Origin of the sequence: Salinigranum sp. (genome assembly GCF_041641895.1) — an archaeon.
In the GTDB taxonomy this organism is placed as follows: domain Archaea; phylum Halobacteriota; class Halobacteria; order Halobacteriales; family Haloferacaceae; genus Salinigranum.
The window spans coordinates 1-55,701 of the sequence record NZ_JBEPXO010000008.1 but is presented as its reverse complement, the minus strand read 5'-3'; the positions used below and the strand labels follow the sequence as shown (position 1 = coordinate 55,701).

Genomic DNA, 55,701 nt, shown 5'->3' with positions numbered 1-55,701 from the left:
GCACTCCGTCTCGTCGGGACTCGACTACGCGGGCGTCGGGCCGGAACTCGCCCACCTCGTCGACATCGGCCGCGTCACGCCGGTGAACGTCGACGACGACGCCGCGCTCGAGGGGTTCCACCGCCTCTCACAGACCGAGGGTATCATCCCGGCGCTGGAGACTGCACACGCGTTCGGCTTCCTCGAGGAACACGCCGACCGGGTCGGCGACCTCACCGTCGTGAACGTCTCGGGGCGCGGCGACAAGGACCTGGAGACGGTCATCGAGGAGACGGCTGAGCGCGACGTCCCGAACGCGCCGGATATGGACATGTTCGTCGGGGGGCTGTGATGTCGGGTATCGAGGACGCCTTCGCGGACGGCCCCGCGTTCATCCCGTATCTCGCGGCGGGCGACCCCGACTACGAGCGCTCCGTCGAGTACGTCGAGGCGCTCGCGCGCGGCGGCGCGGACATCATCGAACTCGGCCTGCCGTTCTCGGAGCCCATCGCCGAGGGGCCGACCATCCAGCAGGCCATCGTCCGGTCGCTCGACGGAGGGATGACGCCGACGCGGTTCTTCGAGTTCGTCGAGGAGCTAGACGTCGACGTGCCGCTCGTCTGCATGACCTACTACAACCTCATCTACCAGTTCGGGAGACACGAGACTGGCGCCCCCGGCCCGCGCGCGTTCGTCGAACGCGCCGCCGAGGCGGGTCTCGAGGGGTTCGTCGTCCCGGACCTCCCGGCGGAGGAAGCCGACGACCTGCGCGCGGCGTGCGACGAGTTCGGTCTCGACCTGATATTCATCGTCGCGCCGACCACGAGAGGCGACAGACTCCGCCGCATCATGGAGCAGGTGTCGGGCTACGTCTACGTCCAGGCGCGCCTCGGGGTGACGGGCGCGCGCGACGACGTCTCCTCACAGACCAACGAGTCGCTCGCCCGCCTCACCGAGTGGGACGTCCCGAAGGCCGTCGGCTTCGGCATCAAGACCGGCGAGCACGCCGAACGCGTCGTTCGTGCCGGCGCCGATGGTGTCATCGTCGGCTCCGCGCTCGTCGACATCGTGGCCGGGGGGTACGAGAACGACGCACCGGCCGCGGAGACGGCCCGTCGTCTCGAAGAGAAGGCGCGCGAGTTGAAAGCGGGTGCGCGCAGGGGCCGAGAAACCGCGCAATCGAAACCGCAAACGGAACGCACATAACCACCGATTGCCACAGATTCTCACACTACAACCATGGACGCCGGAATCACTGCACGACTCGACCGCATCTCGACACGGGGCAAGTACCTCATCGTCCCGATGGACCACGGCATCACGCTCGGAGCGATCAAGGGACTGAAAGACATCGAAGCGACTATCGACAGCATCACGCGCGGCGGCGCCGACGCCGTCCTGACGCAGAAGGGCATCGCCCCGCGCGTCCACCCGAACAAGAACGGGGCGGGCTACATCGTCCACCTGAACGCCTCCACCAGCGTCGGCCCGGACTCGAACGACAAACGCCACACGGGCACGGTGAAGGAGGCGCTCCGCGCCGGCGCGGACGCCGTCTCGTTCCACATCAACGTCGGCTCGAACTACGAACCCGACCAGATATCGGAACTCGCGCGCGTCACCGAAGTCGCGAGCGAGTACGGGGTACCCGTCCTCGCGATGGCGTACGCCCGCGGCGCCAACCTCGGCGGGGAGGACCCCGAACACGACGCGGAGTATCTCGGCCACGCCGTCCGCCTCGCGGAGGAACTCGGCGCGGAGGTCGTCAAGACCGCGTACAGCGGCGACGCCGACTCCTTCCGCCACGTCGTCGAGTCCACCCGCCTGCCGGTGGTCATCGCCGGGGGCGCGAAGGGAACCAACCGACAGACCGTCCAGAACGTCCGCGGGGCGATGGACGGCGGTGCCGCCGGCGTCTCGATGGGCCGCTCCATCTTCCAGCACGACGACCCCGAGGCGATTACGCGCGCCGTCTCGGCCATCATCCACGACGACGCCTCGGCGGACGAGGCGCTCGACGTCGCCGACCTGTCGGAAGAGGCCGGCGCCGAGGCGTAGACGACCGGGCTCGACCCCTCCCCTGCCCGCGCGGCGTCGCCTCGACGGCAACTCGGAATCACGCCTGATTCCTCCGCAGTCATCTTTTTACCGATTGGTTACCGACGCGGTCCACCGACGGTCACCGAGCGGACGGGTCGAGTCGAGGGCGGTCCGGTCGCCGGTGGGTTCGTCGCACCAATGAATCTCGGAACCTTCCTCGGAGAGAGACGCGCCGTCTCGCCAGTCATCGGGGTCGTCCTGATGGTCGCCATCACAGTCGTCCTCGCGGCCGTCATCGGGACGTTCGTGCTGGGACTCGGTGACCAGGTCTCCGAGTCGGCGCCACAGGCACAGTTCTCGTTCGAGTTCAACGGGTCGACGGGGCTGAACGTCACGCACGAGGGTGGGGACGCCGTCCGGGCCGACGAACTGAACGTCTCGAGTTCGGTCTCCATCGGCATTTCGAGCGACGGCGCCTCCTACGGCGACCCGAACGGCGTCGGCGCCCTCGACGACGCCGACCCTACCAGCGCGGGCCTCACCGAGACCAACGCGTTCGCGTCCGGGACCACCGTCGACGCCGGGACGACCATCTACGTCGCGACGAGCGAGACGTTCGTCGGCACGACCGTCCGCGTGGTCTGGTCGAGTCCGAACTCGGACGTGACGGCGACTGTCGCGCGCTGGGAGCACTGACCGGCCGACCGGTCCGTCCCCGTCACCCCTCCCCGACACCGTTCCTTTTGTCGCGGCTCGCCGTAGCGAGAGACACATGTCTCAGCTCTCGTACGACTACGCGGACACGACAGTCGTCGTCACCGGTGGCTCCTCGGGAATCGGCCGTGCCGTCGCCCGGCGGTTCGGCGAGGCGGGTGCCACCGTCGTCAACGCCGACGTCCGCCCCGACCCGAAGGACCCCGACGCGGAGCGCCCGACGCACGAACTCGTCGACCAGGCCGGTGGCGTGGGCCGGTACGTCGGGACGGACGTCTCCGCCGTCGAGGACATCGAAACCGTGGTCGACGTCGCGGGCGAGTTCGGCGGCGTCGACGTCATGGTGAACAACGCGGGCATCTTCCGCCCGGGGAACATCCTCGACCTCGACCCCGACGACTTCGACCGTCTCCACGAGGTCAACGCGAAGGGCGTCTTCTACGGGACGCAGGTCGCGGCGCAGGACATGATCGACCGCGGTGTCGAGGGGTGTATCGTCAACACGGCCTCCATCAGCGCGGAACTCGCCCAGTTCGACCACGTGCAGTACGACTCGACGAAGGGAGGTGTGAAGATGATCACGCGGGGGGCGGCGCTCGAACTCGCGGACCACGGCATCCGCGTCAACGCCGTCGCCCCGGGACACGTCGCCACCGAAATCAGCGAGGGGTGGTCCGAGAGCGCCCCCCGGGAGGTCCGCGCCGGCGAGGTCATTAAACACGTTCCGCTCGGTCGGGCCGCCGACCCCGAAGACGTCGCCGGTGCGTACCTCTTCCTCGCGAGCGACGACGCCGGCTACGTGACGGGCGAGACGCTGTGGGTCGACGGCGGTCTCCAGGTGTTCTGATGCGCCAGCGCGCGTCGACACCACTCCCGCCGCCGGTGCGGGACACCGACTGGGACGAGTACGCCGTCGTGGACATAGCCGACTTCCTCCCGGCGACGACCACGCGGTTCGAGGACGACCTGCTCCGCACCGAGGTGTACCGCTACCGGGAGGCGGCCCCGCCGCTCTCGGTGTACGAGAACGGCGAACGGGCGTACCGCGTCACGTGCGTCACCCGGCCGCTGGTCGAACGACTCACCGGTGGCCCGGTGGCGTAGCCCGGGACTCCCGCTGGCCCGGTGGTGTAGCCCGGGACTCCCGCTGGACACCGCCCGCGTGGCACCGCTGGATGTCGGATTCGCCACGTTCAAGCCCGCCCATCGAGTGGCTTCTGCCATGACACGGAGCGTCTGGCTCAAAGCCGACGACAGCGTCGGCGACTGGGAGGCGAGGAAACGGCGCATCACCGCCGGTCTGGAGGCCGGTGTCGACTGGGTGCTCGTCGACGAGAGCGACGTCGGCCGCGTGCGTGACCTCGGGAGCGTGAAGGTGGCGGCGTTCAGAACCGACACGGACGTCCACGTGATGGACGCCGAGGGTGACGACGAGACGCCGCCCGAGGCGGATGCGTACTTCGTCGGCAAGGACTCGGAGGGCGACGGAACCGTCGACCTCCCGAACGACTTCTCGGGGTCGGCGGACCTCACGGCGCTCCGCCGGACCGACCACCACGCGCAGGGGGCGTACGTGCGCATCCTCTCGAAGGAGTACGAGACGTTCGCCGAGGAGGCCGCCCGCGAGGCCGACCACACCATCGTCGTCGGCGAGGACTGGACCATCATCCCGCTGGAGAACCTCATCGCCCGCATCGGCGACGAGACTGAACTCGTCGCGGGCGTCACGACCGCCGAGGAAGCCAAAACGGCGTTCGAGACGCTCGAACAGGGCGCCGACTCCGTCCTCATCGACAGCGACGACCCCGACGAGATTCGCCGGACGTGTGAGGTGCGCGACGCCGCCGAGCGGGAACACCTCGACCTGCAGTGGGCCGAGGTGACGACCATCGAGCCGACCGGGATGGCCGACCGCGTCTGCGTCGACACCGGGTCGCTCATGGACCACGACGAGGGGATGCTCGTCGGGTCGATGTCGCGGGGGCTGTTCTTCGTCCACGCCGAGACGGCCGAGTCGCCGTACGTCGCCTCCCGCCCGTTCCGGGTGAACGCCGGGGCCGTCCACGCGTACGTGCGCGCTCCCGACGGCGGGACGCGCTACCTCGCCGAACTCCAGAGCGGCGACGAGGTGCAGGTCGTCGACGCGGACGGGAACACCCGCGAGGCCATCGTCGGCCGCTGCAAAATCGAGAAGCGGCCTATGTTCCGCGTGCAGGCACGGCTCGAAACCGCAGACGGTGAGGACCGCATCGAGACGCTCCTCCAGAACGCCGAGACCATCAAGGTCCACACCCGCGAGGGCCGGAAAGCCGTGACGGACCTCGAAGCCGGCGACGAGGTGCTCGTGTACTACGAGGACACCGCCCGACACTTCGGCGAGGCGGTCGAGGAGTCAATCATCGAGAAGTGAGGGAGCCGTCGACGGCTACTGCCGCGAGCCGTGGTCGTGGCTCGCGGGGCGCGGTTCGGCCGTCTCCGTCTCTGCCGGCGCCGTCTCGAACCGTCCCGTACACCACTGACAGAAGTCGAGTTCGGGATCGACCTCCTGTCCGCAGTACGGACACGACGGCCCCGCGTTCTCGCCGACGCTCCGCTTCGCGAGTGCGAGGCGGTACGCGTCGACGACACTCAGCACGAGCAGGACGAGCAGCGGCCCCGTGACGGCCGAGGGGAGCGCCGAGGCGGTGGCCAGAACCGCCGAGACGGTCATCGGCGACGACTCCGACCCGGCGATGGTCGCGGGGTCGGTGAACACCGAGAGCAACACCAGTTCGGCGCCGAGGACGAAGGTGAACCACGCGACTGCGCGTCGCCACTCGCGGAGGTACGCGTGACCGGTCCCGGCGACGCCGACAGTCGCGCCGAGAATCGCGACGAGAGCCGCGACGAACGCGCGGCGGCGTGAGTTCGACATTGCGTCTCTCAGAGAGAGGACGCTCCGCCCGCTTAAGTGTCCGGATACGGTGTCAGCCGCCCGTCGTCCCCGTGTCTGTCTCTCGTCTGCCGTCGCCCCCTGGGCTCCGGCGGGCCGCCGTCGGTCGTCTCGTCCCTCCCGACGGGCTCGACGCGTCCCCGTCACCGTGGCTCGTACGACACGACGTATCGTCGTTCCCCTGGCTCGCTCCCGGTCGACTCGACGCCCGTCACGTCGTAGAAGCGGACGTGGCGCTCCTGTTTCGTCACGACCGGGAAGTCGTAGTGGACGGCTTCGTACGCGAACGGTTCGTCGCGCTCGCGGACGAACGCCCGGTGTCGTTCGAGGCGTGCGTCGAGTCGCCGGGTGGCCCGCGCGGGCACGTCGTCGAGGCGGGCGTCGACCCCGTCCAGCAGGTCGGCCTCGAGTTCCGTTCCGACGGAGTCGCGCCCGGCGAGCATCGCCGCCAGCGTCGTCGTTCCCGTCCCGACGAACGGGTCGTAGACGCGGTCACCGTACGTCGAGTACATCCGGACGAGTCTGAGCGGCAGGTCGAGCGGGAACGACCCGGCCCGGTCGCGGCCGTCGCCCTCCCGCGCCTGCGACGTTCCGGGGAGTTCCCAGAGGTCGGAGAACCAGCGGTTGCGCTCCTCCCAGAAGAAGGCGCTCTCGTAGCGCGACTCGTCCTTCGGCGGGAACCGTCTCCGTGACCCCTTCCGGAAGACGAGGACGTGTTCGTGTTCGAGCGTGACGTACGCGTTCGTCGGGAGCATCCCCGACCCCATGAACTTCGTCAGCCGGTTGGTCGGCTTCCGCCAGAGCACGGTCGGCAGGGACGTGAAGCCCCGCTCGCGGAACGCCTGCGTCACCCGCGCGTGGTTCGGGTAACACTGGAACGCTCCGCCCAGCGACCGGGTGGCGTCGCCGACGTTCACGCAGGCGACGCCGCCCGGTCGGAGGACGCGTTCGACCTCGTCCCACACCGCGTCGAGGAGCGCGTGCATCGCGTCGAACGCGTCGTCCCCTCGTTCCGCGTCGAGCGCCCGCTCGACAGCGGGTGACTGGGCGGCGAACTGCTCGTCCCACATCTCGATCATCGGGTACGGCGGCGAGGTGACGACGAGGTCGACGCTCTCGTCGACCAGTGTCGACGCCCGACTGTCGCCGACGCGCAGGACGTGCTCGGTCCGCATCGGCCGATGGACGGCGGCGGGACTAGTAGGCTTTTGGGTCGACGGCCGACGGTAGGTACTCGCGGCCGGGACCGACGGGGAGACATCGACGGCGTGTCGCCCTGTGTGGTGACCCGTGCGGCGACTCAGGCCAGTCCGATCTGTTCTTCGGCTTCCAGCAGTTCGTGGTACCGGTTCCGGATGGTCACCTCGGAGATGTCGGCGACTTCGCTGACGGCGGCCTGCGTCGTCTTCTCGTTGGTCAGGAGGGAGGCGGCGTACACTGCGGCGGCCGCGAGGCCGACCGGGGACTTGCCCGAGTGGACGCCCTGCTCCTTGGCGTTCTGCAGGAGCTGGCGGGCGCGCATCTTCGACTCGTCGGAGAGGCCCAGTTCAGAGGCGAACCGGGGGACGTACTGTTCGGGGTCGGCGGGTTTGACCTCGAGGGAGAGTTCGCGGGAGACGTAGCGGTAGGTGCGGGCGACCTCGCTCTTCTCGACGCGGGAGACCTCGGCGATTTCGTCCAGCGACCGCGGGACGCCGGCCATCCGCGCGGCGGCGTACGTACATGCGGTCGAGACGCCCTCGATGGAGCGGCCGGGGAGGAGGTCCTCGCCGAGGGCACGGCGGTAGATGACCGACGCCGTCTCGCGGACGTTGTCCGGGAGGCCGAGGGCGCTCGCCATGCGGTCGATTTCGCCGAGTGCCTGCTTGAGGTTGCGCTCTTTCGAGTCCCGCGTGCGGAACCGCTCGTTCCACTTGCGGAGGCGCTGCATCTTCTGGCGCTGGCGCGCGCCCAGCGAGTTGCCGTACGCGTCCTTGTCGCGCCAGTCGATGTTCGTCGACAAACCCTTGTCGTGCATCGTGTTCGTGGTCGGCGCGCCGACGCGGGATTTCTGGTCCTTCTCGCGGGCGTCGAACGCGCGCCACTCGGGGCCGCGGTCGACCGAGTCGGCGGTGATGACCAGCCCACACTCCTCGCACACGGTCTCGCCGTGCTCGTCGTCGGTGACGACATTCCCCGAGCACTCGGGGCAGGTCAGTTCGTCACCGGTCGTCTCGGTCTCGGTCTCGCTCGTTCGCTCGCGCGGTGCGCCTCGCAGCCGTGTTCGTCCGTATGATTTCTCGCTCATGGATACGACGGCAGGTGCTCCCGGCGTCCGTGGCGTCCGCGAAAAGGCCGGAGCAGTCTGTTAACTCGACGACGGAGCGGTATTATATAAACTTGTCGCATCTCGTTCGTATCTCTGTGAGAATCGCCCCGAATCGACCGATCACGACACGTGTTACCGCACATTTATATATTGCACTCGGCCGACGGGTTCGGTCGGTCGACGGTCCCGTCACCGGATCCGGGAGGGAACGTGTCGGTTTTACCACTCGCCGCCGCAGCGTCGGGTATGCGAATCGTGGTCGGTAGCGGGAACCCGGTGAAACGCGACGCGACGGCGCGGGTGTTCGACGGCGCGACGGTCGAGGCGCGCGTCATCGACTCCGGCGTGAGCGAACAGCCGTTCAGCCACGCCGAGACGCGTCGGGGAGCAGTCACACGGGCGCGACGCGCCTTCGAGAGCGACGGCCACGCAGTGCCCGACGACGGGGAAGCGGGGTACGACCTCGCGGTGGGTATCGAGGGCGGGGTGGCCCCCGTCGGGGAGGCAGTCGACGGCGCGGGCGAGGCGCTCGGCACCGACGCCGACCCCCTCGCTCCCGACGTCGAACTCGTCGGCGGCGGCCTCGCGCTCGTCATGTGGGCCGCGGTGACCGATGGGGAGCGACTCGCCTGCGGTGGGGGCCCGACCCTCCCGCTCCCCGACGCTGTCGCCGCCCGACTCCGTGCGGGTGAGGAACTCGGCCCCGTGATGGACGACGTACTCGGCACCGACGACGTGGCGAAGAAGCAGGGGGCGGCCGGGGCCTTCACTGCCGGCCGACTGACGCGGACCGACGCACTCGAGGCGGCGGTGGCAGCGGCGGCCGGGCCGTTCCTAAGCGACCACTACCGGGGCTAGTCGTCAGTCGTCCTGGACGGCGTCGACGTCGACGTCGCTTCCGCCGGGGCCCTGGTCGACGGCAGTCGTCAACGAGACGTTGAGCGCCAGCATCGACGCGACGCCGCCGACGACGGTGACGAGGTTCTTGACCGCGTGGTCCAGGACGGCGGCACCGAGTGCGAGCGGGTAGCCGACGCCGGTGAGACCGACCACCAGCAGGGTGAACGCGCCCTCGTAGAGGCCGACGCCACCGGGCGAGAGTGGGAGGACCTTCGCGAGGTTGCCGACGCTGACGGCGAAGAAGCCGACGGAGACGAGTGTCACGAACCCCATCCCGGGGTCGAAGGCCCGCAGGACCAGTACCGCGGTCACGACGTCGAGCGTCCAGATACAGAGGCTCGAGAGGCCGATGCGACCGAACCCCCCGCGCGTTCCCGCGACGCGCTGGACGTCGCCGACGAACTGTTCGACCACGTCCGCGACGTACTCGGCGTACGAGTCGGTCGAGACCCGGTGGACGGCCCGGCGGACGAAGTTCGTCCCCGACCGGGCCGACGCGACGATGGCGGCGACGGCGACGATGGCGCCGAGACCGACGGCCGTCGCGACGCCCACCGCGACGCGTCCGGCACCCTCCGCTCCCGTGACGGTCCGGGCGAGTTCGGCCGTCTGCCCCGTCACCGTGTAGCCGATGAGGACGATGCCCGCGAGGAGCGTGATGGTCAGGAGGTCGAACACGCGCTCCACCGCGAGCGAGGCGAACCCCGACGGGTAGGGAATCCCCCGGCGCATCTTGACGACGTAGGCCCGGACGGCGTCGCCGGCTCGGGCGGGGAAGACGAGGTTCCCCGTCTGCGAGATGAACACCGCCCCCGTCAGGAACCCCACGCTGGTTCGGTACCCCTGTTCGGCGAGGATGTCGCGGTACCGGAGGCCACGGAGCGGCCACGAGAGGACGTAGACGAGTGCGCCCACGAGGACCAGCACGGGGTCGGCCTGCCGCATCTCGGTCACGACCGCCCCGAAGTCGATGTACTGCGTCATCAACACCAGCGCGAGCAGGGTCAACACTCCGCCGGCGGTCAGCGTCACGCGCCGGGTGACCCTCGGTTGCACCGTCAGTTGCCACCACGTGCGGAGGATCTGTGACCCCATCCCGAACACGTCGCGGACGAGGTCGACCTTCGTGTCGCCCCTCGGCGTCCACTCGACCGGGAACTCCGCGACCCGGAACCCCTCTCGCTGGGCGCGGACGAGCATCTCGGTGTCCCAGAACCAGTGGCTGTCCTCCACCTGCGTCGAGAGCACCTCGAACGCCTCCCGGGAGAACGCTTTGAAGCCACACTGGTGGTCCCGCAGTCCGGAACGGAGGAAGATGCGGACGAGCGCGTTGTACCCCCGCGAGGGGACGCCCCGTTTCGCCGGCCGGTCCGCGACCCGTCCCGGAAGCCACCGCGACCCGGTGGCGACGTCGTACTCGCCGGAACGGACCCGCTCGACGAGCTCTTCGAGGTGCTGGAGGTCCGTCGCCAGATCGGTGTCGAAGTAGACGAGCACCTCGCCGTCGGCGGCTCCGAAGGCGCGCTCGAGCGCGCCGCCGCGACCCAGTCGCTCGTCGCTGTGGACGTGCCGGACCCGGGGGTCCGACTCGGCGAGTCGAGCAGCGATGTCGGGGGTGCGGTCGTCACAGCCGTCCTCGGCGACGACCACCTCGTACCCGCCGTCGAGGAAGCCCTCGAGCGTCTCGAGCGTCTTCTGGACCGTCGCCTCGATGCTGTCCTCCTCGTTGTACGCTGGAAGGACGACGCTCACCTCGACCGACGCCGCGGTCCCCATTTGCGCTCAGTCACCCGCGCGCGGACAAGAACTTTCTGACTCGGTACGTCCTCCGTCGACCGTCTGTACCCGTCCGGTGACTCTCTCATCGACGAGACGCTCGGGACGCCGAGAGGGTTAGGCGACCGTACCCCACACCCCTGTCGCTGACCCGGTTCGCTCCCCGCCCGACGATGAAAACCGCCAGACAGCGGCGTGTTAACCGCGTGTACCAAACCCCCTATGGGGAACGAGCCCCACAGGGGAGTTATGAGCACGACCCAGGCCGCGACCGACCTCTCGACGAAACAGCAGCGCATCCTCCAGTACCTCCGCACCAACGCCGGCGACCAGACCTACTTCAAGTCCCGACTCATCGCGAAGGACCTCGGCCTCTCCGCGAAGGAGGTGGGCGCGAACATGCGTGCCATCCTCGACGGCGACTTCGACGTCACGGTGGAGAAGTGGGGGTACTCGTCGGGAACGACCTGGAAGGTCACGCGGTAACGCCCGGCCCCAGACTGCGGTGAGCGACCGCTCCGACTCACGTGCTCTTGCGACTCTTCTCTGTCGAGCGTCCCCGCCCGCTCCCGACGCGAACGGTCACGCTCGTGGTTCGAACCGGATGAAGTCGGCCGCTTCGGCGGCGAAGGCGACGGCGTCCTCGCCGAACGACTCCGCGAACCGAATCAGGAGCGTCAGGACCGTCTCGGGGTTCCGGACGGCGTAGCCGTCGGTCCGCGAGAGCAGGCCCGCGGCGTCGAGTTCCTTCGCCGTCGTGCTGACCGTCGCTCGCGAGACGTCGAGCGAGTCGGCGATGTCGCTCCCCGTCGCCGTCGGGTCGCGCAGGAGCGCCAGCAGGACGCCGCGGGCGGTTCCGCGCCGGAGATACCCCAGCGTGACCTGCTCGAAGTCGGAGAACTGTCCGGCGGCGAAGTAGCGCCGGTAGTCGCCGTCTTTCCGGGTCTCGACGGCGCCGGCGTCGACCAGCCGTCGAAGGTGGTGCTGTGTCTCGCCCGTGCCGAGTTTGAGGTCGTCGCGGACCTTCGAGAAGTGTGCGCCGGGCGTCGTCGCGAGGTAGCCGCGAATCGCCGCCCGCGTCTCGCTCGTCCCGGTGTCGGCGTCCGCGTCGGACCGGCTGCCGAGGCCGACCAGTGGCGTCGCCGTCCCGAGTGCGGCGAAGCGACGGAGCGTCGCCCGCTTCTCCTCGTCGACACCGGGCTGGTCGGCCATGTTTCGACTACTGATAGGCGAGTTCTCGATGAAAAGGCTTCGGGCTCGGCTCTCAGCGACGAGATTTTGTATGTCTGTTTGACAAGAACGTCGTCGAGTCGAGAACGTTGGCGTCGGGGGTCAGGACTCGAGGTTCGTGTCGAACTCCATCTCCTCGTCGTCACCCTCGTCCGGTGCGCCGCCGTCGGTGTCGACTTCGGTGATGGCCTCCTCCTCGGTCGTCGCCGACCCTTCGTCGGCCTCGGCGACCACCTCGTCGGCGCTCTTGATGTCGGCGTCGACGTTGCCGGCCTTGATGGCCTCCGCCTCCTTCTCCATCTGCTCGACGTCCATCTCGGCGGCCTCGTCGATCTGACCGAGTATCTCGTCGATGTCGTCGAGGCCGAGCATCTGTCTCGTCTCCTCGTCGAAGTCCAGACTGTCGAGACCGGCCTGCTCCTGCACGTCACTGTTCGTCAACTGCTTGCCGTAGCGGCCCAGGAGCGAGGAGAGTTCCTGCGGCAGGACGAACGTCGTCGACTCTCCCTCGCCAATCTTCTCCAGCGTCTCCATCCCCTTGTCGATGATGGCACGCTCGCCCATCGACTCGGCGGATTTGGCGCGGAGCACGGTCGAGATGGCGTCACCCTGTGCTTCGAGGATCTGCGACTGCTTCTTGCCCTGGGCGCGGATGATGTTCGATTGCTTCTCACCCTCGGCGGTCTCGACGGCGGAGCGCCGTTCACCCTGCGCCTCCAGAATCATCGCTCGGCGACGGCGTTCGGCGGACGTCTGCTGCTCCATCGCCTGCTGGACGTCGGGACTCGGGTTCACCTCTCGGACCTCGACCGACTCGACCCGGACGCCCCACTCGTCGGTCGGTTCGTCCAGTTCCTTGCGGATGCGGGCGTTGATCTCCTGGCGCTTGTTGAGCGTGTCGTCCAGTTCCATGTCGCCCAGCACTGCCCGCAGGGTGGTCTGGGCGAGGTTCGAGACGGCCTTCTTGTAGTCGTCGACCTCGAGGAACGCCTTCCGCGCGTCCATCACCTTGATGTAGACGACGGCGTCGGCGGTGACGGGGGAGTTGTCGCGCGTGATGGCTTCCTGCCTGGGGACGTCGAGCGTCTGCGTCCGCATGTCGAACGCGTACGTCCGCGAGACGAACGGCGGGATGAAGTTGATACCCGGTTCGAGGAGCTTTCGGTACTCACCGAACACGGTCAGCGCCTTCTTCTCGTACGCGTCGACGATCTCGACCATCGACCACACCGTGGCGATGGCGAGGACGAGGACGAGGATGCCGACGGCGGCGACGCCCAGTCCCAGTCCTAGCTGGAGGGGGACCACTGCGAGTGCTTCGAGGGCCATACCGAACCTTGGGGCGGTCCGGGCAAAAGGGTTCTCCCGGTGAGAGGTGTCGAGGAGCGGGTTCAGTGGGTGGCTGGACTACTCGGCGGACGGGACAGCCGTCACACTTTGCACCACCGAGTCCTACCCCTCGACCGATGACCGAGAAGCGAGACGAACCCGCCGAGAACATCAGCGGTGGGGTGCAGGGCGGCGGCGCGTTCGCGACGTTCGACGCCGACGCGGAGGGCGAACCGAGTACGCGCGCGGAGGCCGTCGTCGACGAACTGGGCGCGATGTACTGGCGGAAAGCCTACGGCGGACAGGACGGGTTCGAGTGCCTCGTGCGGACCATCCTGAGCCAGAACACCTCCGACAAGGCGAGCCAGCCCGCTCACGACAGCCTCGTGACGCGCTACGGACCCGCCGACGAACTGGCGGAGAACCTCGCGGCGGCGCCACAGGACGAACTCGCCGAGACCATCTCCTCGGCGGGGCTGTACAACCAGAAGTCGGAGGTCATCGTCCGGACGGCGGCGTGGGTGCTCGACGAGTACGGTTCGACCGAGGCGTTCGACCGGTTCGTCCGCGAGAGCGACCCGGGCGTGGTGCGCGAGACGCTCCTCTCGCTGAAGGGCGTCGGTCCCAAGACTGCCGACTGCGTCCTCCTCTTCGCGGGGGGGCGCGGCGGCGTCTTCCCCGTCGACACCCACGTCCACCGCATCGCCCGACGGATGGGGTTGGCACCGCCCGACGCCGACCACGAGGACGTCCGCGAACACCTGGAGCGGGACGTCCCCGCCGAGAAGTGCGGCTTCGGCCACACCGCGATGATCCAGTTCGGACGGGAGTACTGCTCGGCCCGGAAGCCGGCGTGTCTCGACGGCCCCGAGGCGTGTCCGCTCTACGACCACTGCGAGCGGGTCGGCATCGACGAACTCGCGGGCGACGTCGTCGACCCTGCAGCGGTCGTCGACTGAGTCCCGCCGTCGACTCGCCCTCAGTCGCTCGACGCACGCCGGACGCACCCGGTCCCACCGACCGACCGGGACCTCACTCCGCGTCCACCTCCGCACTGACACCCTTGAGGATGGACTTCCCACCCAGATAGACGAAAATCCCGCCGAAGACGACGCCCAGCAGTACGCCCGAGGGTTCCCCGGGGTCGCTGGTGAAGCTCTCGTCGGGGGTGTCGGGGTGGTAGTAGACGGACAATGGGTACCGGTCGCTGGCCCGTTCGACGGACCGTTCGGCTTCGTTCGGTGAGTCGTGCGTCCAGGACTCGCGCCCCTCGTAGCGCGCGCCGTCGACCGTGTACTCGTAGGAGACCTGTGCGACGTAGACCGTCCGCCAGGTGTCGCCCTGTAGCCGCCTGTCCCGTTCGACGGTCCCGCGCACGAACTCGGCTGTCGTCTCCTGGAACTCGTCGCGTATCTGGTAGTCCCGGTACTCGGTGTAGCCGATGCCCCCCGCGATGGCGAGTCCGATGAGCAAGAAGACGAAGCCACCGCCGACGGCGTTCCACTCTACACTCATCGCCCCACTCTCGTGGGCTGGTGGGCGCGTTCGACGGCGGTGCCGCGGTGAACCGACGGCGGTTTCTTCCCTGTACGCTGAAACGTCATGCGACGCTGATATACCGTCTCGTCTCTTATACCTGTAGGATTCACAACCCGAACGGGGTGGTCGGTCCGGTGCTCGACGCCCGACTCGGCCCGGCCGACGCGGGGGGTGGCCTCGCGGCCGTCGCCGACTGACCTTTCACGCCGCCGCGCCGAACGGCGGTATGCGTCCGGACGCTCCCTACTCGATGCCCGCGGCGGCGCACCCCGGCCGAATCGCGCTCCGCGTCGGCGACGTCGACACCCTCGTACCGTTCTACGGCGACGCCCTCGGCCTCGACGTCACCCACACTGGCGCCACGGCGCGGCTCTCGGCGGGCGACACCCCGCTGGTTCTCCTCGACGAGGACCCAGACGCGCCCGCCCGCCCGCGCGACGCCGCGGGCCTGTTCCACCTCGCCCTCCGCGTTCCCTCCCGGGCGGCGCTGGGTGACGTTCTGACCCGTCTCGACGACTCGCCGTTCTCGCTCTCGGGCGCGTCGGACCACCTCGTGAGCGAGGCGCTGTACCTCCACGACCCCGAGGGGAACGGTGTCGAGGTGTACCGGGACCGCCCGCGCGACGAGTGGACGTTCCGGGGCGACCGGGTCGAGATGGACACGCTCTCGCTGGACCTCGACGTGCTCCGGGACGCGGCGACGGGTGCGAGCGCCGACCGACTGCCTGGCGGGACGGACCTCGGCCACGTCCACCTCGAAGTGTCGTCGCTCGAGGACGCGAGAGCGTTCTACGTCGACACGCTGGGGCTGAACGTCCGGACGGAGTCGTACCAGGGTGCGCTGTTCGTCGCCGCCGGTGACTACCACCACCACGTCGGGCTGAACACGTGGAACGCTCGCCGGACGCCGGCGGGAGACCACCGCGGCGTCGAGTGGTTCGAGTTCCTCCTCCCCGACGAAGCGGCGGTGGACGCGCTCGCTGAGTCAGTCGGCCGTGCCGGTGGGCGTGGCGTCGAGCGTAACGGTGATTCCCTCCGACTCACCGACCCGGACGGCGTCGGCGTTCACGTCCGACCGACCGGGTGAGCGTGAGTCGGGGGCCGAGAGCGCGACTGGCGGTCAGCGCGAGCAGGCCGCCTCCTCGACGGGACCCTCGACCGGAACGTCGCCCGTGTGGTAGTCGGCGTCGGCCATCGTCCCCTCGAACGCGGGGATGGTGAGGCGGTAGTCGAAGACGAACGCGAAGGGAGCGAACGGATCCGCGAGGAACGCCGAGGCGTCCTCGACGCCCGCGAACAGGACGCCGGACTGCAGCGAGACGATCTGGGCGGTCTCCGTCGCCGCGACGGCCTCGATACCGAACGCGCCGGCCGCGGTGCCAGTGTCGGTGTCGTCAGCGCGACTCGTGTTCGTCGACCCGTCACTCTCGCTCTCACCCCCGAAGACGGCCGGCAGGAGCGAGAGGTGGAGGACGAGCCGTATCTGCGGACCCTCGGTGCCGACGACGAACTCCCAGCCGTCGGGTGGGAAACAGCGGTCCACGCCCGGCGCGTCCGTTCGGAGCGCTGTGGCCGCCGCGGAACCGGTCGTCCCGGAGACGACCAGGAGCGCGACGAGCAGTACGACTCTGACCGACCCGCTGTGCGACCCACCGGAGACCATACCGGAGGTAGGGGGTCGGACATCAAAAGTATCTCGCGTCGAGACAGTACTCCGAGGTGTACTGTCTCTTCACACGTCGGTCATCGCTTCGACGATGGCGTCGGCGCTCGCGCGGTTCGTCGCGAGCGGGACGTCGTGGACGTCGCAGATGCGGAGGAGCGCGGAGACGTCGGGCTCGTGCGGTTGTGCCGTCAGCGGGTCGCGGAAGAAGACGATGCCGTGACACGTCTCCTCGGCGACTTCGGCACCGATCTGGAGGTCACCGCCGAGCGGTCCCGACTGCTTCCGCTCGACGTCGAGGTCCGTCTCCTCGCGGAGTCGTTTTCCCGTGGTGCCGGTGGCGACGAGTTCACACTCCGCGAGCATGTGCTGGTGTTCCTGGGCGAAGTCGATGAGCTCTGGCTTCTTCTCGTCGTGAGCGATGAGCGCGAGGCGCATGCGTCCGTTCGTCCGCGAGGGCACGGCTTGAACTTACGGGACACGGGCCGACGGCGTCCTCGCGCGTGACAGTTCCCGCCCGCCGTCCGTTCTCACCCGGGGGGAATCGTGGTCCGGATACATTAATGAAAAATCATATCGTACGTTCGTTATGTACTCTGCACTGCTCCCCGTCGACCGCGATACGGACCGGGCGTTCCACCAGGCGACGTACGTCGCTCGCCTCGCCGACGGCGGTACGCCGGTCGAGGCGACCGTCCTCTACGTGGCTCCCCCGAACCGTTTCGACCGTCCCGAAGACGTCGAGTTCGCCACGCTGGAGGGCGCGGCCACGGCGGCCGACCGTCTGGAGGAGGCGGGTGTCTCGGTCGAACGAGTCGTCGACACCGGCGGCGTCCCACAGCAGATTATCGGCACCGCGGACGAACGCGACGCCGACGAGATTGTGATGGGTGGACGGAAACGAACGGGGGTGACGCGGGTGCTGCTCGGGAGCACCGTTCAGGACGTCGTCCTCTCGGCGGACCGCCCCGTCACGGTCACCGGTGGGACCGTCACACTCGGCACGGGCCGGCGCGACGTCCTGGTCCCGGTCGACCGCGACGTCGACCGGGCGCTGGCACAGGCGCGGTACGTCGCGAACCTGCCGAACGCCACCGAGCACGTCCACGCGACCGTCTGCTACGTCTTCCCCCACCAGGACTACGCGGGCGCGCCGCCGCACGAGTTCGCCGACGTCGACGCCGCTGTCGAGGCGGCCACGTATCTCGACGGCGAGGGGGTCGCCGTCGACCGACTGTCCCTCGGTGGCGAGGTGGTGTCGAAACTCCTCGACACTGCCGAGGACCTCGACGTCGACGGCATCGTCGTGGGCGGCCGCAAACGCTCCGGCGTGCAGCAGATACTCCTGGGTAGTACCTCTCTGGACACCACGCTCTCCGCGAAGCGTCCAGTCACCATTACGGGCTGAGCTACGTCACGGGCGGCCGCACCGCGACGCCACGCGTCTCGGTGGTGGGAGCGTCGGCGAGTGACGTCGACGGGCGGCTACTTGAAGCGGAACGTCTCGAGGTTCTTCGGCGCGAACGTCCGCATGTTGTAGTTGTGGTACAGCGCCGAGGAGAGGTCCTGGACGGAGCGCTCGTCGCCGTGGACACAGAGCACCTTCTCGGGGCGGGGGTTCATCGTCTTCACGAAGTTCTCCAGTCCCTGACGGTCGGCGTGGCCGGAGAAGCCGTCGACTGTCTCGACGCCCATCTTGAGCGTGAGCGTCGACGACCGGCCCATGTCGTTGCGGTCGTTCACCGGAATCTCGTCCCACCCGTTCTGGATGCGTCGCCCGAGCGTCCCCTGCGCCTGGTAGCCGACGAAGACGAGGTTCGAGTCCGGGTCCGGGCCGACGTGACGGAGCCAGGACATGATGGGGCCGCCGGTGATCATCCCGGAGGTCGAGAGGATGATGGCGGGGCCGCCGTCTTTCACCTCCTGCCGTTCGTCTTCGCCGCCGTCGATGTGGTTGAACTCCTCGGCGAGGAACGGGTTGGCGTCCTCGTGGAAGATCCGGTCGCGGAGGTCGTCGCGGAGATACTCGGGGTAGGTGGTGTGGATGGCGGTGGCCTCCCAGATCATCCCGTCGAGGTGGACGGGCATGCTCGGAATCTTGTCGTTCCGCATCGCCTCCTCGAGGACGAGCATGATTTCCTGGGAACGGCCGACGGCGAAGGCCGGGATGACGACCTTCCCGCCCTGCTCGTGCGTCTCGTTGATGATGTCGAGCAGTTTCCGCTCGGAGTCCTCCTGGTCGGTCTGGTAGTCGTTCCGTCCGCCGTACGTGGATTCGAGGACGAGCGTCTCCACGCGCGGGAAGTCGTTGACCGCGCCGTTGAACAGCCGGGTGTCCTTGTAGTGGATGTCGCCCGAGAACGCGACGTTGTAGAGGCCGTCGCCGATGTGGAAGTGCGTCACCGCCGAGCCGAGGATGTGGCCCGCGTTGTGGAACGTGAGCTTCACGTCGGGGGCGATGTCGGTGACGTCGCCGTACTCCAGCGGAATGCAGTGTTTGATGGCCTCGCGGACCATCTCCGACTCGTAGGGCGGGGTGCGGCCCTCCTTCGAGGCGACGTCGAGGTAGTCGAGCGTGAGGAGGCCCATCAGGTCACGCGTGGGTTCGGTGCAGTAGATGGGGCCGTCGTAGCCGTACTTGAAGAGCAGCGGGATGAGCGCGGAGTGATCGAGGTGGGCGTGGGTCAGCACCACCGCGTCGAGGGTGTTCGCGCCCGCACCGAGCGCCTCCGGCACCTGCAGGTAGGGGACCTCCCCCTCGGCCCCGGGCTTGTCACCACAGTCTATCAGGACGCGGGTCTCGGGCGTCGAGAGGATGAACGAGGCCCGACCCACCTCGCGGCAACAGCCGAGCGTGGTGATCCGGACCCACTCGTCGTTCGAGAGTTCCTGGCGGTGGATCTGCCGCCCGACGCGCTCGAGGATGGACCGGCGCTCCTCTCGTTCCTGCTTGAGGAAGTTGCGGACGTTCGACACCGTCGCGCTCTCGATGGGCGGCGTACGGACCACCTCGGGCGTCCAGCCCACCTCCTGTGTGATCTTTCGGAGGGTCGAGCCGTGGCGGCCGATGACCATCCCGGGCTTCTCGGCTTCGATGACGATTTCGCCGGTGTCCTCGTGGAAGTCCAGCGAGGTGACGCCGGCCTCCTCGGGGATGACGTCGAGCACCTGCGCCTCGGCTTCTCTGGGGGTGGTGAGGACGTCGGGGTCCGGTCGGACCGTGATACGCTTCCGGAGTTTCGAGGCCAGTTTCCGGATGAGGTCACCGTTCTGCGCGAACTGCTTGGGGTGTCTGGTGTACACCACCAGTTCCGGTCCCTCGTACTTCACGTCCGAGACCGAGATGTCCGCCGGCAGCTCGGATTCGATCTCTGCTTGTAACTGATCGAGTTGCTTGTCTACGGAGCTCATAACTGAGAGCGATTCGCCCATCCTGTGGACGCATCGGGGTCGGGCTCGACTGTCTCTTCACCGTCCGCGGTCGGTCCTCTCGGCTCCGCTGGCGAGCGCTCTGTCCAGCGCGTGCCGACGAGGGGAGACCCGAGAGAGTGCATTATCGACTAGGTCAGTAGTGCAGTGTCGTGACTGCGGTGCGGGAAGAGGCAGTGAGAACCCGCTTAATCGGGTCTAACATCGCCGAGTTATAAAAGCCTTCGCAAACCCGAAGTGTCCTGGTCGCCTCGTCCCCCCATGCGACTCACCCCCGACCGGGTCGAACGCGAGTACGAGTGGACGCGAGCGCGGGCCCCCCGCATCGTCGAAGTCATCAACGACACGCGCGAGCGACTCGGGGAGGTCTTCGGCGTCACCGTCGACCCCGTCACCGAAGACCAGTTCCGGGACGAGGTCGACGAGGTTTTCGCCGACGGCGAGCGCGCCGTCAACGTCGCCGCCTACGTCGCGATTCTCCGTGACATCGACGTCGAGGGCGACTATCCGGGGTTCGTCGTCGACGAGATTCTGGGCCGTGAACTCGCAGCGACCATCGCGGGCGGGCACCCGCTGGCGCTCCTCGCACAGGCGACGTTCCACGTCGCGGACGTCTTCACCCACACGGAAGGGGCGGCCGGCGTCGACGACCTGGACGCGGCGCTCGCGGCGGGCTTTCAGACGCGGCTCCCCGGGTGGTCGTGGCGCGAGACCGACCCGTTCTCGGTGTCCCCGCGAGACCCCTCACGCGAGTGAGGCCCCTACGACCCGTCAGCCGAGGAGTCGCGAGCGCGACGACAGCTCCGTCGGGGACTCGCTCCCCTCGAACTGTTCGAGTCGTTCGGAGATACACCGCGCCCGTCGTCCGCGGTCACAGGGGGTGACGTTCACCAGCACGCCGTCCTCGTACTCCGCGAGGAGCACTCGCGGGACGCACTGGGTGACGTACTCGGGACCCATCCGGCCGCGCCCGGCACGCCGTCGCTCGCCGAACCCCGCCAGTTCGGTCCCGTGTTGCCACGCCCAGCGCTTGAACGTCTGGAGCGCCACCCGTTCCTCCCGTTCGCGGTGGCTGTGCAGGCGCGAGGAGAGGTCCTGGTGTGTGTCCCACTCGCGGACCTCGACCCTCTCGACCTCCCCTTCCGATTTGAGCGCCCGTGCCCGCGTGACGAGCCGACTGGCTTCGTCGTCGCGAGCGCCGGGCCGTATCCAGAGTTCGAGTCGTCTCCCCGTCGTCTGCCCCGGGCGGGAGTACCGCTCGGGGCTGTTGGTCGACGCTGACATCCCCGTTCGAACGACGACGATTGTTAACAAGTAACTATCCCCTGGATGGCCGTCTCGCACACGACCGGCGACGACGACGGCTCCGTCGGGCGAGTCCACCGGCCGACGCGTCGCGTCCGGGACCGGATTGGGCGCTTCGGGGTCTTTAAGACGGCGCTGACGCAACGCACCGGCAATGAGCGACGACCAGGAACTCGGCATCACCGAGTCGAAATCGCACCGAACCGGCGAGTGGTACGCCGAAGTGGTCCAGAAGGCGGGGCTGGCGAACTACGCCCCCGAGGGGATGAGCGGGTTCATCATCACCCGCCCCCGGGGGTACGCGCTCTGGGAACGACTCCAGCGCCATCTCGACGCGAAGTTCAAAGCGACGGGCGTCCAGAACGCGTACTTCCCGCTGTTCATCCCCGAGTCGTACCTCGAACGCGAGAAGGACATCGTCGAGGGTTTCGACCCCGAGGTGGCGTGGGTCACGCACGGCGGCCACGAGGAACTGGAGGAACGGCTCGCCGTCCGACCCACCTCCGAGTCCATCATCGCTCCCTACATGAGTCGGTGGGTCCGGAGCCACCGTGACCTCCCCCTCAGGGTGAACCAGTGGGCCTCCGTCGTCCGGTGGGAGGCGACGGAGACGAAGCCGTTCTTCCGGACGAAGGAGTTCCTCTGGCAGGAGGGGCACACGGCCCACGAGAGTCACGAGGACGCCTGGGAAGAGACCATCCTCCGACTGGACCAGTACCAGGAGACGTACGAGGAGGTCCTCGCCATCCCCGTCCTGCGGGGACAGAAGCCCGACCACGACAAGTTCCCGGGCGCACACACCACCACCACCGTCGAGGCGCTGATGCCCGACGGGAAGTCCGTCCAGGGCGCGACGAGCCACCACCTCGGCACGTCGTTCGCCGAGGCGTTCGACATCGCCTACACGGACGAGAACGAGGACGAGCAGGTGGCACACACCACGTCGTGGGGGCTGTCGTGGCGCGCGCTCGGCGCGCTCATTATGACCCACTCGGACGAGCAGGGGCTGGTCCTCCCGCCGGCCGTCGCACCCGAACAGGTGGTCGTCGTCCCCATCTGGCAGTCGGAGACGAGAGAGCGGGTGCTCGACTACGCCGAGGGAGTCGCCGAGGAACTCGACGCGGCCGGAATCAGAGTGGAACTCGACGACCGCGACGAGCGCAACCCCGGCTTCAAGTTCAACGAGTGGGAGCTGAAGGGTGTCCCGCTGAGAGTCGAAATCGGCCCGAACGAGGTGGACGACGAGGCGCTCACCCTCGCGCACCGACCCGACAGCGAGAAACACGAGGTCGGCCGCCAGGACGCCGTCGACACCGTCGAGAACCACCTCGACGAGGTCTTCGCCAAACTGTACGCCGCGGCCGAAGAGACGCTGGAGGGGGCCGTCCGCGAGGCCTACTCCCGGGCCGACATCCTCGGGACGCTCGGCCGCCACGGCGGCTACGTGAAGGCCCCCTGGTGCGGTGACGAGGCGTGTGAGACCGAGATCAAAGACCAGATCGCGGCCGAAATCGTCATGGTGCCGTTCCACGCCGCGGACGAACCGGGCGAACTCGTCCACGAGGGCGAAGACTGTGCGGTCTGCGGCGAGGACGCCGTCGAGACGGCGTACTTCGCGAAGTCGTACTGACTGCTCCGAGCCGTCGCCCGCTCTCGCCCCCTCCCCGACCACCGGTCGATTCCACGGGGGAGACGGTCCTACACGGTCGTTCGTCCCGTTCGGCGTCCGTCGACTCCCGCTCGCCGCCGATACTGATTGATATTATTACCTTATATGTGATTAACACACCCTTATCCCTTGATGAGTAGCCTGATAAGTGCGAAGTCCAATCGGGGTGTATGACCAAGCCACACAGAGACACCCACGCCGCGCCGGCGGGGCTCGCGGACCCCACGGACGAACGCTCGAACTGCGGCGTAGGTGCCGTAATCGACCTCGACGGCGGCGCTTCCCACGACGTCGTCGCGGACGGTCTGGAACTTCTGGAGAACCTCGAACACCGAGGCACCACTGGCGCCGAGGAGGAGACCGGCGACGGGGCCGGCGTCCTCATCCAGCGACCCGACGAGTTCTTCGCGGCAGTCGTCGACATCGACCTCCCCGAGACGTACGCCGTCGGGTCGGTATTCATGCCTCAGAATGGTGACGATCGCCGTGCGCTCGAAGGAGTCGTCGAGTCGACGCTCGAAGCACACGGCGTCGAGATACTCACCTGGCGCGACGTCCCGACGGAGAACGGCGGGCTGGGCAAGACCGCCCTCGAATCCGAACCCGACGTCCGGCAGGTATTCGTGGCACCCGCCGAAGGCGACTCGGCCGACGCCGAGGGGTTCGACCGGTCGCTGTACGTCGGTCGTCGTGCCGTCGAGAAGGCCGTCGAGTCGTCGAACGTCTCCGGTGCGGAGCGGTTCTACGTCTGCTCGCTCGACCGCAAGACCCTGGTGTACAAAGGTCTGCTGAAGGGTGACCAGGTCGCCGACTACTACCCCGACCTCTCCGACGAGCGCGTGAAGACGACGCTCACGCTCGTCCACGCGCGGTTCTCGACGAACACGCTGGGCGCGTGGCACCTCGCCCACCCGTACCGCCAGATCATCCACAACGGCGAGATAAACACCATCCAGGGGAACATCAACTGGATGCGCGCCCGGGAGACGGACCTCGCCGCCCCCGAGTTCGGCGAGGACCTCGAGACGCTGAAACCCGTCATCAACGACCCGGGCCAGTCCGACACCGCCTCGGTGGACAACGCCATCGAACTGCTCCTCAACACGGGCCGTGAACTCCCACACGTCCTCCGGATGCTCATCCCCGAGGCGTTCGAGGGCGACGAGGAGATGGCACAGGAACGAAAAGACTGGTACGACTTCCACGCCTCGCTCATCGAACCGTGGGACGGTCCCGCGCTCGTGGCTGCCACGGACGGCGACCGGGTCGCCGCTGTCCTGGACCGCAACGGCCTCCGGCCGTGTCGGTACGACATCACCACGGACAACACGCTCGTGATGGCGAGCGAAGTGGGGGCGCTCGACACCGACCCCGCCGAAATCAGGGAGCGCGGCCGGCTCCAGCCGGGCCAGCTGTTCATGGCCGACCCCGACGAGGGGCGTGTCATCCCCGACGAGGAGGTGTTCGACCGCCTCACCGACGAGAAGTACGGCGAGTGGGTCCGCGAACACCAGGTCGAACTCGCCGACCTGGTCGACGACGCCGACCTGCTCCCCCGTGACGAGGTCGACCACCTCCGCGCACAGCAGGCGGCGTTCGGCTACACTCACGACCAGCTGAACCACCTCATCGAGCCGATGGCCCAGTCGGGGAAGGACCCCGTCGGGTCGATGGGCGACGACACCCCCCTCTCGGTGCTGTCGGACATCAACCGCCCGCTGTTCACCTACTTCAAGCAGCTGTTCGCGCAGGTGACGAACCCACCGCTCGACTACATCCGCGAGGAACTCGTCACCTCGCTCGAGTCCCGACTCGGCTACCAGCGGAACCTCCTCGACGAGAGCCCCGAACACGCCCAGCAGCTCGTGCTCGACTCGCCCGTCCTCACCGACGCGCAGTTGGCCGGCGTTCGGGACCTCGACGGCGACATCTCGTCGGCCGTCGTCGACATCACCTACGAGAAGGGCACCGACCTCGAAGCGGCCGTCGAGCGCATTCGCGACGACGCCCGGGACGCTATCGAGGAGGGTGCGACCGTCGTCGTGCTCTCCGACCGGAACGTCGGCGCGGAGCGTGTGGCCGCCCCCAGCCTGCTCGTCACGGGAGCCGTCCACCACGCCCTGGTCCGGAACGGGCTCCGGAACCACGCCGGCCTCGTCCTCGAATCGGGTGACCCCCGGGAGGTCCATCACATCGCGACGCTCGTCGGCTACGGCGCCGACGCCGTCAACCCGTACCTCGCCTACCAGACCATCTGCGACATCGTCGCCGGTCCCGACGGCGCCGACGAAGCGGAGGCCATCGGGGCGTACAAGAAGGCGCTGGAGGACGGCCTCCTGAAGACGATGGCGAAGATGGGCATCTCCACCGTCGAATCGTACCAGGGCGCACAGATATTCGAGGCGGTCGGACTCGACTCGGCGTTCGTCGGCGAGTACTTCGAGGGGACCGAGATTCGGACGGAGGGAATCGGCCTCCCGCAGATCGAGGAGGACCTCCTGACGCGGCACGCGGTGGGTTTCGGCACCGACCCCGAACTCGACCGCTCCGGCGAGTACGAGAACCGGTCGAGCGGCCTCCACCACCGCTGGAACCCCAAGACCGTGGGGACGCTCCAGCAGGCCGTCCGCTCCGGGAGCTACGACAAGTACGGCGAGTTCGCCGAGCTGGTGAACGACCAGTCGAAGGAGCTCCAGACGCTCCGCGGCCTCCTCGAGTTCGACTCGGACCGCGACCCTGTTCCACTCGAGGAGGTCGAGCCGGTCGAAGACATCGTCACGCGCTTCTCGACGGCAGCGATGTCACTCGGGTCGCTCTCGCCGGAGGCCCACGAGAACAACTCCATCGCGATGAACCGCCTCGGCGGCAAGTCCAACTCCGGTGAGGGCGGCGAACCGCCCGAACGGTTCGGCACCGAGAAGGAGTGCAACGTCAAGCAGGTCGCCTCCGGCCGCTTCGGCGTCACCTCCGAGTACCTCACGAACGCCGAGGAGATTCAGATCAAGATGGCCCAGGGTTCGAAGCCCGGCGAGGGGGGTCACCTCCCCGGCAAGAAGGTCAACGAGATGATCGCCCACGTCCGGTTCTCCACCCCCGGCGTCGGCCTCATCTCGCCGCCGCCGCTGCACGACATCTACTCCATCGAGGACCTCAAACAGCTCATCCACGACCTCAAGGTCGCCAACCCCGACGCGGACATCAACGTCAAACTCGTCTCGGAGGCGGGCATCGGCACGATTGCAGCCGGCGTCGCCAAGGCGAACGCCGACGTGGTCCACATCTCGGGTGACTCCGGTGGGACGGGTGCCTCGCCCAAGACGTCCATCAAGAACGCGGGCCTCCCGTGGGAACTCGGGCTCGCCGAGGCGAACCAGATGCTCCGGGCGACGAACCTCCGCTCGCGCATCAAGGTCTCGACCGACGGCGGCCTGATGACCGGCCGCGACGTCGCCGTCGCGGCCCTCCTCGGCGCCGAGGAGTACATCTTCGGGACGGCGTCGCTGGTGACGAGCGGCTGTGTGATGGCCCGCCAGTGCCACGAGAACACCTGTCCGGTCGGCGTGGCGACCCAGAACGAGAAGCTGCGTGAGCGGTTCCCCGGCAAGCCACAGCACGTCATCAACTACATGACGTTCATGGCTCAGGAACTGCGTGAGATCATGGCCGACCTCGGGTTCCGGACGGTCGACGAGATGGTGGGGCGTCCGTCGCTCCTGCGTCAGCGCTCGACCGACCACCCGAAGGCGAAACACCTCGACCTCTCGGCGGTCATCGCCGAGCCCGCGCCGGGATCGCGGTACAAGACCGAAGAGCAGCGACACGCCGACGTGGCGAAACAGCTCGACCACGACCTCATCGAGCAGGCGCAGCCGGCCCTCCACGAGGGCCGAGGCGTCCGCATCCAGTCCGACATCTCCAACGTCGACCGGGCAGTCGGTGCGATGCTCTCGAACCGCATCTCCCGCGAGTACGGTGGCGCCGGCCTGCCCGACGACACCATCAGCATCGACTTCGAGGGCGTCGCGGGGCAGTCGTTCGGCGCGTTCGTCGCGAGCGGCGTGACGATGCGCCTCGAGGGCGCGTGCAACGACTACGTCGGCAAGGGCCTCTCCGGCGGGAAGCTCATCGTCCGGACCCCCGACACCGCCGCGTACGAGGCCGACGAGAACGTCCTCATCGGCAACGTCGCGCTGTACGGGGCGACGCAGGGCGAGGCGTACATCAACGGTGTCGCCGGCGAACGCTTCGCCGTCCGCAACTCCGGCGTCAAGGCCGTCGTCGAAGGCGTCGGCGACCACGGCTGTGAGTACATGACTGGCGGCGTCGTCGCCGTCCTCGGCGAGACGGGGAAGAACTTCGCGGCCGGGATGTCCGGTGGCGTCGCGTACGTCTACGACCCCGACGACGAGTTCGCCCGGAAGGCGAACACGGGGATGGTCTCGCTCGAGGAGACGCTCGACGAGTCCGACGAGGCGATGCTCCGCCGTCTGGTCGAGAACCACGCCGAGTACACCGACTCCGACCGCGCCGCGTGGATGCTCGACGACTGGGCCGAGGTCCAAGCACAGTTCGTGAAGGTGATGCCCGACGCTTACGCCGAGGTCATCGCCGAGCGCGCACGCGACGACGTCCGCACGGAACTGCCCGAGGAGGCGAGCGCGTCGGGCGTCGAGACGGACGCGGGCGGTGTGGCGACGACCGGCGACGACTGAGGCTGACCGACTGCGGTCGGGACGCGCCGGTTCGCTGCCCGTAGCTTCTTATCGGAGGACGCGACCAGCGGGACGTGTGTTCCCGACTGCGGCCACGGAGCGCCTGCGGGTGCGTGGTGCGTCCGTTTCGTGGCTGAGACGACCGACGCACCACCTGCTCGCTCGACTCGGGTGACACGCTTTACTGTCGGCACCCACTCCGGAGGGTATGGACGCCGCACTCGTCGTCGGCGGGACTCGCTTCGTCGGCCGCCACCTCGTCGAACACCTCCTCGACCACGACTACCACGTCACCCTGTTCAACCGCGGGACCCACGAGGACCCGTTCGCGTCCCACGAGCGGGTCGACCACGTCCAAGGCGACCGGAGCGTGAAGACCGACCTCCAGGCGGCGGCGATGACCGTCGACTACGACGCGGTGTTCGACGTGGTCGCGTACCATCCCGAGGAGGTCGCGACTGCGACCGACGTCTTCGCCGACGCCGAGGCGTACGTCTACGTCTCCAGCGGAGCGGCGTACGGTGACGAGGTCGTCCCGAAACGCGAGGACGAGACCGGTCTCGAACCGTGTACGCCGGACCAGGCGACCGACGACTCCGCGGCGACGTACGGCGCCCGGAAGGCCGCAGGTGACCGGGCCGTGTTCGAGGCCGCCGCGCAGGGCGTCCGCGCGATGTCGGTTCGACCGTGCGTCGTCTACGGGCCGCACGACTACACGGAGCGGACGGACTACTGGCTCGCACGCGTCCGCGAGCACGACCGCGTACTCGTCCCCGGCGACGGGACGAACGTGTGGCACCGCGTGTACGCCCCCGACGTCGCCGAGGCGATGCGGCTCGTCGCCGAACGGGGCGACGCGGGCGAAGCGTACAACGTCGGTGACCGCCGACTCACCACCCTGCGGGAGTACGTCGACCTCGCGGCGGACGCGATGGGGACCGACGTGGAGGTCGTCACCGCCGGCGAGCGGGAACTCGCGGCCGGTGGACTCGCCCCGACGGGCTTCCCGCTGTACCGGTCGTACCCTCACGTCATGTCGACGGCGAAACTCGCCCGCCTCGGCTGGGAGTCGACGCCGCTCTCGTCGGCGATGCTCGCGACGGCGGACGACCACCGCGAGTCGGACCGGGACGGGTCGGAGGTCGGTCCCGACCGCTCGGACGAAGAGCGCGTCCTCGGCGTGCTCGACACGCTCTGACCAGCGCCCGACCGTCGGCCGTACCTACCCGGCGAAGCCGTCGTGGTCCATGTTCGGGACCTCCTCCTCGAGCCACTCCTGGAACCACTTCACCCGCGTGAGGCGCTGGTGGACGAGGCTCTCGGCGGTATCCGATTCGACTCGTCGGGACGCGTCCTTGCCGCGTTCGAGGACGCGCTGGACCATCTCCGCGGCGTCCATGTGGGTTCGCGCCTCGTAGCCCATCCGCAGGAGCATCAGCGCCGTCCCGTTGGCACCGACTTTGTCGATGATGTCGGCCTCGATGAGACAGCGCGTCTCGAGTGAGACGTCCGAGAGCGGTCCCTGGTATGAGTGTTCGGAGACGACCTGACACACCTGCTCGACGAGCGACTGCGCGAAGTCGCCGTGACTCGTGAGATACTCGCGGGCGACGCGTGCCCCCTCCTCGGCGTGGACCTCCTGGTCGGCTTCGAGTTTCGCGATGTCGTGGAAGAGCGCGGCGATGGTGACGACGTCCACGTCCGCTCCCTCGCGCTCGGCGATATGTGCGGCGAGGTCGACGACGTTGAGGATGTGGTTGTAGCGGTACTCCGCGCTGTGCCACGGATACCACCGCATCCGTCCGCCGTCGTCCTCGTTCTCGACGCTCGCGTCGAGATAGTCGTACACGAACGACTTCATCTCCTCGAACGCGCTCTCGGAGACGGGCGATTCCTGGATTTCAACGCCCACAGCAACACCTCCCGATTCGAAATACTCTCTGATAGTTCATTACATCGCAAAACGGCTTTTCGGCTCTTAGGCGTTACGACGCACTGGACGGGGTCGTGCGCGCTCGCGGGCGTTACTGTCGCCGCGCCCGCGCGTCCGACAGAGCTGGGGGACGGCCTCGGGTGTCCACCGGTTCGTGGCGTCTGCACGGCGCACGACGTCTCGAGGACATCGTGTGTCGACGACGCTCCGTGCCGACTGGCGGTCACCGGACACTGGTGGACCAGGAACCCGTAAGTGTCCAAACGCCGTTCTTCGGGTCGTGACCACCGAACGCTATCTCACGGAGACCGACAGACGGACCTTCGAGGCGACCGTCGAACGCGTCCTCGACGACCGCGTCGTCCTCGACTCGACCTGTTTCTACCCGACGGGTGGTGGCCAGCCTCACGACACCGGTGTCCTGCGGGCCGACGGCAGGCGCTGGCGCGTCACCGACGTGGCGAAGCGAGACACCGTCTACCACACGCTCGACGTCGGGGACGCCGACCCCCCGGACGTCGGGACGACCGTCGTCGGGGAACTCGACTGGGAGCGCCGGTACGCACACATGCGGTACCACACGGCACAGCACCTCCTCTCGGCGGTACTCCTCGAACTGTTCGACGCGGAGACGACCGGTAACCAGCTGTACGCTGACCACGCGCACCTCGACTGCGCCTATCCGCGGTTCTCGACGACCGACCTCGCGGACGTCGAGCGCCGGCTGAACGACCTGGTCGCCGCCGACACCCCCGTCGAGTGGTACGTCCTCGACCGCACGGAGGCCGAGGCACGGCTCGACCCCGCGCGGACGCGGCTCCACCTCCTCCCCGACTCCATCACCGAGGTCCGTCTCGTCGAGATTACCGGCCCCGACGGGACGGTCTACGACCGGACTGCCTGTGCGGGGACGCACGTAGCCTCCACTGGGGACGTCGGCCGGGTTGACGTCGTCGGGCGCGAGACGAAGGGGACGGACGAGGAACGCGTCGAGTTCGTCCTCTCGTAGCGCAGTCGTGCGGTTTCGTGCGTCGTCGTCGCCGGGTCTTCCCGCGAAGAAACCGCAGTACGGCGCGGATGAGGTCGGTTCCGTCTGGTGGTTTTATTAACCTTGCCGATGTGATGTGTTGTATGGTCCGTGAAGACGGCAAGCGGAACTTCGTGCTCCGTGAAGACGACGGTACCGAAGACAGCGTGTTCAGCGGCCGAACGCCCCGACAGGCGGCACTGAAGGCGGCCCGCCGACTCCACCCGGCCCCGAGCGAGGACGAGGTGGACGACAAAGCGGTCCTCCGACTCCGCGAGCGAGGAACCGACAAGGTCCACATCTACCACGGATGGGCCTGGAAAGAGGAGGCACCCGACGACGCACCCGACTGGATGCCGGAAGTCATCACCAAGGCCAACGTCTCCAAGCAGGGTATCGAACACCTCGACGAGTGAGCCGCGTCCGCTGAGACGTATCCGCCCGGCGTCTGGGCCCTCGGACTCCCGGACGCCTCGCCCCTCAGAGGTGAGCGCGCGCTCACTCGGTCGCCCGCTTGTCGGTCTTCGTCTCTCGTCCCCGTCCCGTTCTGACGTCGGCCGAGACACTCACTCCGCCCACAGAGCCTTGACCGTCTCTCCCGTACCGGCCACGTATGCCCAGCGGACCTGCCCTCGCCGAGTTCCTCACCGGCCACGATTCCCTGGCCATCGTCTGTCACAACAACCCGGACCCCGACAGCCTCGCCAGCGCCATGGCACTCGAGACGGTGGCCCGTGACGCGGACGTCGACGAGGTCGACGTGCTGTACAGCGGCACCATCTCCCACCAGCAGAACCGCGCGTTCGTGAACCTCCTCGACCTCGACCTGACGCGCTTCTCGGTCGACGGCCTCGACGCGGCCGATCTCGTCGCGTTCGTCGACCACTCCCGGCCCGGTGCCAACAACGAGGTCCCCGCGGGGGCAGGAGTAGACATCGTCATCGATCACCACGCGGCCGATGGCATCGACGCCGCCTACGTCGACCACCGTGCGGACGTCGGCGCGACGGCGACCATCATGACCGAGTACCTCTCCGACCTGGACCTCCTGGATTCGGAGGCCCTCGCGACGGCGCTCATGTTCGCCATCCGTCGTGAGACGCTGACGTTCCTTCGCGGGGCGACGAACGCCGAGTTCGCCGCCGCGGAACGGTTGCACGGCCACCTCGACGCCGGCCTGTTGCGCAACCTCGCACATCCCGACGTCAGCGAGTCGACCGTCGACGCCATCAGCGACGCTATCGACAACCGCACCATCCGCGGCTCGACGCTCCTGAGCCACACCGGGTGGACGACGGAGCGCGACGCCCTTCCGCAGGCCGCCGACTACCTCTCGGAGGTCGAAGGGGTCGAGACCTGCATCGTCTTCGGCCTCATCGACGACACGGTCGAACTCAGCGCCCGGTCGACCGACTCGCGCGTCCACGTCGGACAGGTCCTCGACTCGGCGTTCTCCGACGTGGGGAGCGCGGGTGGCCACCGACAGATGGCCGGCGGACAGCTCCCACTCGGTCTGTTCGCCGACCTCGCCGGCAGCGAGGACGACGATCTGGTGGAGATGGTCGAGACCATCGTCTCCCGACGACTGACGAAACAGCTCAACCTCTCGACCAGAGAGAACAAGAAGAAAGAGTAGCGCCGGGTCACGCCCTCGACCACGTCGTGTCTCTCAGTCGACGGGAACCATCTCGCACGGTTATGCCCCGAGTCGTCGTATCTACTGGTATGGCCCAGTCGAGTCGACACGTCCGAACGAGGGAACGTCTCGGGATTACCGCTGGTGTCGTCGGGAGCTGGTGGGTGTACCTCGCCGTCGCAGTCGGCGGGACGTGGGCCTTCTGGCTGGCCGCAATCGCGGTCGGCGTGCGGTTCGACAGTCCGCTGGGCCTCGTGCTGCTCCTCGTCGGCCTCGCTGTCCCCGGCGTCTCCGGCATCGCCTTCGTCTACCTCGTCTACGACGAACGCGGACGGGCCGACTTCTGGAACCGCATCGTCCAGCCGCGACGCGTCAGTCTCCACTGGCTCGCAATCCTCCTGGCGGTACCGCTGGGAATCAGCGTCTTTGCCGGTGTCATCGACCTCCTCCTCGGCGGACCCGGCCCCGCGTGGGGAGAGGGTGTCACGCAGTTCGAGGTGAACCCCCTCGCCCTCCTCCCGGCGCTGTTCTTCGCGACCCTGCCCCCGCTCCTCGAGGAGCTGGGATGGAGAGGGTACGCGCTGGACCGGCTGCAGCTGAAGTGGTCGGCGCTGAGCGCGAGCGTCATCCTGGGCGTCGTCTGGGCGCTCTGGCACCTCCCGCTGTTCTTCATCGGGGGGACCCACCAGCACGACGTCGTCGGATTCGCGACCACGAGCTTCTGGCTGTTCATGGCCGGCATCGTCGCGCTCTCGGTCGCGATAGGCTGGATATACAACAACACGGCCCGGAGCATCGCCGCCATCGTCGTCTTCCACGGGTGGGTGAACTTCACCGCCGAACTCATCGTGGTCCCGGACCCCATCTACTACGGTCTCTGGTTCGTGCTCCTCGGGGTCATCGTCGCCCGCTGGGGTGCGAAGACGATGACGGACGCCCCCGAGGTTCCCCTCCCGCCGACCCCGGCCAGAGGGTGAGGAACCTCGGTCGCCCGCCACCGACGATGCTCCGATACGATTTCTGTAGGGGAAACGTACCACACGCGACGTGGAGTCTGAATCCTGTTACACCACGTCACCGCTTACTTGCGATGCTGACGTCCACGGTCGACGTCTCTTCGGCGTCGACCTCCCAGTTGGACACGACGAACACGAACGAGCCAGCATCCAATCTAGCGGATAGTTCCGCATACTTGGTCTCGAAGTCGGTTCCGCTCGTGTAGTAGTAGTAGCTCTCGCTGTTCTCGAACTCGTCGAAATCGGAGTCGTCCATAAGAATCGCGTCCACGTGTGATCCGCTCTGAACATCGATCGTAGCAACGAAACCTTCGGCTTCGTCCGACTCCCAGGACCAGAACCGGTAGTATCCCGGGTCTACGACCTCTGTCGCACGCTCCTCTCTCACGACCTCCGAATACTGAAAGTCGTCGGGGAAATCGTCGTACCTGTCAGCTACACCATCGTAATCGGAGTCGGGAAACTCCGTTGCTGTTGGCTCGGCAGTGGCGACGAACGTCGGCCAGGGTGTGGCTGTCGACGTCTGCTTGGGCGTGGCTACCGGAGTTGGCTCCGGTGTAGATACCTGAGACGGCGACGATTGGATGTCTGACTTCTCTTGTACATCCGCGTCGTTCGGAGCGTAATCTCGGCTGTCGATCATGCCGTCACCATCGGAATCTCGTATCCCGTCTGACGAACCTTGGGTACACCCGGCGACAGAGAGGCACGCGACTCCACTCCCGTATTTGAGACACTCTCTCTTTTTCATGATTTTCAGTAAAAACATTACATCACAAATAGCCACCGCCAGAATTACCGGATTAGATAAATTGAATCCGTAGTTGCTTCAAAACCACTCAAGGCCCGGTATGAACCGTTGATACCGGTTCGAGAACTGTGTCTCCTCTCTCGCATATCAATACTGATACCAATTCCAGTAGCTTGATTTCCATGTTTGGTATCGAACCGATAATGGCGACTGAGGATCCGTACAGTGTTCTCGGTGTTACGCGGAGTTCCGACCCGATAGTGGTCGAGACTGCGTACCGGGCATTGGTCAAAGAACACCACCCTGATCAGGGTGGTACTCGGGACGAGTTTCGACGAGTCAAGGCTGCGTACGACGAAATCCAGAGACGACAGTCGGGAGAGGAGAACGATAGCACCGGCGTTGCCGTCTCTTGCGTTCAGTGCGGCGGGAACTTTTCAACTCACCCCCGGTACTTCGAAAAGTTCGGACACGAGCCGGTCTGTAACGACTGCCTTGTCCACACCGAGTGCTCCAACTGCGGTACCGGACTCCGCCTAGCACACTCCCGGTTTAGTGAACTCGGTGGAAACCCCGTCGTCTGTACGGATTGCAGTGCCTCGGAGTCGCAAGGGACGTGGTTCTGGCACGGACTTACGATCGGTGAAAAGATCGTATTCCCGATAGCGGCGGGCCTTCTTGCGTACAATGTCCTGTTGGCCGTGAACGGTGCGTCTGATAGCTTTCTCGCACTCCCGGCACTCGTCTTCACCGGGTGGATTTACCGCCGAGGAAGGCGGAGCGTCAACGAATGACTCGATCCCTACTCGACGGCGTAGCCGGGGAAATCGGTGAGATAGTCCCGGGCGGATTCGAACCGCCGTCAATGGCTCCAAAGGCCATTATGATTGGCCACTACACCACGGGACTGCTCGCTCGACGCATCCGAACGCAGACGTAGCTACCAATCTGAAACTTAAGTTTGTAGCGGTCCCGACCGCGATTCAGTCTGCGGGGTTCTCCGACGGGATCTCTAGAAACTCGCAGGCGTCGGTCTCGGGGTCGAAACAGTCCGGGCAGGCCGGGTTCCGTTCGATGATGGTGTCGAGGCGTTCGGCGACCGTCTCGTCGATGACCGGTTCGAGTTCGCGCGCCTCGGCGCGGAACTCCTCGACGTCGAGGACGTTCGTGAGGAACCGCTCGATGATGCAGTACGTCTGCAGCGCCTCCCGGGCGTTGACGATCCCCTCGTCCGTGAGCCGGACGCCCTTGTACTTCTCGTGCTCGGCGAGGCCGCGTCCTTCGAGCTTACCGATCATCTCGTTGGCGCTCGCGGGACTCACGTTGAGCATGTCCGCGAGCGCGCCGGTCGATGCGGGGCCGTCTTCCATCTCCTGGAGCAAGTAGATCGCCTTGACGTACTGGTCTGCGGTGTTCATCTGGTCGCCTCCTGTGGGAGCGTCCTCGTCGGCAGGTGGTCGTCGTCGTGGTCGCCGTCACCGCGTGATGCGCACCACGCTCGATGCTTCGTCATTCGCGCCGCTCCATGATCTTCGTCACCGCTTCGACACCTTCCGCTTCCTCCTCGCGGATGGCGACGAGCGTTTCGATGAGTTCGTCGCGGTCGATGCTGAACGGGACGTCGCTGGCTCGAATCGCGCCGACGAGGTCGTCGTAGAACTTGTACGCCGTCTCCTCGTTGCAGAGCTGGTCGTACAGGACGCCGTCGAAGTCCTCAGGCTTCGTCTGGCCGTACTGCGCCTCGACGAGCGCGTTGACCTCCTCGAACGGGATGGTCTCGACGTCGAGTTCGTCCACGATGGCTTCGAGTCGTTCGCGGTGGACGGCAGACTCCTCGGCCGCCTCTGTGAGTAGCGCTTCGATCTCGTCGTCGGGCGATTCGAGCGTCTCCGTGTGGTGCTGTGCCCGGGCCTCGACGACCTCCTCCAGCACGATACCGATCTGGAGTAGCCGCGCCAACTGGTGGTCCGAGGTCACGCGGTTCCCGACACTCACGGGAGCCGACCCTCCGTGACGCGTCCCCTGACGGTCATACTCTGGGGGTAGTGTGTGACCGACTTAAGCAGTTCCCTCGCTCACCAGTCCGGCCCGGTGTGCGTCGGCGCCGCCCGGTGACACCACAGTCTCAAGTCCTCGTGGTCCCTCCCCCGGAGCGTGCAACGTCGCTCTCGGCTCTCGGTGCTCCTCGTCGTCGGCCTCCTCGTGCTCGCCGGCTGCACCGGTGGGACCGGGGTGACGACGGACCCGCTCGACGCCGAACAGACCGAAGCGCGGGAGGCCGCGAACGCGACGGCACCCCCGGCCGAACGGGGGACCCCCGCGACGAACGTCACAGGTACGCTGACCGTACACTTCATCAACGTCGGACAGGGGGACAGCACGCTCGTCGTCGGGCCGACGGGCGAGACGATGCTGGTCGATTCGGGGGACTTCCGAGACGACGGCGCTCACGTCATCGACTATCTGGAGTCGCGGGGCATCGACCGTCTCGACGCGCTCGTCACGACGCACGCCGACGCCGACCACGTCGGCGGGCACGCGGCCGTCATCGAACACTTCGAGACCAACGGAGAGGGCGTCGGTGCCGTGTACGACCCCGGCGTGGCCGCGTCGACGGCGACGTACGACCGCTACCTCGACGCCGTCGAGGAGCACGACGTCCCGCTCTACCGGACGCTCGCGGGCGACCGCATCCCACTCGACGGCGCGCGGGTGACAGTCCTCGGCCCGCCGCAACCGTACCTCGCCGACGGCGAGCGCAACGAGAACAGCATCGTCCTCCGGGTGGCGTTCGGCCGGACGAGCGTCCTGCTCACCGGCGACGCCGGCCCCGCCGAGGAGCCGTATCTGGTCGAGAACCACGCGGCAGCCCTCGACGTCACCCTCTTGAAGGCGGGGCACCACGGGAGCAGTTCGAGCACGAGCGCGGCACTCTTGAACGCCGCGACGCCGAGAGCCGTCGTGGTCTCCTCCGCGTACGACTCGCGGTACGGCCACCCCCACGAGGAGGTGCTCGGACGTCTCGCGGCGCGTTCGATTCCGACGTACTGGACCGCCAGTCACGGGACGGTGGTCGCCACCAGCGACGGGACGGTGTTCGAGGTGGCGACGCAGGCGGCCGCGACCACCCGACCGCATGACCTGCGTGCGGACGCTCCGGTCGCTCCCGGCACGGACGGGCCCGTCGTCGTTCGCGCCGCCTACCGCGGCGACGGGGTGGGAGACCCGACGGTGTCACCCGACACGCGCGTCGAAATCACCGAGGTTCACGCCGACGCTGCCGGCGACGACGCCGAGAACCTCGCCGACGAGTACGTCGTGGTGTCGAACCGCGGGACCGAGTCAGTCGACCTCTCCGGGTGGGTGCTCACCGACGAGAGCGGCGCGCGCTACACGTTCCCCTCGGACACCATCCTCGACCCGGGCGACTCGCTCACCGTCCGGACCGGCGACGGGACGGACACGGCGACGGAGGTGTACTGGGGGGCGGGCCGCCCGGTGTGGAACAACGACGGCGACACCGTTACCCTCCTCCGCCCCGACGGTGGAGTCGTGACAGAGGTGCGCTACTGATGCTCGACCCAGGCAGCTACACGGCGACGCTGGACCGCTTCGAGGACGCCCCCGGGGCGGAACTGGCGGTGCTCGTCGTCGAGCGGGACGGCGAGGACCCCGCGCAACTGGACCTCCCGGTCGACGTCGTCCCTGCCGAGGGGCGACAGGTCGACGCCGTCTTCGACCTCGTCGTCGACGCCGGCCGGTTCGAACTCGCGTTCCGCAGTGAGGAGACGGCGCGGCGCGCCGAGGCGGCACAGGCCCGGTTCGACCGCCTCGCACAGCGTCGGCCTCCGGACGACGAGGGGACTGACGACTCCGTGTAGCCGTCGCACTGGGCAACCAGTATCGATTTGCTCTCTCCCGACGTCTGTGCCGTGGTACCATGAGTCACGAAGATGTCGAACTCGACAACAGGGAACTGCTCGAACGCGGCAACGACATGGGCATCCCGTTCGAGGAGGGATGGAAGAAGTGCCACACGCAGGGGTGTGCACTCCTTTCGGGCACAGATTCGAACGGTAATCGGGTCTACCGGTGTAAGACAGACGAGGAAGGGTGTCCGACTGCCGACGACGTCTGGTGCTGCTGCGAACTGTTTCACTGTGACACCTCGGTCGACCCGGACGACAGGCGGTGGGAGCGTGTCCCTCCCGACGCGTTCGACAAGCGGCGCTGGCACGAGGCGGAAGAGGGGTATCTACACGAGTGTTTCTGCGTCAGGCGGGACCCGTGGAGTCCCGACGAGATGCCGTGTCCGCATCCGGACGAGAAAGACGAGGAGGGAGAAACGACCGACGAACGGGCCGCCTTCCGCTTCGGCCTGCAGGTCGACCTCGCGTTCGAGATCCGGGGGCGGACCGTCTCGGTGAGCGAATCGTTCCGGCTCCGGGTCTGAGCCGTCCCACACCCGGTGACGGTGCCGACGCCGAACCCCGGAGACCGTTCGCGCCGAACCCCTGCGGTTTATACACTCTCCGCCGGTGAGGCCGAGCATGGCACGCACGCGACACGGCGACCCCGAGTGGTACCGGGACGCCGTCATCTACTCGCTCGACGTGAAGACGTTCAACGACGCCGACGGCGACGGGTGGGGGGACTTCCAGGGCCTCACCGACCGGCTCGGGTACCTCGACACGCTCGGCGTCGACTGCGTCTGGTTGCGCCCCTTCTTCCCGAGTCCGCTGGAGGACAACGGCTACGACGTCGCCGACTACTACGGTGTCGACTCCCGTGTGGGGACTCTCGGGGACTTCGCCGACTTCGTCGAGGCCGCCCACGACCGCGGCATCCGCGTCCTCTGTGACATGGTGTTCAACCACACCTCCGACCAGCACCGGTGGTTCCAGCGCGCCCGCGAGGACCCGGGGTCGAAGTACCACGACTACTACCTCTGGACGAGTCACCTCGACTCCGCACACAAGCGCGGGAACATCTTTCCCGAGTACGAGGACGGCGTCTGGTCGTACGACGAGCGCGCGGGGAAGCACTACTTCCACCAGTTCTACGGCTTCCAGCCCGACCTGAACGTCGCCAACCCCCGGGTCCAAGAGGAGATTCGGAACGTCCTCGAGTTCTGGCTCGACCTCGGCGTCGACGGCTTCCGCATCGACGCCGCCCACCCGATGATGATGCCGAAGGGCCACGACGCGACGACCCTCGACGGGGGCATCGACCTCTTCCGCCGGATGCGTTCGTGGGTGGAGGAGGCCAAGTCCGATGCCATCCTCATCGCCGAGGCCGACGAGGAACCGGAGCACCTCGACCGATACTTCGTCGACGGCGAGGGGTTCGACCTCATGTTCAACTTCGTCCTCAACGCCCACCTCACCTACGCCGTCGGGGTCAAGGACACCTGGCCGCTCTACCGCTCGTTCGAGATTCTCCCGGACGTCTCCGACGTCGGCCAGTGGGCGAACTTCCTCCGCAACCACGACGAGTGGAACCTGCTCAAACTCCCGTGGGACGCCTTCCACCACGCCCGCGATTTCTTCGGCGACGACGAGGGCGACTCGTGGATCTTCGGCCGCGGACACCGGCTCCGCCTCGCCGACCTCTACATCGGCGACCACGACCGCATCGCCTGTGCGCACAGCCTCATGTTCGCCCTGCCGGGGACGCCCGTCGTCCTCTCCGGCGACGAAATCGGGATGGGTGCGGACCTCGACCTCCCCGAGCGGGAGTCGGTCCGGACGCCGATGCAGTGGTCGGACAACGAGAACGGCGGCTTCTCCACCGCGAACGAAGAGGACCTCTACCACCCCGTCGTCGACGAGGGTCAGTATCGGTACCAGGAAATCAACGTCGCCGACCAGCGCACCGACCCCGACTCGCTCCTCAACCGTATCAGCCGCATCATCGACGCTCGCACGCTCTGTACCGAAATTTCGACGGGCGACTTCTCCATCGTCGGCGTCGAACCGAAGGACGTGTGGGTCCACCGTATCGAACAGGGTCGGACCGTCCTGCTGACCGCGCACAACCTCGCGGCCGAACCCCGGACCGTCACCGTCGACTTCGACGCGCCCGCCGACGCGACGACACAGGTCGTCGGCCCCGGCGACTACACGGTCGCCGACGGCCGCGTGGTGTTCGAACTCGACGCGACCGACTACGCGTGGCTCCGCGGCGACAAGCGCGGCGAACGCGTCCCGCTCGGGTCCTCCTGAGTGACCGCTCGGCCACGACGTCCACTGGCTTCACTGGCTCACCGCTCACTCGCTCACTCGCCGAGCAACGACTCGAGCTGTCCGTAGGAAGGCGTCGTCGTGGTCGGCACGGACGAGGTGTTCGTTGATGATCTCCAGCCGGAGTTCGTCTAGCCGCTCCGCGACCCGCGTGATGTCCTCGTCGCCGACCCCGACCGCTCTGATGTGGAGGCTCCCCTGCCCGGTCATGAGTTCGGTGACCCCGACAACTTGGGGTAGTTCGAGCGCCTGCAGGGCGCCTTCGCCGCGGTCGACGATTCGTGCAGTCGCGACGATGAGATAGTGGAGCGTGAGTCCGGTCCGGTCGTACCCACACGTCCCGCGGTACTCCTCGATGACGCCCTCCTCTTCCAGCCGTTGCATTCGGTTGTGAACCGTGTTGTCCGAGACGCCGGCCCGCCTGGCGAGCTCCGTCGCCGTGGCGCGCGCGTCGTCGTGGAGCAACACCAGTAACTGTTTGTCGACGTCGTCGAGGTGGCACGTGCTCACGACCGTCCGTCTCCCCGCACGGGCAAAACCCGGTATCTCTCGGAGTTCGGGCCGGTCGTTCGAGAGTCGTCGCCACGCCGGCGGTTCCTTCGAAGCTCGACACGCGCCTCCGTACTCACGCGGAAAATATTCGGAATCTATGCTGTAATCGATAATTGAGTTCGATATTATACGAATTCAACCAAAACGAGTAGACATCCGAAAGTATATGTGGCGCGGCGGTGACCACAGACGTGTTGCCCCTATGACAAACCGGACACCCACTGACGCTGGTCCCTCCCTCGGCCCCGAGTCGCTGTCGCGAGCGCTCTCGCTCCTCGCGAACGCCCGGCGCCGTCAGGTGCTCAGCTATCTGGCGTGTCACCGGTCGCTGAGTCTGCCGACGCTCGCCGACGAAGTCGCGGAGGGCGAAGCCGACGTCCCGCTTCGAGAGGTCGACGCGGAGACGGTCAGGGACGTCTACCTCTCGCTGTACCACACACACGTCCCGAAACTCGAAGACGCCGGCGTCGTCGCGTACGACCAGGAGCGCGACTGGGTGACCCGTCGAGACACCCGGCGGTGTGAGCTAGTGCTGTCGCTCCTCGACTCGGTCCCGGCGGGCGCCGAACCCGCGTAGCCTCCGGTCGTCGTCGGTCGGCGCGGGAGTGAACGGAGACGCAGAGAGAGAAACGAGACGGAGAGACGCGCGTCCGTCTATCGCAGCCGTGCTGCGATTGCCTCTTCGAGGTCCTCGCGGAGTTCGTCGACCGCAATCTCCTCGAGGACGGGCACGAAGAAGCCCTCCACGAGCATGTTCCGCGCCGTCAGGGGCGGGATGCCGCGCGAGGTCATGTAGAACAGGTCCTCCTTGTCGACCTGTCCGACCGTCGCCGAGTGGGAGGCTTCGGTGTCGTGGTTGTGGATGATGAGCTTCGGTGAGGCGTCGGCCTCAGAGTCGTCTGAGAGCATCAGCGTGTTCTCACGCTGGTAGGAGTTGGTGTCCCACGCGTCGCGGCCGACGTCCTGGACGCCCTCGTACACCGAGCGGGCCTCGTCGTCGAGAACACCGCGGGTGACGAGGTCGGCCGTCGTGTGCTCTGCCTGGTGCCAGACACGCGCGTTGACGTCGAAGTGCTGGTCGTTGTGGCCGAAGAACGCTCCGACGATTTTCGTCTCCGAGGAGTCGCCGTTCAGTTCCGTCTCGATGTCCGAGCGGGTGAGGCGCGACCCGAGGTTCCCCTCGACGAAGTTCACCGTGGAGTAGGTGTCGGTGACGCCGCGCTTCAGCGTGTAGTTGTACGTCTCCTCGGAGAGGTCCTGCAGGGAGCCGTACTGGACGTAGGAGTTCTCGCCGGCGTCGATTTCGACGAGGCCGCTGTAGTAACGCATCCCCTCGCCGTCGTACGGTTCGGAGGACTGTCGCTCGAGAATCGTCACCGACGAAGACTCCTCGGTGACGACGAGCGTGTGGTTGAACAGCGACCGTCCCTCCATCCGGGTCCGAATCTTCACGTCCTCGGCGTCGACGCCTTCGGGGACGTACACGAGCGTCCCCGAGGAGAACAGCGCCACCGAGAGCGCGGTCAGGTAGTCGCGTTCGGGGTCGACGACGGTTCCGAAGGAGTCGCGGACGACGTCCTCGTGGGAGTCGAGCGCGTCGACGAACGACAGCACCTCGACGTCCGAGTCGGGGACGACGAGGTCACGCTCCTCGGTCTGGGCGAGCGGGTCGGCGAGTTCCTCGAAGTCGAGCTGTTCGAGGTTCGTCCAGCGGCGGCCGGGCGTCTGGATGACGTCCGGCAGGTCCGCGTCATCGAGCGCCGCGAGGGCGCCGAGTCTGGTCTCGAGGAGCCACTCGGGCTCCTCGCGGTCCTCGGAGAGCTTCCGTACCGTCTCTTCGGAGATGTTCGCTGGCAGTGTCGTGGACATCTTATCCGAGGCTCCCCTCCATCTCGAGTTCTACTAACCTGTTCAGTTCGACCGCGTACTCGATGGGCAGTTCCTCCGTGATGGGCTCGATGAAGCCCGAGACGATCATCTGCTTCGCGTCGTCGTCGTCCAGCCCACGCGACTGGAGGTAGAAGACGTCCTCGTCGCCGATTTTCCCGACGGTCGCCTCGTGGGCGACGTCGACGGTCGACTCGTTGATCTCCATGTACGGCATCGTGTCCGACGTGGACTCGTTGTCGAACATGAGCGCGTCACACTCCACCGCGGTGGAGGAGTCGTGGGCGCCGTCGGCGATGTGGACCAGTCCCCGGTAGTTGGTGCGGCCGCCGTCCTTCGAGATGGACTTCGACTCGATGGTCGACTTGGTCTCGGGGGCGTTGTGGTACACCTTCGCCCCGGTGTCGATGTTCTGACCCTTGCCGGCGAACGCGATGGTGATGTGGTTGTCCGAGGCGCCGCGGCCCTTCAGGATGGAGGCCGGATAGAGCATGGTGGCCTTCGAGCCCATCGAGCCCGAAATCCACTCCATGCGCCCGTTCTTCTCGACGATGGCGCGCTTGGTGTTGAGGTTGTACGTGTTCTTCGACCAGTTCTGCACGGTCGAGTACTGGACGTGGGCGTCCTCGCCCACGAACACCTCGACGCCGCCGGAGTGGAGGTTGAACGCCGAGTACTTCGGCGCGGAACAGCCCTCGATGTAGTGGACCTCGCTACCCTTCTCGGCGACGATGAGCGTGTGCTCGAACTGGCCCATCCCCTCCGAGTTCATCCGGAAGTACGCCTGCACCGGCATCTCGACCGTCACGTCCTCGGGGACGTAGACGAACGAGCCACCGGACCAGACGGCGCCGTGCAGGGCGGCGAACTTGTTGTCGCTCGGGGGGACGCACTTCGTCATGAAGTACTCGCGGACGATGTCCTCGTGCTCCTGGACGGCCTTGTCCATGTTGCAGAAGACGACGCCCTTCTCCTCCCAGCGTTCCTGCATGTTCTGGTAGACGACCTCGGACTCGTACTGGGCGCCGACGCCCGAGAGAGCGTTCTTCTCGGCCTCGGGGATGCCCAGTTTGTCGAACGTGTCCTTGATGTCGTCGGGGAGGTCGGTCCAGTCGTCGACGCCGCCGCGGACCTCTACGTCGGGCCGGATGTACGGGACGATCTGGTCGACGTCGACCTCCGACAGGTCCGGTTGGCCGGGCCAGTCGGTCGGCATCGGCATCTTCTGGAACTGCTTCAGCGCGCGGAGGCGGCGCTGGAGCATCCACTCGGGTTCGTCCTTGTCCTCGCTGATGACGCGGATGGTCTCCTCGGTGAGGCCCTTGTCGGCCTGGAAGGAGGACTTCTGCTCCTTCTTGAACTCGAAGCGGGCTTCGGTGTCTGTCTCTTTCAGGTGGTCTTGTTCGGAACTCATGGTTAGGTGATGTGTCGGTTACGCTGCCTCGTACACTTCCTCGCGGACCCAGTCGTACCCCTGGTCCTCGAGCTCGTGGGCGAGGTCGGCACCGCCGCTCTTGACGACCTTCCCGTCGAGCATGATGTGGACGCGGTCGGGTTCGACGTAGTCGAGGATCCGCTGGTAGTGGGTGATCTGTAGGATGCCGGTTCCCTGCTCGTCACGGAGCGCGTTGATGCCGTTCGAGACGTCCTGCAGGCGGTCGATGTCCAGCCCGGAGTCGATTTCGTCGAGAACGGCGATGGCCGGCTCGAGGATGGCCGCCTGCAGCACCTCGTTCTGCTTCTTCTCGCCGCCGGAGAAGCCGGCGTTGAGGTACCGCTGGGCGAACTTCTCGTCCATGTCGAGCAGTTCCATCTTCTCCTTGAGGAGCTGCTGGAACTCGGCGACGCCGACCTCACCGTCGTCGGCCGGCCCCTCCATCGGCGAGGTGTCGTAGCCGGCTTCCTCCTCTTCTTCGTCGTCGCCCTCGTCGCCCTCGAAGAGCTCTTCGCGCTCTTCGAGTTTGGCGTTGAGCGCCTGCCGGAGGAAGTTGGTCATGGTGACGCCCTCGATCTCGGCGGGGTACTGGAAGCCGAGGAAGATGCCGAGCGCCGCACGCTCGTTCGGTTCCATCTCCAGGAGGTTCCACGTCCGCATGTCCTCCGGGATGTCGACCTCGTCCCCGAAGTCGCCCTCCTCGAGGTGCAGGAGTATCTCCCCGTCCGTGACCTCGTAGGCAGGGTGCCCCGCGATGATCTTCGCGGTCGTCGACTTTCCAGACCCGTTCGGGCCCATCAGCGCGTGAATTTCACCGGAGCGTACTTCCAGGTCGACGCCGCGGAGAATCGTCTCGCCGTCTTCTTCCGCGACCTCGGCGTGGAGGTTCTTGATTTCGAGTGTCGCCATTGTTGGGAGTGTTCCTCTACCCAAACTGGGGGAGTCGGCTCCATAATGCTTACGGATTCACCATCCTCGGCTTCGCAGTGGGGAAATATATTTTTGGAAAGAAGAAACCTCGGGGTACGTATCGACAATCGTCCGGGTTTCGGTCGCCCGAAGCCACGGCCGGCAGGAGTGGCCCACGTTCGGGGCCGAACCCACGATTCGGGTGGCTCTCAGGCGGTCGGTCGACCTGACTCGACGGCACCCCGTCTCACGTGAACGACCCGAGGCCGGTCTGTTCCTGGCCGCTCTTCACCTCGTCCCACGACATCCCGAGCGCCTCGATGACGCGGGCGATAGGCCCTTTCAGCGTCTTGTCGAGCATCTTGTCCCAGTCCACCTCGAACTCCGCGGGCACCTGGTCGGCGTACTCGAAGCAGATGACGTCCGGGTCCCGCTTGAACTCCACGTAGAGGTCGTCGTCGGTGATTTCGGGCCGTTCCGACTCGATGCGCTGCCAGAAGTCCGGGTGGACCTTCTCGAGGTAGACGTGTTTGGGCTTCGACCCGCGGCCGAAGTTCGTCCCGAGGAGGAGGTTGGCGTACTTCGCCCCCCGTACGTGGGCCGAGGCCGTCTCGTACGTCGACAGCCGCTTGCCGATGCCGCCGGGCACGCCGACGTCGTCAAGCGAGAGGTGACCGTCGGTGAACTCCTCGATGATGTCGTGGAGGTACGTCTTGATCTCCGACGTGGACTCGCCGGTGACGATCATCTCGATGACCTTCCGCTGGACCTCCTTCGTCACCGGTGCGATGTCCGAGCGCTTGTACTCGAACCCCGTGATGTCGATGTCGTCGACGTCTTTCCCCTCCTTCCAGACGATGTGTCCGGCGTACCGCTTCTTCCGCCCGGCCTGGAAGAACCGCCGGTAGAGCTTCTCGAACTCGATCTGGAACCGGTGCTCGTCGGCGCCCAGTTCCTCCAGCGCGAAGTCGTCGTACGCGGCGTTGATCTGCTCTTCCAGTTCGAACGACTGCTCGATGGCCTCCTCCTTGTTGACCTCGGGGCCGAGTTCGAGCATCACCGAGTCGGTGTTGTGTAGCACGATTCCGCCGAGGGCGTCGACGAAGTTCTGGTTCTTCTCGACGCTCAAATCGTACACGTAGCCGTCGTGGTCAGTCTCGGTCACGACCGGGTCTCGACCAGTTCGGTACGAGTCACACGTCCGAATCGTGTACGAGCCCTTCGCGTCACGGTATTTGAACGAGTGCTTCCGTCCTCGCTGGGTGAGGAGCATCGAGATTCCCGCAGCGAGCTCACGACTCGTCGTCTCGAAGTCGAAGTGTCGCTGCGCGTACTCGTCTGTGTACCGCGGAAACGAGCGTGAGCCATCGCCCTCGACGAGTGTGTCCAAGAACAGTCGCTGGAGGTCGTCGGAGAGGTGGTAGACGAAAGACGGGATGCGTTTTCCTCGAGAGGTCTGTCCGGCGAACTCGCGGAAGAATACGGCCGCGAGCTCGCTCATCATCTGGAGTTTGAGCGTCCGGTCGTCGTACGTCGTAGCGGCGTCCCCTTCGTCCGTCTCGTACTCGACCGTGCGTTCGTGCCGACGATCGCTGGCGACGATGCTTGCGGTCGTACTGTCGAACAACCGATGATAGTCCGCCCGGAGCTGCTCGAGCCACTCGTGCCGTGACTCCGCGATGCTCGCTCCGAACCGAGACTGTGTCGTCTCGGCCGTCGAAGAACTCCCTTCAGTCACGTACGCGGCGAGCAGTCTGACGAGCGCACGACCGTCCTCGCTATCGAGGTCGACGTACCGTTGCACACGCACGGTCTTCGCCTGGTCGAGGTGGTGTCGGTGGCCGAACCACACCCACTCGTCGGTCGCGTGAACGCGTTTCGTCTTCGGTTTCGCGTCCTCCCGACCGACGCTCCGACCGTCCCGATACTCGCGTTCGTACCCTTGGAGCACGTCGTAGACGTCGATGGTCGTCACCGTGTCCACCGCTGGGACGTCGGGAACTCGCAGCGGCTCGTCGACGTCTTCGGGTCTCGCTTCGACCAGCCCGTCGTCGCCCTCGACCACGAACGAGTGGTCGCGTGTCGTCGTCGACTCTCCGAACTTATGTCGGAGGTTCACGACCGGTTTCTCCGTCTCGTGGCGAATCGCCTGCGTGATCGGTTGCCACTCAGCCTCACCCTCCGGGCTAAGCGAGAGCGCTTCCCATCCCGGCAGTTCACACCGCTCCTTGTCCGGGCGTGCACTCGCGACGGGCCCGCCGTCGGCTGTGACGAGTACCTCTCGTTCGGTAGTCGGGTCACCGTGCTCGAACAGCGCCTCGATCGGGAGTATCCGAACCCGGCCATCTGGCCCTCTGGTCACGACCGGTCTATCGCCGGTGACGCTGTCCCCGTACGCGACCTGGTAACCCAGGTCGCTCGCCACCGTCTCGGTGAACCGGATGACCTCCCGCCCGGTGGCGGTAATGGCCGCCCCCATCTCCTTGTCGTAGAGGCGGAAGCGGTCCCAGCCCAGCACCCCGTACAGGGAGTTCATGATGACCTTCACCGCCTGCTGCTGGCGGTCGAACTGTTCGTACGGCTCCGACCCCGGCGAGTGGTCGTTCCGCAGCGACTTCTTCTGCTCTCGTTCGTCGAGCAGTTCGTCGACCATCTCCCGGATGATGCCGTCCGGCTCCCGGCGGAAGTGGGTCCCGTTCGGGGCGCGGTACGTCTCCCCCTCGTACGCGTCGGGGTCGACCTTCGTCTCCGGCGACGCGTTGATGGTCACCATACACATCGGGTACAGCGACTTCAGGTCGAGGACGGTGACGTTCTCCTTGACGCCGACGATGGGTTCGAACACCGCGCCGCCCTCGTACTCCTCCGACTCGACGGTACCCTTCGAGGGGAGGGCGAACTCACCGTGGACCTTGTGCAGGACGTAGATGTCGACGGTGTCGCCCGGCGTCGGGGCGTCCTCGAGCTTACAGCCGACGAACGACCGCACCTCGTCCCAGAAGGCGATGACCTCCTGCTTGCGGTCGATTTCGACGCACAACTCGACGTCGCGGAGGTTGTACTCCAGCAGTCGCTCCGGCTCCTGTTCCCAGAGGTCGCCGATGTCCCCCGAGTAGCGCTCCTTCCCGACGTCGAGTTCGAGTTCGCCGACGGCGTCGAGGCGGTACGACTCGAGTTCGGTGAACTGCGTGCGCTTGTACGCGTACAGTAGGTCGAACACGACCCGCCCCTTCACGTCGGGACCGCCCCACCCGCCGCGCCACACCTCGTTCACGCGCGAGAGCCGCTCGATGGCGAGGTCCTCCTCGCACGTCGGGTTCAGTTCCTCCAGGCGGTCCAGCAGGTAGGGCGCGTCGAAGTCCTCGAAGTTCCACCCCGTGAGGACGTCCGGGTCGGTCTCCTCCAGATGCGTGAGGAAGGCGTCGAGCATGGCCGCCTCGTCGTCGAACGACTGCACCTGGACGGTCGTCCCCTCTTCGAGCGGTTCGTATCCGGGCAGGGAGTCGACCGACTCGCCGTTACCCTCCGGGGCCACCGTGTGCCAGACGACGTACTCGTCGTCGTACGAGTCGTGGCTGGTGAGACAGACGACGGGCTCCTCGCCGTCTTCGGGGAAGCCGTTTCGGTCGTCGACTTCGATGTCGAAGGTGTTGACGCGGAGGTCGGCGTCGACGTCCGCCGCCCGGACCTCCTCGTGCGGGACCTGGATGGTCCCCGACTCCAGTCGCCGGGCGGGGACGCGGACGCCGCTCCCGACGTCCTTGTCGATGAGCAGCCGGTTGGGGAAGAGGATGTCCGCCTCGTAGTGGTCGAACTCGTCGCGAATCTGCCCGACGTCCCGCGGCGTCCGGGTACAGATTTTGGTCAGCGCCTCCCCGCGGATGCTCTGGTACCCCTCCTCCGTGCGCGTGATGACGTCGCGGTCGAGGTCAGCGTCGGAGAGCGTCTCGGTCGGCGCGTAGAAGTACGGCTCGAAGCCGAGCACGCGGACGTGTTCGGGCGTGTTGTCGGCAGTGCGTCCGAACACGTGGACGACGGGGTACTCCTCGCGCCCCTGGCCCTCGATGGTGTAGTCGACCTGTGTGATCATCAGTTCGACGACGCCGTCGGCGTCCGGATAGCCTGCGTGGTCGTCGGCGACCACCTCCGTCACCTGCGGTCCGCCGTTCCCGGCGACGGCCTCGGCAATGGCTGCCTCGTCGACCGGGTCGCCGCCTCCTCCCTCGTCGGGGTCGTCTGGCGGCGATGAGAAGTCCGCGAGTCCCGTCTGCGTCATGAGCGTCCCTTCAGCACTGCGGAGTAAAAACCCCGTCTTTCTCCTGGTCCGCCGTGGGGTTCCGCCCCCGCGTGAGACAAATTCCGTCACGAAAGAAAGACCTATGGTATGCTACGTCATACCGTGACGGTGTATGGCAGACCCCACTCGTGCCGACGGACGGGATCGCGCCTCTGACCACGGCCCCACGGTCGAGGTCGAGACATACGAGGTCGACGGCGGCACCGTCTTCTTCGACGCCGAGAACCCGCTGGCGTGGGTGGAGGCGACGCGGACAGTGCGACTCGCGGACGTGGCCTGAGACGGACGGGGCGCGACGGCCCGCCGTCGCGATGCCGAACTGTTTTGCTCTCGGGCCCGCTTCGGACGCCTGTGTTCGAGCCGTGGCCCGACGAACCTGACGAGTCCGACGCGGAGCGGCGCTGGGGGAACCCCGAGCGCGACTTGCCACGGGTCCCGGAGGTGTCGACGGGTGAGACCGACGTCGACCCGGACGTGTTCAAGGCGTTCTGGACCAGCGTCATCTTCGCCAACGTCGCCCTCTTCGGGGTGAGCCTCGGCGCGATGTTGTGGTTCTTCCGCGGGCAGGCACTCCTCGGCGGCATACTGCTCTTCGCGGGCGTCCTCGCCGGCTTGCGCACGTACGCGTCGTACCGTGCGTTCGAGAACCGCGACCCCGAGGAGGCGGGTGACGGCGACGACAGTGACGAGGACGGAGAGGGCGACGACAGTGGTGAGGACAGGGACGGCGGCGAGGACGGGGGCAGCAAAACCCCCGACGACCGCGCGGACTCGGCGGCCCGGCAGGGAGTCGAAGGCGACGACGAACCCGCGGAGACGGGCGACGGAGTCACAGAGACGGCGGACGGCTCCGAGACCCTCGGGCGGAACGGCTAAAGGCGACGACGGACTCCTCTCTCACATGCGAACCGTGCGTGACAGCGACGGGGTGCGGTACCTCCTCGTGAAGCGGTCGAGCGACGCGACGCTCGTCCGCGACCCCGAGACCGGAGCGGAGACGTACCTCCCGAACGACGAACTCACCGAGGTCGAGGGGTTGTCGGCGCTCGCGCTCGCGGCGAGTGGCGTCCCCGACCCGGTTCGGACGGTGGTGACGGCCGCCCACACCGAGGACGCGCTCGGTCTCCTCGTCGAACTGACCGACCGGGGACCGCTCCCGGTCACGGAGCTGCTCTCGGCGTACGACCTCTGTGAGTCCGACCTGCACGGCCTGCTCGCCGAGTTCCGCGCGGCCGGCCTCGTCCGCGAGTGCGACGCCGCCGGGGAGCGTGGGTACGACGCGACCGAGACGACCCGTGAGGCCGTCGCCGCGCTCCGCGGCTAGTCCCGAGCGACGGCCGCGAGGGTCGGGTCGTCGACGCGTTCGACCGTCGACCGGTTCGAGGTGGGCTCCTTCTCGACGCGGACGAGGTCGTCCGCCGCGCCGACGAGTTCGTCGTCATGGCTCACGATGACGATCTGTCGGACGCCGAGCGAGCGCATCTCGTCGACGAGGTCGACGAGGCGCGAGACGTGACCCGAGTCGAGGAACACCGTCGGCTCGTCGAGGATGAGCGGCGGCATCGGTGCGGCCCCGTCGATGCCCTCTGCGAGCAGTCGGTAGATGGCACACCGGAGCGAGAGGTTGAACAGTGCGCGCTCGCCCCCCGACAACTGGTCGGGGGCGAGCGCCGTCCCGTCCTTCTGGAACACGGTGAGTTCGTACTCGCCGTCGAGTCGGATGTGCGAGTACGCGTCGTTCCCGTAGACGAGGTCGAACGTCTCGTTCAGCATCCGCCCGAGCGTCTCGACGTTCCGCTGGCGGAGTTCCGACCGGAGGTCCCCGTACATCGCCTCCAGCGACTCGGTCTCGTCGTGGAGCGACTCCAGCGCGTCGACCTGTCCGGCGAGCGCGTCGCGTTCCTCCCGCAGGCGTTCGAGTTGCTCGATATCCCCCTCGACGCTCCCGATACGGCTCTGCAGGTCGTCGCGTTCGTCGCGCAGGTCGTCGAGCGCGTCCCTGACCTTCTCGAGGTAGTCGTCCGCGCGCGTCTCGTCTTCACGAGCCTTCTCGACCCGGTCTTCGTCGACCGCGTCGGCCAGTTCGCGCCGCCGCTCCCGCTTCTCGGTCAGGCGGTCGTTCCGTTCGGCGTTCAGTTCGGCGAGTCGCTCGCGCCGTTCTCGGAGGCGTTCGACGGTCGCTTCGGCGTCCGCACGCGCCTCGAGACGGTCGTCGAGGGCAGCCAGCCTGTCGAGACGGTCCTCGAGCGTCTCGACCGCATCTCCCCGTTCCGCCGCCTCCTCTCGGACCGTCGCCGCGCGGTCGGCCTGGGTCTCCGCGGCTTCGCGGGCCGATTCGGCCTGTTCGTCGAGCTTCGCGGCCTCCGCTTCGAGTCGCTCGGCCCGCTCGCGTTTCTCCCGAGCGTTCTCGGCGCGGTCCTCGACCAGCTGGGTGAGGGACGCGAGCCGGTCCTCGATGGACTCGACGCGCTGTTCGCGTTCGACGAGCGCCTCCGCCGCTTCTATCTTCGCCTCGTACTCCTCGCGCTCGGCGTCTCGCTCCGCGAGTTCGGCCTCGAGTTCCTCGACCCGTTCCCGGTCGTCCGCCAGCCGTTCGACGTGCGGGGAGTCTTCGACCGGCTGACCGCACTCGGGACACTTCCCCTCCTCGCGGAGGCGCTCGGCCTCCTCGACGCGGCGTCGGGCCGCCTCGAGCGCCCCCGCCACCTCGCCGTGACGGTCCCGGACCGCGTCGAGGCGTTCCCGGAGCGCCTCCAGGTGGTCGGCGGCCTCGCCGAACTCGACGGGGGCCTCCTCGAACTCCGCCCGGAGGTCCTCGGCTTCCGCTTCGAGTTCCCCGACGCGCTCGCGTCGGTCGTCGAGGTCCTCCATCGCCGCCTCGGCCTTCGATTCGAGCTCCGACGCCTGCTCGCGCTTCTCGGTGGCGCGTGACGAGAGGTCCTCGGCTTTCGTCCGGAGGTTCTCCGCCTGTGTCTCCAGCGCCTTCGCGCTGGTCCGCTTGTCCGCGGCCGCCTCCCGTTTCTCCTCGACGCGCGCGGAGAGCGTCTCCTCTCTCTCCGCGACCGCCTCGGCCGTCGCCTCGTCGAGGGCTGTCTCGGCTAGGCGCGTCTGTATCTCCTCGTCGAGTGCCTCGACTCGGTCCCGCTCGTCGCCGAGCGTCCGCCCGAGTTCGTCGCGCTCGGTCTCGGTCTCGCGCACCTTCGACTCGAGTGCCTCGATTTCGGTGTCGAGCCGCTGCAGTTCCTCGCGGGTCTCTTCGTACTCTTCGAGGACGGCCCTCGCCTCGTCGAGTGTCTCCCGCGCGCGCTCGCGCTGCTCCTCGTACCGTTCGACTTTCGCGTCGAGCTCTTCCCGCTCGGTCGTGAGCGCGTTCAGCGTCGCGTGGAGGTCTCGCTCCTCGTACTCCTCGATGGTCGAGTCGAGCTGTTCGAGCGCCCCTCGTTTCTCGCTCCTGACGTCCTCCACGCCGAGGCGGGCCTGTCCCGCACGCTCGCGGTACTCCTCGAGCTTCCCGAGCTGGAGGAGGTCGTCGAGCATCGTCTGTCGCTCCGTCGGGGTTGCGTTGATGAGTTTGTTCACCTCTCCCTGCCGGACGTACGCGCAGTTGACGAACGCCTCGGCGTCCATCCGGAGCATCCGCGCGACCCGGTCGCGCACGTCGCGTGCCCCGTCGTACGTCGCGTCGGGTCCCTCCAGCGTGCAGTCGGCGGTTTGGATGCGGTCACCGGAGCGGCGGAGTCGACGGTGGACGTGGTACGCGGCGTCGTCGTGGGTGAACCACAGGTCGATTTCGGCCTCGTCCTCACCGGTCGTCACGAGGTCGTCGAGCGTCTCGTCGAGCGCCCGCGCCCCGTAGAGCGCGAAGAAGCACGCGTCGAGCAGCGACGACTTCCCGCTCCCGTTCAGCCCGTGGATGACCGTCACGCCGTCGTCGAGGTCCAGGTCGGCGTCGGCGTACGGTTTGAAGTTCGTGAGGCGGATGCGGTCGAACCTCACAGGTAGTCCTCCATCGACACCTGACCGCCACCCTCCCGTCGGGTCGCTTCCGTCCCACGCGACGGCTGCTCGGTGGCCGCGTCGGGGTCGGTCTCGTCCGGTTCGCCGACCGAATCGCCGCTCGATTCGTCGTCCGCGTCGCCGGCCTCGGCGTCGGCATCGGCGTCAGCGGCGCTGTCGGCTCCGGCGGACTCGGCGTTCGTCGAGTCCGCCCCGGCCGTCGAGTCCGTCTCAGTCGTCGCCTCGACCCCCTCGTCCGCGACCCCAGCGTCGTCCGCCGGGTCCTCGCCGTCGGCCGTTCTCTCGGCGTCGTCGACGGAGCCGTCGGCAGGCTCGAACCCGGTGACGCTCTCGTCGAGTCGTTCCCGGACGCGGCGCTTCACCGTCTCGCGAACGTTCGCGTCGGCGACGTCCCCCCTGATCGCGTCGTCGACGTCGAGCGCCGCTGGCGAGAGGCCGAGTTCGCTCACCCGCTCTCGGACCGCGGCGTCGGGGTCGGCGAAGTCGACAGTCGTCCCCGAGTCGCCGGTGGCCTCGAACTCCCGCCGGTCCGTGACGCGCGCGACGAGCGCCCCGCGCTCGGTGGCGAGCGTCTCGATGGCCGCCGGGGTGACGGGGTCGCCGTCGCCCGTGATTTCGACGACGACGACGGCGTCCTCGACGTCGTACTGTCGGACCTGCTCGCGGACCCGTTCCTCGCCCTCTCCCTCTCCGAGGGTGACCTCGACGAAGACGAACGGTCGCGTCTCGACCGCCCGTCGCCGGATGTCGACCGTCTCGTCCTCGAAGGAGACGAGGTTGTAGCCCCGCCCGTCACGCTCTGCGGCCGAGACGCGCTCCGTCGACCCACAGTAGGTCACGGGCGTGTCGGCGACGCGCTCGGTCCCCGGGGCGTGGTTGTCGCCCAGGAGGACGGCGTCGAAGTCGACCGTCGCCTCGTCCAACACGGTCTCCGTCTCCCAGTCGGCGTGAGCGAAGGGCGTGAAGAGGCCGTGCGCGACGAGCGCCGCGAAGTCGGCGTCGTGCGGTTCGAACGCGTAGTCGAGGTCCGCGCGCTTCGACGTCGGGACGTGGTCCAGGCCGTAGAAAGCCACGTCGCCGACGACGACGGGGTCGGCACCGAGACGGGTCGCGAGTCCCAGTTGCTCGAAGAGGTCGAGCCACTGGCCGCCCCGCGTCGACTCGTGGTTTCCGACCACCGCGAGGAACGGCACGTCCGCGTTCGCCAGTCGACGGAGGACCGAGAGCGTCCCCAGGAGGTCGGGGAGCGCCGGGCGGCGGTCGTGGAAGAGGTCCCCCGCGTGGACGACGGCGCTCACGTCGTCGTCGATGGCGTCGTCGACGACGCGCTCGAACGCGTCGAGGAAGTCCTGCCGACGCGCCGGCGAGTGATACTGCTGGTACCCGAGGTGTGTGTCGCCTGTGTGGATGACTCGGGTCATCGGTCACCTCGTCTCATCTGCACCCACGTTTGCCACCGCCGCCTAAAACCGTTCCGCGAGCGGGGTGGAAGTGAAGCGTCGGGGCGGCCGGTGCGGGTCTCACTGAGGGTGGGACTCGAGGGAGTCTCCCGCGAGGGCCGCCGAGAACGCGCGGAGCGTCGCCAGGGCCCGTCGCCCCCGACGGACGGTCTCCCTGTCGCCCTCGCGGACGGCCTGTGCGACTGCTGCGGCCAGTCGCGCCTCACCACCGTCGGCGAGAAACCGGGCCGCCGTCTCGACGGATTCGAGCGTAGCCGTCGCCTCCTCGACGACCCGTTCGGTGTCCGCTCGTCGGGTCCCGTTCGCGAGCGCGCGGAGGGCGTGCCGCGTGCGTGTCGGTGTCGGTGTCGGTGTCGGTGTGTCCATACGCGACTGTGGTCGCGCTTCCGTACTTGAAGCTAGGCCGTGCCGACTCACGTCGGACGTACGCCCCCCGGTCCGCTCGCCAACGGCCGACGTGCGGGCCGCGGCACCGCTCGCGACTCAGACGGTCAGCCGGTAGATGCGCTTCCGGGCGTCGGCGAACGAGAAGCGCGAACTGACCACGTCCTCCTCTTCGAGCCGTGTCAGCGCGTAGCGCACGGTCCGTGCCGGGAGGAGGGTCTCCTCGGCGATTTGCGACTGGGTCAGCGTGTCCTCGTAGTCGAGCACCTTCGCGACTAACTTGGCACTCGGCGGGAGGTCCCGCACCGCTTCCCAGCGGTCCGTCTCTGCACTCTGCTTCCCGATGGCCTTCGACGTACTCATTCGTACCTCCACGTAGAGAGATACAGAGTGATAATATTTATTAATCTGTTCTATAACTGCAGGTCATTTATTCGCGGCGGGTGGACCTCCGGCGCCGATCGGGGAGAACGCCCGCGAGGCGCGTTGTCTCGGCCGTTTGCCGGGTTCGAAGACTCACACAACCCGAAGCCTCTTAACGCCTTGCGCCTTATGCCGTGTGATGACCGATACGGTCGACGACGTCGACCTCCCGTACGACGAGGAGGCTGCGTCGCAACAGGAGATGAT

Annotated in this window: 54 protein-coding genes and 1 tRNA gene (1 of these 55 only partly in view); 30 read left to right on the top strand and 25 right to left on the bottom strand. The window is 67.3% G+C overall.

All coding sequences use genetic code 11. The features are described from left to right. The 7 genes from trpB to ACESK5_RS03010 form a co-directional block, all read left to right on the top strand. Positions 1–331: the 3' portion of a tryptophan synthase subunit beta gene (gene trpB / locus ACESK5_RS03040; RefSeq protein WP_372910071.1), read on the top strand. Its footprint begins 914 nt before the window's first position; the window shows 331 of its 1,245 coding nt (coding positions 915–1,245); its start codon lies off the left edge, out of view; the stop codon is at positions 329–331. Next, positions 331–1,185 (top strand): tryptophan synthase subunit alpha, encoded by an 855-nt coding sequence (gene trpA, locus ACESK5_RS03035; RefSeq protein WP_372910070.1) that lies wholly within the window; start codon positions 331–333, stop codon positions 1,183–1,185. Before trpB ends, trpA begins: the two co-directional genes overlap by 1 nt. A gap of 33 nt (positions 1,186–1,218) precedes the next feature. After that, on the top strand, positions 1,219–2,037 hold the full coding sequence (locus ACESK5_RS03030; protein WP_372910069.1) for a 2-amino-3,7-dideoxy-D-threo-hept-6-ulosonate synthase: 819 nt from the start codon (positions 1,219–1,221) through the stop codon (positions 2,035–2,037). A 180-nt stretch (positions 2,038–2,217) separates the two neighbouring features. Beyond that, positions 2,218–2,715, top strand: coding sequence for a type IV pilin (locus ACESK5_RS03025; protein WP_372910068.1), 498 nt, complete (start codon positions 2,218–2,220; stop codon positions 2,713–2,715). A gap of 76 nt (positions 2,716–2,791) precedes the next feature. Then, the gene (locus ACESK5_RS03020) at positions 2,792–3,580 is read left to right on the top strand and encodes an SDR family NAD(P)-dependent oxidoreductase (RefSeq protein WP_372910067.1); all 789 of its coding nucleotides are present in this window, start codon (positions 2,792–2,794) and stop codon (positions 3,578–3,580) included. Then, a complete protein-coding gene (locus ACESK5_RS03015; protein ID WP_372910066.1) occupies positions 3,580–3,837 on the top strand; it encodes a hypothetical protein in 258 nt (85 codons plus the stop codon). The genes ACESK5_RS03020 and ACESK5_RS03015 overlap by 1 nt, the downstream gene beginning before the upstream one ends. Positions 3,838–3,955: 118 nt before the next feature. Further along, positions 3,956–5,143 carry a 3-dehydroquinate synthase II gene (locus tag ACESK5_RS03010; RefSeq protein ID WP_372910065.1) on the top strand — a complete coding sequence of 396 codons (1,188 nt, stop codon included), beginning with the start codon at positions 3,956–3,958 and terminating at the stop codon, positions 5,141–5,143. Between the two features lie 15 nt (positions 5,144–5,158). On the opposite strand, the gene ACESK5_RS03005 is transcribed toward ACESK5_RS03010, so the two are convergent. The 3 genes from ACESK5_RS03005 to ACESK5_RS02995 form a co-directional block, all read right to left on the bottom strand. Next, positions 5,159–5,647 (bottom strand): zinc ribbon domain-containing protein, encoded by a 489-nt coding sequence (locus ACESK5_RS03005; protein WP_372910064.1) that lies wholly within the window; start codon positions 5,645–5,647, stop codon positions 5,159–5,161. A gap of 161 nt (positions 5,648–5,808) precedes the next feature. Beyond that, positions 5,809–6,840, bottom strand: coding sequence for a site-specific DNA-methyltransferase (locus ACESK5_RS03000; protein ID WP_372910063.1), 1,032 nt, complete (start codon positions 6,838–6,840; stop codon positions 5,809–5,811). Positions 6,841–6,965: 125 nt separating this feature from the next. After that, complete coding sequence (locus tag ACESK5_RS02995; protein WP_372910062.1) at positions 6,966–7,952, bottom strand: transcription initiation factor IIB family protein; 987 nt, start codon at positions 7,950–7,952, stop codon at positions 6,966–6,968. A gap of 267 nt (positions 7,953–8,219) precedes the next feature. On the opposite strand from ACESK5_RS02995, the gene ACESK5_RS02990 reads away from it, so the two are divergent. Then, positions 8,220–8,831 carry a DUF84 family protein gene (locus ACESK5_RS02990; protein WP_372910061.1) on the top strand — a complete coding sequence of 204 codons (612 nt, stop codon included), beginning with the start codon at positions 8,220–8,222 and terminating at the stop codon, positions 8,829–8,831. Between the two features lie 3 nt (positions 8,832–8,834). Here the strand turns inward: ACESK5_RS02990 and ACESK5_RS02985 are convergent, their stop codons facing one another. After that, entirely contained in the window at positions 8,835–10,649 is a 1,815-nt protein-coding gene (locus ACESK5_RS02985; RefSeq protein ID WP_372910060.1) for a flippase-like domain-containing protein, read from the bottom strand. 249 nt (positions 10,650–10,898) lie between these two features. Here ACESK5_RS02985 and ACESK5_RS02980 point away from each other — a divergent pair, with 249 nt between their 5' ends. Then, the gene (locus ACESK5_RS02980) at positions 10,899–11,135 is read left to right on the top strand and encodes a hypothetical protein (protein ID WP_372910059.1); all 237 of its coding nucleotides are present in this window, start codon (positions 10,899–10,901) and stop codon (positions 11,133–11,135) included. Positions 11,136–11,231: 96 nt separating this feature from the next. Here ACESK5_RS02980 and ACESK5_RS02975 read toward each other — a convergent pair whose 3' ends face one another. Both ACESK5_RS02975 and ACESK5_RS02970 read right to left on the bottom strand, forming a co-directional pair. After that, a complete protein-coding gene (locus ACESK5_RS02975; RefSeq protein ID WP_372910058.1) occupies positions 11,232–11,861 on the bottom strand; it encodes a winged helix-turn-helix transcriptional regulator in 630 nt (209 codons plus the stop codon). Between the two features lie 120 nt (positions 11,862–11,981). After that, entirely contained in the window at positions 11,982–13,208 is a 1,227-nt protein-coding gene (locus ACESK5_RS02970) for an SPFH domain-containing protein (RefSeq protein WP_372910057.1), read from the bottom strand. A 137-nt stretch (positions 13,209–13,345) separates the two neighbouring features. On the opposite strand from ACESK5_RS02970, the gene nth reads away from it, so the two are divergent. Next, complete coding sequence (nth, locus tag ACESK5_RS02965) at positions 13,346–14,167, top strand: endonuclease III (RefSeq protein ID WP_372910056.1); 822 nt, start codon at positions 13,346–13,348, stop codon at positions 14,165–14,167. A 73-nt stretch (positions 14,168–14,240) separates the two neighbouring features. On the opposite strand, the gene ACESK5_RS02960 is transcribed toward nth, so the two are convergent. Then, complete coding sequence (locus ACESK5_RS02960; protein WP_372910055.1) at positions 14,241–14,723, bottom strand: DUF3592 domain-containing protein; 483 nt, start codon at positions 14,721–14,723, stop codon at positions 14,241–14,243. 20 nt (positions 14,724–14,743) lie between these two features. Here ACESK5_RS02960 and ACESK5_RS02955 point away from each other — a divergent pair, with 20 nt between their 5' ends. Together ACESK5_RS02955 and ACESK5_RS02950 are read left to right on the top strand one after the other, a co-directional pair. Next, positions 14,744–14,944 carry a hypothetical protein gene (locus ACESK5_RS02955; protein ID WP_372910054.1) on the top strand — a complete coding sequence of 67 codons (201 nt, stop codon included), beginning with the start codon at positions 14,744–14,746 and terminating at the stop codon, positions 14,942–14,944. 29 nt (positions 14,945–14,973) lie between these two features. Further along, positions 14,974–15,834, top strand: a complete 861-nt coding sequence (locus tag ACESK5_RS02950) for a VOC family protein (RefSeq protein ID WP_372910053.1) — start codon at positions 14,974–14,976, stop codon at positions 15,832–15,834. A 33-nt stretch (positions 15,835–15,867) separates the two neighbouring features. Here the strand turns inward: ACESK5_RS02950 and ACESK5_RS02945 are convergent, their stop codons facing one another. Both ACESK5_RS02945 and ACESK5_RS02940 read right to left on the bottom strand, forming a co-directional pair. Next, positions 15,868–16,410 (bottom strand): hypothetical protein, encoded by a 543-nt coding sequence (locus ACESK5_RS02945; RefSeq protein WP_372910052.1) that lies wholly within the window; start codon positions 16,408–16,410, stop codon positions 15,868–15,870. A gap of 69 nt (positions 16,411–16,479) precedes the next feature. Continuing rightward, entirely contained in the window at positions 16,480–16,848 is a 369-nt protein-coding gene (locus ACESK5_RS02940; protein ID WP_372910051.1) for a methylglyoxal synthase, read from the bottom strand. A gap of 151 nt (positions 16,849–16,999) precedes the next feature. Here ACESK5_RS02940 and ACESK5_RS02935 point away from each other — a divergent pair, with 151 nt between their 5' ends. Next, complete coding sequence (locus ACESK5_RS02935) at positions 17,000–17,818, top strand: universal stress protein (RefSeq protein ID WP_372910050.1); 819 nt, start codon at positions 17,000–17,002, stop codon at positions 17,816–17,818. Positions 17,819–17,895: 77 nt separating this feature from the next. On the opposite strand, the gene ACESK5_RS02930 is transcribed toward ACESK5_RS02935, so the two are convergent. Further along, positions 17,896–19,821, bottom strand: coding sequence for a beta-CASP ribonuclease aCPSF1 (locus ACESK5_RS02930; RefSeq protein WP_372910049.1), 1,926 nt, complete (start codon positions 19,819–19,821; stop codon positions 17,896–17,898). Between the two features lie 279 nt (positions 19,822–20,100). Here ACESK5_RS02930 and ACESK5_RS02925 point away from each other — a divergent pair, with 279 nt between their 5' ends. Then, the gene (locus ACESK5_RS02925; protein ID WP_372910048.1) at positions 20,101–20,595 is read left to right on the top strand and encodes a hypothetical protein; all 495 of its coding nucleotides are present in this window, start codon (positions 20,101–20,103) and stop codon (positions 20,593–20,595) included. 15 nt (positions 20,596–20,610) lie between these two features. On the opposite strand, the gene ACESK5_RS02920 is transcribed toward ACESK5_RS02925, so the two are convergent. Continuing rightward, the gene (locus tag ACESK5_RS02920) at positions 20,611–21,123 is read right to left on the bottom strand and encodes an HTH domain-containing protein (protein WP_372910047.1); all 513 of its coding nucleotides are present in this window, start codon (positions 21,121–21,123) and stop codon (positions 20,611–20,613) included. Between the two features lie 175 nt (positions 21,124–21,298). On the opposite strand from ACESK5_RS02920, the gene proS reads away from it, so the two are divergent. From proS to ACESK5_RS02905, 3 genes are all read left to right on the top strand, one after another. After that, entirely contained in the window at positions 21,299–22,774 is a 1,476-nt protein-coding gene (gene proS / locus ACESK5_RS02915) for a proline--tRNA ligase (RefSeq protein ID WP_372910046.1), read from the top strand. Between the two features lie 209 nt (positions 22,775–22,983). Next, positions 22,984–27,525 carry a glutamate synthase large subunit gene (gene gltB / locus ACESK5_RS02910; protein WP_372910045.1) on the top strand — a complete coding sequence of 1,514 codons (4,542 nt, stop codon included), beginning with the start codon at positions 22,984–22,986 and terminating at the stop codon, positions 27,523–27,525. Between the two features lie 208 nt (positions 27,526–27,733). Continuing rightward, positions 27,734–28,723: an NAD-dependent epimerase/dehydratase family protein gene (locus tag ACESK5_RS02905; RefSeq protein ID WP_372910044.1), complete on the top strand. Its 990-nt coding sequence runs from the start codon at positions 27,734–27,736 to the stop codon at positions 28,721–28,723. A gap of 24 nt (positions 28,724–28,747) precedes the next feature. Here the strand turns inward: ACESK5_RS02905 and ACESK5_RS02900 are convergent, their stop codons facing one another. Beyond that, a complete protein-coding gene (locus tag ACESK5_RS02900) occupies positions 28,748–29,437 on the bottom strand; it encodes an HD domain-containing protein (protein WP_372910042.1) in 690 nt (229 codons plus the stop codon). Positions 29,438–29,738: 301 nt separating this feature from the next. Here ACESK5_RS02900 and ACESK5_RS02895 point away from each other — a divergent pair, with 301 nt between their 5' ends. The 4 genes from ACESK5_RS02895 to ACESK5_RS02880 all read left to right on the top strand — a co-directional run bounded on the left by ACESK5_RS02895 (position 29,739) and on the right by ACESK5_RS02880 (position 33,098). After that, positions 29,739–30,467, top strand: a complete 729-nt coding sequence (locus tag ACESK5_RS02895; RefSeq protein WP_372910040.1) for an alanyl-tRNA editing protein — start codon at positions 29,739–29,741, stop codon at positions 30,465–30,467. Between the two features lie 122 nt (positions 30,468–30,589). Beyond that, positions 30,590–30,901 carry a non-histone chromosomal MC1 family protein gene (locus ACESK5_RS02890; RefSeq protein WP_372910039.1) on the top strand — a complete coding sequence of 104 codons (312 nt, stop codon included), beginning with the start codon at positions 30,590–30,592 and terminating at the stop codon, positions 30,899–30,901. 197 nt (positions 30,902–31,098) lie between these two features. After that, entirely contained in the window at positions 31,099–32,121 is a 1,023-nt protein-coding gene (locus tag ACESK5_RS02885) for a bifunctional oligoribonuclease/PAP phosphatase NrnA (RefSeq protein WP_372910038.1), read from the top strand. Between the two features lie 89 nt (positions 32,122–32,210). Beyond that, a complete protein-coding gene (locus tag ACESK5_RS02880; protein WP_372910037.1) occupies positions 32,211–33,098 on the top strand; it encodes a type II CAAX prenyl endopeptidase Rce1 family protein in 888 nt (295 codons plus the stop codon). A gap of 97 nt (positions 33,099–33,195) precedes the next feature. On the opposite strand, the gene ACESK5_RS02875 is transcribed toward ACESK5_RS02880, so the two are convergent. Continuing rightward, on the bottom strand, positions 33,196–33,780 hold the full coding sequence (locus ACESK5_RS02875) for a hypothetical protein (protein WP_372910036.1): 585 nt from the start codon (positions 33,778–33,780) through the stop codon (positions 33,196–33,198). Positions 33,781–34,091: 311 nt separating this feature from the next. Between ACESK5_RS02875 and ACESK5_RS02870 the strand changes: the two genes are divergently transcribed. Next, positions 34,092–34,682 (top strand): J domain-containing protein, encoded by a 591-nt coding sequence (locus tag ACESK5_RS02870; protein WP_372910035.1) that lies wholly within the window; start codon positions 34,092–34,094, stop codon positions 34,680–34,682. Between the two features lie 42 nt (positions 34,683–34,724). Here the strand turns inward: ACESK5_RS02870 and ACESK5_RS02865 are convergent. From ACESK5_RS02865 to ACESK5_RS02855, 3 genes are all read right to left on the bottom strand, one after another. Further along, positions 34,725–34,797 (bottom strand) — tRNA-Gln (locus ACESK5_RS02865). Positions 34,798–34,871: 74 nt separating this feature from the next. Continuing rightward, positions 34,872–35,306 (bottom strand): metal-dependent transcriptional regulator, encoded by a 435-nt coding sequence (locus tag ACESK5_RS02860; RefSeq protein ID WP_372910034.1) that lies wholly within the window; start codon positions 35,304–35,306, stop codon positions 34,872–34,874. A gap of 91 nt (positions 35,307–35,397) precedes the next feature. Then, positions 35,398–35,883: a ferritin-like domain-containing protein gene (locus ACESK5_RS02855; protein ID WP_372910033.1), complete on the bottom strand. Its 486-nt coding sequence runs from the start codon at positions 35,881–35,883 to the stop codon at positions 35,398–35,400. 159 nt (positions 35,884–36,042) lie between these two features. Between ACESK5_RS02855 and ACESK5_RS02850 the strand changes: the two genes are divergently transcribed. The 4 genes from ACESK5_RS02850 (at position 36,043) to ACESK5_RS02835 (ending at position 40,112) form a co-directional block, all read left to right on the top strand. Next, positions 36,043–37,461, top strand: a complete 1,419-nt coding sequence (locus ACESK5_RS02850; RefSeq protein WP_372910032.1) for a lamin tail domain-containing protein — start codon at positions 36,043–36,045, stop codon at positions 37,459–37,461. Then, a complete protein-coding gene (locus tag ACESK5_RS02845; protein WP_372910031.1) occupies positions 37,461–37,769 on the top strand; it encodes a DUF3006 domain-containing protein in 309 nt (102 codons plus the stop codon). The genes ACESK5_RS02850 and ACESK5_RS02845 overlap by 1 nt, the downstream gene beginning before the upstream one ends. A 59-nt stretch (positions 37,770–37,828) precedes the next feature. After that, positions 37,829–38,341, top strand: coding sequence for a hypothetical protein (locus ACESK5_RS02840; protein ID WP_372910030.1), 513 nt, complete (start codon positions 37,829–37,831; stop codon positions 38,339–38,341). A 97-nt stretch (positions 38,342–38,438) separates the two neighbouring features. Continuing rightward, positions 38,439–40,112 carry an alpha-amylase family protein gene (locus tag ACESK5_RS02835; RefSeq protein ID WP_372910029.1) on the top strand — a complete coding sequence of 558 codons (1,674 nt, stop codon included), beginning with the start codon at positions 38,439–38,441 and terminating at the stop codon, positions 40,110–40,112. 45 nt (positions 40,113–40,157) lie between these two features. Here ACESK5_RS02835 and ACESK5_RS02830 read toward each other — a convergent pair whose 3' ends face one another. Continuing rightward, positions 40,158–40,640, bottom strand: a complete 483-nt coding sequence (locus ACESK5_RS02830) for an Lrp/AsnC family transcriptional regulator (protein ID WP_372910028.1) — start codon at positions 40,638–40,640, stop codon at positions 40,158–40,160. A gap of 244 nt (positions 40,641–40,884) precedes the next feature. On the opposite strand from ACESK5_RS02830, the gene ACESK5_RS02825 reads away from it, so the two are divergent. Then, positions 40,885–41,259: a hypothetical protein gene (locus ACESK5_RS02825; RefSeq protein WP_372910027.1), complete on the top strand. Its 375-nt coding sequence runs from the start codon at positions 40,885–40,887 to the stop codon at positions 41,257–41,259. Between the two features lie 77 nt (positions 41,260–41,336). On the opposite strand, the gene sufD is transcribed toward ACESK5_RS02825, so the two are convergent. The 4 genes from sufD to ACESK5_RS02805 all read right to left on the bottom strand — a co-directional run bounded on the left by sufD (position 41,337) and on the right by ACESK5_RS02805 (position 49,189). Further along, positions 41,337–42,551 (bottom strand): Fe-S cluster assembly protein SufD, encoded by a 1,215-nt coding sequence (gene sufD / locus ACESK5_RS02820; protein ID WP_372910026.1) that lies wholly within the window; start codon positions 42,549–42,551, stop codon positions 41,337–41,339. Between the two features lies 1 nt (position 42,552). Next, a complete protein-coding gene (sufB, locus tag ACESK5_RS02815; protein ID WP_372910025.1) occupies positions 42,553–43,983 on the bottom strand; it encodes a Fe-S cluster assembly protein SufB in 1,431 nt (476 codons plus the stop codon). Positions 43,984–44,001: 18 nt separating this feature from the next. Continuing rightward, positions 44,002–44,913: an ABC transporter ATP-binding protein gene (locus tag ACESK5_RS02810; RefSeq protein ID WP_372910024.1), complete on the bottom strand. Its 912-nt coding sequence runs from the start codon at positions 44,911–44,913 to the stop codon at positions 44,002–44,004. 247 nt (positions 44,914–45,160) lie between these two features. Continuing rightward, positions 45,161–49,189 carry a DNA polymerase domain-containing protein gene (locus ACESK5_RS02805; RefSeq protein WP_372910023.1) on the bottom strand — a complete coding sequence of 1,343 codons (4,029 nt, stop codon included), beginning with the start codon at positions 49,187–49,189 and terminating at the stop codon, positions 45,161–45,163. A gap of 133 nt (positions 49,190–49,322) precedes the next feature. Here ACESK5_RS02805 and ACESK5_RS02800 point away from each other — a divergent pair, with 133 nt between their 5' ends. From ACESK5_RS02800 to ACESK5_RS02790, 3 genes are all read left to right on the top strand, one after another. Next, on the top strand, positions 49,323–49,490 hold the full coding sequence (locus ACESK5_RS02800; protein ID WP_372910022.1) for a hypothetical protein: 168 nt from the start codon (positions 49,323–49,325) through the stop codon (positions 49,488–49,490). A 71-nt stretch (positions 49,491–49,561) separates the two neighbouring features. Further along, the gene (locus ACESK5_RS02795) at positions 49,562–50,086 is read left to right on the top strand and encodes a hypothetical protein (RefSeq protein WP_372910021.1); all 525 of its coding nucleotides are present in this window, start codon (positions 49,562–49,564) and stop codon (positions 50,084–50,086) included. 25 nt (positions 50,087–50,111) lie between these two features. After that, the gene (locus ACESK5_RS02790) at positions 50,112–50,534 is read left to right on the top strand and encodes a hypothetical protein (protein ID WP_372910020.1); all 423 of its coding nucleotides are present in this window, start codon (positions 50,112–50,114) and stop codon (positions 50,532–50,534) included. Here ACESK5_RS02790 and rad50 read toward each other — a convergent pair. The 4 genes from rad50 to ACESK5_RS02770 form a co-directional block, all read right to left on the bottom strand. Next, on the bottom strand, positions 50,531–53,206 hold the full coding sequence (gene rad50 / locus ACESK5_RS02785; protein WP_372910019.1) for a DNA double-strand break repair ATPase Rad50: 2,676 nt from the start codon (positions 53,204–53,206) through the stop codon (positions 50,531–50,533). The genes ACESK5_RS02790 and rad50 overlap by 4 nt on opposite strands. Beyond that, complete coding sequence (mre11, locus tag ACESK5_RS02780; protein WP_372910018.1) at positions 53,203–54,648, bottom strand: DNA double-strand break repair protein Mre11; 1,446 nt, start codon at positions 54,646–54,648, stop codon at positions 53,203–53,205. Before mre11 ends, rad50 begins: the two co-directional genes overlap by 4 nt. A gap of 99 nt (positions 54,649–54,747) precedes the next feature. Beyond that, positions 54,748–55,053, bottom strand: a complete 306-nt coding sequence (locus ACESK5_RS02775; RefSeq protein WP_372910017.1) for a hypothetical protein — start codon at positions 55,051–55,053, stop codon at positions 54,748–54,750. 117 nt (positions 55,054–55,170) lie between these two features. Further along, a complete protein-coding gene (locus ACESK5_RS02770; protein ID WP_372910016.1) occupies positions 55,171–55,434 on the bottom strand; it encodes a MarR family transcriptional regulator in 264 nt (87 codons plus the stop codon). Between the last annotated feature and the right edge of the window lie 267 nt (positions 55,435–55,701).

What these genes read in the sequence shown, in the direction of transcription:
- trpA (WP_372910070.1), top strand. Translation starts at nt 331, where the DNA reads ATGTCGGGTATCGAGGACGCCTTCGCGGACGGCCCCGCGTTCATCCCG.
- ACESK5_RS03030 (WP_372910069.1), top strand. Translation starts at nt 1,219, where the DNA reads ATGGACGCCGGAATCACTGCACGACTCGACCGCATCTCGACACGGGGC.
- ACESK5_RS03025 (WP_372910068.1), top strand. Translation starts at nt 2,218, where the DNA reads ATGAATCTCGGAACCTTCCTCGGAGAGAGACGCGCCGTCTCGCCAGTC.
- ACESK5_RS03020 (WP_372910067.1), top strand. Translation starts at nt 2,792, where the DNA reads ATGTCTCAGCTCTCGTACGACTACGCGGACACGACAGTCGTCGTCACC.
- ACESK5_RS03015 (WP_372910066.1), top strand. Translation starts at nt 3,580, where the DNA reads ATGCGCCAGCGCGCGTCGACACCACTCCCGCCGCCGGTGCGGGACACC.
- ACESK5_RS03010 (WP_372910065.1), top strand. Translation starts at nt 3,956, where the DNA reads ATGACACGGAGCGTCTGGCTCAAAGCCGACGACAGCGTCGGCGACTGG.
- ACESK5_RS03005 (WP_372910064.1), bottom strand. Translation starts at nt 5,647, where the DNA reads ATGTCGAACTCACGCCGCCGCGCGTTCGTCGCGGCTCTCGTCGCGATT.
- ACESK5_RS03000 (WP_372910063.1), bottom strand. Translation starts at nt 6,840, where the DNA reads ATGCGGACCGAGCACGTCCTGCGCGTCGGCGACAGTCGGGCGTCGACA.
- ACESK5_RS02995 (WP_372910062.1), bottom strand. Translation starts at nt 7,952, where the DNA reads ATGAGCGAGAAATCATACGGACGAACACGGCTGCGAGGCGCACCGCGC.
- ACESK5_RS02990 (WP_372910061.1), top strand. Translation starts at nt 8,220, where the DNA reads ATGCGAATCGTGGTCGGTAGCGGGAACCCGGTGAAACGCGACGCGACG.
- ACESK5_RS02985 (WP_372910060.1), bottom strand. Translation starts at nt 10,649, where the DNA reads ATGGGGACCGCGGCGTCGGTCGAGGTGAGCGTCGTCCTTCCAGCGTAC.
- ACESK5_RS02980 (WP_372910059.1), top strand. Translation starts at nt 10,899, where the DNA reads ATGAGCACGACCCAGGCCGCGACCGACCTCTCGACGAAACAGCAGCGC.
- ACESK5_RS02975 (WP_372910058.1), bottom strand. Translation starts at nt 11,861, where the DNA reads ATGGCCGACCAGCCCGGTGTCGACGAGGAGAAGCGGGCGACGCTCCGT.
- ACESK5_RS02970 (WP_372910057.1), bottom strand. Translation starts at nt 13,208, where the DNA reads ATGGCCCTCGAAGCACTCGCAGTGGTCCCCCTCCAGCTAGGACTGGGA.
- nth (WP_372910056.1), top strand. Translation starts at nt 13,346, where the DNA reads ATGACCGAGAAGCGAGACGAACCCGCCGAGAACATCAGCGGTGGGGTG.
- ACESK5_RS02960 (WP_372910055.1), bottom strand. Translation starts at nt 14,723, where the DNA reads ATGAGTGTAGAGTGGAACGCCGTCGGCGGTGGCTTCGTCTTCTTGCTC.
- ACESK5_RS02950 (WP_372910053.1), top strand. Translation starts at nt 14,974, where the DNA reads ATGCGTCCGGACGCTCCCTACTCGATGCCCGCGGCGGCGCACCCCGGC.
- ACESK5_RS02945 (WP_372910052.1), bottom strand. Translation starts at nt 16,410, where the DNA reads ATGGTCTCCGGTGGGTCGCACAGCGGGTCGGTCAGAGTCGTACTGCTC.
- ACESK5_RS02940 (WP_372910051.1), bottom strand. Translation starts at nt 16,848, where the DNA reads ATGCGCCTCGCGCTCATCGCTCACGACGAGAAGAAGCCAGAGCTCATC.
- ACESK5_RS02935 (WP_372910050.1), top strand. Translation starts at nt 17,000, where the DNA reads ATGTACTCTGCACTGCTCCCCGTCGACCGCGATACGGACCGGGCGTTC.
- ACESK5_RS02930 (WP_372910049.1), bottom strand. Translation starts at nt 19,821, where the DNA reads ATGAGCTCCGTAGACAAGCAACTCGATCAGTTACAAGCAGAGATCGAA.
- ACESK5_RS02925 (WP_372910048.1), top strand. Translation starts at nt 20,101, where the DNA reads ATGCGACTCACCCCCGACCGGGTCGAACGCGAGTACGAGTGGACGCGA.
- ACESK5_RS02920 (WP_372910047.1), bottom strand. Translation starts at nt 21,123, where the DNA reads ATGTCAGCGTCGACCAACAGCCCCGAGCGGTACTCCCGCCCGGGGCAG.
- proS (WP_372910046.1), top strand. Translation starts at nt 21,299, where the DNA reads ATGAGCGACGACCAGGAACTCGGCATCACCGAGTCGAAATCGCACCGA.
- gltB (WP_372910045.1), top strand. Translation starts at nt 22,984, where the DNA reads ATGACCAAGCCACACAGAGACACCCACGCCGCGCCGGCGGGGCTCGCG.
- ACESK5_RS02905 (WP_372910044.1), top strand. Translation starts at nt 27,734, where the DNA reads ATGGACGCCGCACTCGTCGTCGGCGGGACTCGCTTCGTCGGCCGCCAC.
- ACESK5_RS02890 (WP_372910039.1), top strand. Translation starts at nt 30,590, where the DNA reads ATGGTCCGTGAAGACGGCAAGCGGAACTTCGTGCTCCGTGAAGACGAC.
- ACESK5_RS02885 (WP_372910038.1), top strand. Translation starts at nt 31,099, where the DNA reads ATGCCCAGCGGACCTGCCCTCGCCGAGTTCCTCACCGGCCACGATTCC.
- ACESK5_RS02880 (WP_372910037.1), top strand. Translation starts at nt 32,211, where the DNA reads ATGGCCCAGTCGAGTCGACACGTCCGAACGAGGGAACGTCTCGGGATT.
- ACESK5_RS02875 (WP_372910036.1), bottom strand. Translation starts at nt 33,780, where the DNA reads ATGATCGACAGCCGAGATTACGCTCCGAACGACGCGGATGTACAAGAG.
- ACESK5_RS02870 (WP_372910035.1), top strand. Translation starts at nt 34,092, where the DNA reads ATGGCGACTGAGGATCCGTACAGTGTTCTCGGTGTTACGCGGAGTTCC.
- ACESK5_RS02860 (WP_372910034.1), bottom strand. Translation starts at nt 35,306, where the DNA reads ATGAACACCGCAGACCAGTACGTCAAGGCGATCTACTTGCTCCAGGAG.
- ACESK5_RS02845 (WP_372910031.1), top strand. Translation starts at nt 37,461, where the DNA reads ATGCTCGACCCAGGCAGCTACACGGCGACGCTGGACCGCTTCGAGGAC.
- ACESK5_RS02840 (WP_372910030.1), top strand. Translation starts at nt 37,829, where the DNA reads ATGAGTCACGAAGATGTCGAACTCGACAACAGGGAACTGCTCGAACGC.
- ACESK5_RS02835 (WP_372910029.1), top strand. Translation starts at nt 38,439, where the DNA reads ATGGCACGCACGCGACACGGCGACCCCGAGTGGTACCGGGACGCCGTC.
- ACESK5_RS02825 (WP_372910027.1), top strand. Translation starts at nt 40,885, where the DNA reads ATGACAAACCGGACACCCACTGACGCTGGTCCCTCCCTCGGCCCCGAG.
- sufD (WP_372910026.1), bottom strand. Translation starts at nt 42,551, where the DNA reads ATGTCCACGACACTGCCAGCGAACATCTCCGAAGAGACGGTACGGAAG.
- sufB (WP_372910025.1), bottom strand. Translation starts at nt 43,983, where the DNA reads ATGAGTTCCGAACAAGACCACCTGAAAGAGACAGACACCGAAGCCCGC.
- ACESK5_RS02810 (WP_372910024.1), bottom strand. Translation starts at nt 44,913, where the DNA reads ATGGCGACACTCGAAATCAAGAACCTCCACGCCGAGGTCGCGGAAGAA.
- ACESK5_RS02805 (WP_372910023.1), bottom strand. Translation starts at nt 49,189, where the DNA reads ATGACGCAGACGGGACTCGCGGACTTCTCATCGCCGCCAGACGACCCC.
- ACESK5_RS02800 (WP_372910022.1), top strand. Translation starts at nt 49,323, where the DNA reads ATGGCAGACCCCACTCGTGCCGACGGACGGGATCGCGCCTCTGACCAC.
- ACESK5_RS02790 (WP_372910020.1), top strand. Translation starts at nt 50,112, where the DNA reads ATGCGAACCGTGCGTGACAGCGACGGGGTGCGGTACCTCCTCGTGAAG.
- mre11 (WP_372910018.1), bottom strand. Translation starts at nt 54,648, where the DNA reads ATGACCCGAGTCATCCACACAGGCGACACACACCTCGGGTACCAGCAG.
- ACESK5_RS02775 (WP_372910017.1), bottom strand. Translation starts at nt 55,053, where the DNA reads ATGGACACACCGACACCGACACCGACACCGACACGCACGCGGCACGCC.
- ACESK5_RS02770 (WP_372910016.1), bottom strand. Translation starts at nt 55,434, where the DNA reads ATGAGTACGTCGAAGGCCATCGGGAAGCAGAGTGCAGAGACGGACCGC.